Annotated in this window: 54 protein-coding genes (1 of these 54 only partly in view); 37 read left to right on the top strand and 17 right to left on the bottom strand. The window is 70.2% G+C overall.

Annotated features, from left to right (window positions below; genetic code table 11):
• The 3 genes in view from QM595_RS13025 to QM595_RS13015 are tightly spaced (at most 21 nt apart) and all read right to left on the bottom strand, a layout consistent with a single transcriptional unit that may run on beyond the window.
• Window positions 1-229, bottom strand: the beginning of a protein-coding gene (locus QM595_RS13025) for a hypothetical protein (RefSeq protein ID WP_415171990.1). It extends 365 nt beyond the left edge of the window; only the first 229 of its 594 coding nucleotides appear in the window; it begins with the start codon at window positions 227-229; its stop codon lies beyond the left edge, outside the window.
• Window positions 230-250: 21 nt separating this feature from the next.
• Window positions 251-1,504 (bottom strand): SPFH domain-containing protein, encoded by a 1,254-nt coding sequence (locus tag QM595_RS13020; protein ID WP_415171989.1) that lies wholly within the window; start codon window positions 1,502-1,504, stop codon window positions 251-253.
• A 4-nt stretch (window positions 1,505-1,508) separates the two neighbouring features.
• Entirely contained in the window at window positions 1,509-2,150 is a 642-nt protein-coding gene (locus tag QM595_RS13015; protein ID WP_415171988.1) for a hypothetical protein, read from the bottom strand.
• Between the two features lie 115 nt (window positions 2,151-2,265).
• On the opposite strand from QM595_RS13015, the gene QM595_RS13010 reads away from it, so the two are divergent.
• The 10 genes from QM595_RS13010 (at window position 2,266) to QM595_RS12965 (ending at window position 10,735) form a co-directional block, all read left to right on the top strand.
• Window positions 2,266-2,526, top strand: a complete 261-nt coding sequence (locus QM595_RS13010) for a helix-turn-helix domain-containing protein (protein WP_415171987.1) — start codon at window positions 2,266-2,268, stop codon at window positions 2,524-2,526.
• A 136-nt stretch (window positions 2,527-2,662) separates the two neighbouring features.
• Window positions 2,663-4,186: an aldehyde dehydrogenase gene (gene adh / locus QM595_RS13005; RefSeq protein ID WP_415171986.1), complete on the top strand. Its 1,524-nt coding sequence runs from the start codon at window positions 2,663-2,665 to the stop codon at window positions 4,184-4,186.
• A gap of 16 nt (window positions 4,187-4,202) precedes the next feature.
• Window positions 4,203-4,631 carry a DUF779 domain-containing protein gene (locus QM595_RS13000; protein WP_415171985.1) on the top strand — a complete coding sequence of 143 codons (429 nt, stop codon included), beginning with the start codon at window positions 4,203-4,205 and terminating at the stop codon, window positions 4,629-4,631.
• Between the two features lie 64 nt (window positions 4,632-4,695).
• Window positions 4,696-6,339 (top strand): substrate-binding domain-containing protein, encoded by a 1,644-nt coding sequence (locus QM595_RS12995; RefSeq protein WP_415171984.1) that lies wholly within the window; start codon window positions 4,696-4,698, stop codon window positions 6,337-6,339.
• Window positions 6,340-6,386: 47 nt separating this feature from the next.
• Window positions 6,387-7,622 carry a PKD domain-containing protein gene (locus QM595_RS12990; protein WP_415171983.1) on the top strand — a complete coding sequence of 412 codons (1,236 nt, stop codon included), beginning with the start codon at window positions 6,387-6,389 and terminating at the stop codon, window positions 7,620-7,622.
• Window positions 7,619-8,281 (top strand): MotA/TolQ/ExbB proton channel family protein, encoded by a 663-nt coding sequence (locus QM595_RS12985; protein ID WP_415171982.1) that lies wholly within the window; start codon window positions 7,619-7,621, stop codon window positions 8,279-8,281. The genes QM595_RS12990 and QM595_RS12985 overlap by 4 nt, the downstream gene beginning before the upstream one ends.
• On the top strand, window positions 8,278-8,613 hold the full coding sequence (locus tag QM595_RS12980; RefSeq protein WP_415171981.1) for a DUF2149 domain-containing protein: 336 nt from the start codon (window positions 8,278-8,280) through the stop codon (window positions 8,611-8,613). Before QM595_RS12985 ends, QM595_RS12980 begins: the two co-directional genes overlap by 4 nt.
• Window positions 8,610-9,320 carry an ABC transporter permease gene (locus QM595_RS12975; RefSeq protein WP_415171980.1) on the top strand — a complete coding sequence of 237 codons (711 nt, stop codon included), beginning with the start codon at window positions 8,610-8,612 and terminating at the stop codon, window positions 9,318-9,320. The genes QM595_RS12980 and QM595_RS12975 overlap by 4 nt, the downstream gene beginning before the upstream one ends.
• Entirely contained in the window at window positions 9,317-10,237 is a 921-nt protein-coding gene (locus QM595_RS12970; RefSeq protein ID WP_415171979.1) for an ABC transporter ATP-binding protein, read from the top strand. Before QM595_RS12975 ends, QM595_RS12970 begins: the two co-directional genes overlap by 4 nt.
• A gap of 93 nt (window positions 10,238-10,330) precedes the next feature.
• Window positions 10,331-10,735, top strand: a complete 405-nt coding sequence (locus QM595_RS12965; RefSeq protein WP_415171978.1) for a TOBE domain-containing protein — start codon at window positions 10,331-10,333, stop codon at window positions 10,733-10,735.
• A gap of 115 nt (window positions 10,736-10,850) precedes the next feature.
• Here QM595_RS12965 and QM595_RS12960 read toward each other — a convergent pair whose 3' ends face one another.
• From QM595_RS12960 to QM595_RS12935, 6 genes are all read right to left on the bottom strand, one after another.
• Window positions 10,851-11,066, bottom strand: coding sequence for a TOBE domain-containing protein (locus tag QM595_RS12960; protein WP_415171977.1), 216 nt, complete (start codon window positions 11,064-11,066; stop codon window positions 10,851-10,853).
• A 309-nt stretch (window positions 11,067-11,375) separates the two neighbouring features.
• Window positions 11,376-11,627, bottom strand: a complete 252-nt coding sequence (locus tag QM595_RS12955; RefSeq protein WP_415171976.1) for a hypothetical protein — start codon at window positions 11,625-11,627, stop codon at window positions 11,376-11,378.
• Between the two features lie 129 nt (window positions 11,628-11,756).
• Window positions 11,757-12,275, bottom strand: coding sequence for a collagen-like protein (locus QM595_RS12950; RefSeq protein WP_415171975.1), 519 nt, complete (start codon window positions 12,273-12,275; stop codon window positions 11,757-11,759).
• Between the two features lie 18 nt (window positions 12,276-12,293).
• Window positions 12,294-12,665: a hypothetical protein gene (locus QM595_RS12945; RefSeq protein ID WP_415171974.1), complete on the bottom strand. Its 372-nt coding sequence runs from the start codon at window positions 12,663-12,665 to the stop codon at window positions 12,294-12,296.
• A 102-nt stretch (window positions 12,666-12,767) separates the two neighbouring features.
• Window positions 12,768-13,175, bottom strand: a complete 408-nt coding sequence (locus QM595_RS12940) for a PIN domain nuclease (RefSeq protein WP_415171973.1) — start codon at window positions 13,173-13,175, stop codon at window positions 12,768-12,770.
• Between the two features lie 2 nt (window positions 13,176-13,177).
• Window positions 13,178-13,396 (bottom strand): type II toxin-antitoxin system VapB family antitoxin, encoded by a 219-nt coding sequence (locus QM595_RS12935; protein WP_415171972.1) that lies wholly within the window; start codon window positions 13,394-13,396, stop codon window positions 13,178-13,180.
• A 149-nt stretch (window positions 13,397-13,545) separates the two neighbouring features.
• Between QM595_RS12935 and QM595_RS12930 the strand changes: the two genes are divergently transcribed.
• Window positions 13,546-15,636: a RecQ family ATP-dependent DNA helicase gene (locus QM595_RS12930; protein ID WP_415171971.1), complete on the top strand. Its 2,091-nt coding sequence runs from the start codon at window positions 13,546-13,548 to the stop codon at window positions 15,634-15,636.
• A 9-nt stretch (window positions 15,637-15,645) separates the two neighbouring features.
• Here the strand turns inward: QM595_RS12930 and QM595_RS12925 are convergent, their stop codons facing one another.
• The 4 genes from QM595_RS12925 to QM595_RS12910 all read right to left on the bottom strand — a co-directional run bounded on the left by QM595_RS12925 (window position 15,646) and on the right by QM595_RS12910 (window position 20,130).
• Window positions 15,646-17,241 carry a DHA2 family efflux MFS transporter permease subunit gene (locus tag QM595_RS12925; protein WP_415171970.1) on the bottom strand — a complete coding sequence of 532 codons (1,596 nt, stop codon included), beginning with the start codon at window positions 17,239-17,241 and terminating at the stop codon, window positions 15,646-15,648.
• Window positions 17,242-17,332: 91 nt separating this feature from the next.
• Window positions 17,333-18,361 carry a 4-hydroxy-2-oxovalerate aldolase gene (gene dmpG / locus QM595_RS12920; protein WP_415171969.1) on the bottom strand — a complete coding sequence of 343 codons (1,029 nt, stop codon included), beginning with the start codon at window positions 18,359-18,361 and terminating at the stop codon, window positions 17,333-17,335.
• 1 nt (window position 18,362) lies between these two features.
• Window positions 18,363-19,310, bottom strand: coding sequence for an acetaldehyde dehydrogenase (acetylating) (locus QM595_RS12915; protein WP_415171968.1), 948 nt, complete (start codon window positions 19,308-19,310; stop codon window positions 18,363-18,365).
• A 22-nt stretch (window positions 19,311-19,332) separates the two neighbouring features.
• Window positions 19,333-20,130: a 2-keto-4-pentenoate hydratase gene (locus QM595_RS12910; RefSeq protein WP_415171967.1), complete on the bottom strand. Its 798-nt coding sequence runs from the start codon at window positions 20,128-20,130 to the stop codon at window positions 19,333-19,335.
• Window positions 20,131-20,198: 68 nt separating this feature from the next.
• On the opposite strand from QM595_RS12910, the gene QM595_RS12905 reads away from it, so the two are divergent.
• From QM595_RS12905 to QM595_RS12855, 11 genes are all read left to right on the top strand, one after another.
• On the top strand, window positions 20,199-20,975 hold the full coding sequence (locus QM595_RS12905) for an IclR family transcriptional regulator (protein WP_415171966.1): 777 nt from the start codon (window positions 20,199-20,201) through the stop codon (window positions 20,973-20,975).
• A 140-nt stretch (window positions 20,976-21,115) separates the two neighbouring features.
• Complete coding sequence (locus QM595_RS12900; protein WP_415171965.1) at window positions 21,116-21,874, top strand: 3-hydroxybutyrate dehydrogenase; 759 nt, start codon at window positions 21,116-21,118, stop codon at window positions 21,872-21,874.
• A gap of 71 nt (window positions 21,875-21,945) precedes the next feature.
• On the top strand, window positions 21,946-22,809 hold the full coding sequence (locus tag QM595_RS12895) for an alpha/beta fold hydrolase (RefSeq protein ID WP_415171964.1): 864 nt from the start codon (window positions 21,946-21,948) through the stop codon (window positions 22,807-22,809).
• Window positions 22,799-23,827, top strand: a complete 1,029-nt coding sequence (locus QM595_RS12890; RefSeq protein ID WP_415171963.1) for an amidohydrolase family protein — start codon at window positions 22,799-22,801, stop codon at window positions 23,825-23,827. Before QM595_RS12895 ends, QM595_RS12890 begins: the two co-directional genes overlap by 11 nt.
• Before the next feature lie 20 nt (window positions 23,828-23,847).
• Entirely contained in the window at window positions 23,848-24,897 is a 1,050-nt protein-coding gene (locus QM595_RS12885; protein WP_415171962.1) for an extradiol ring-cleavage dioxygenase, read from the top strand.
• A 26-nt stretch (window positions 24,898-24,923) separates the two neighbouring features.
• Window positions 24,924-26,174, top strand: coding sequence for an amidohydrolase family protein (locus QM595_RS12880; RefSeq protein ID WP_415171961.1), 1,251 nt, complete (start codon window positions 24,924-24,926; stop codon window positions 26,172-26,174).
• Window positions 26,175-26,222: 48 nt separating this feature from the next.
• Window positions 26,223-27,899 carry an FAD-dependent monooxygenase gene (locus tag QM595_RS12875; protein WP_415171960.1) on the top strand — a complete coding sequence of 559 codons (1,677 nt, stop codon included), beginning with the start codon at window positions 26,223-26,225 and terminating at the stop codon, window positions 27,897-27,899.
• A gap of 13 nt (window positions 27,900-27,912) precedes the next feature.
• Window positions 27,913-29,772 (top strand): helix-turn-helix domain-containing protein, encoded by a 1,860-nt coding sequence (locus QM595_RS12870; protein WP_415171959.1) that lies wholly within the window; start codon window positions 27,913-27,915, stop codon window positions 29,770-29,772.
• Between the two features lie 399 nt (window positions 29,773-30,171).
• Window positions 30,172-31,176, top strand: coding sequence for a sugar ABC transporter substrate-binding protein (locus tag QM595_RS12865; RefSeq protein WP_415171958.1), 1,005 nt, complete (start codon window positions 30,172-30,174; stop codon window positions 31,174-31,176).
• The gene (locus tag QM595_RS12860; protein WP_415171957.1) at window positions 31,173-32,687 is read left to right on the top strand and encodes a sugar ABC transporter ATP-binding protein; all 1,515 of its coding nucleotides are present in this window, start codon (window positions 31,173-31,175) and stop codon (window positions 32,685-32,687) included. The genes QM595_RS12865 and QM595_RS12860 overlap by 4 nt, the downstream gene beginning before the upstream one ends.
• Window positions 32,684-33,757 (top strand): ABC transporter permease, encoded by a 1,074-nt coding sequence (locus QM595_RS12855; protein ID WP_415171956.1) that lies wholly within the window; start codon window positions 32,684-32,686, stop codon window positions 33,755-33,757. Before QM595_RS12860 ends, QM595_RS12855 begins: the two co-directional genes overlap by 4 nt.
• Window positions 33,758-33,778: 21 nt before the next feature.
• On the opposite strand, the gene QM595_RS12850 is transcribed toward QM595_RS12855, so the two are convergent.
• Complete coding sequence (locus QM595_RS12850) at window positions 33,779-34,261, bottom strand: glutathione peroxidase (protein WP_415171955.1); 483 nt, start codon at window positions 34,259-34,261, stop codon at window positions 33,779-33,781.
• A 65-nt stretch (window positions 34,262-34,326) separates the two neighbouring features.
• Here QM595_RS12850 and QM595_RS12845 point away from each other — a divergent pair, with 65 nt between their 5' ends.
• Window positions 34,327-37,050: a DEAD/DEAH box helicase gene (locus tag QM595_RS12845; protein ID WP_415171954.1), complete on the top strand. Its 2,724-nt coding sequence runs from the start codon at window positions 34,327-34,329 to the stop codon at window positions 37,048-37,050.
• A gap of 88 nt (window positions 37,051-37,138) precedes the next feature.
• Complete coding sequence (locus tag QM595_RS12840; RefSeq protein ID WP_415171953.1) at window positions 37,139-37,783, top strand: SWIM zinc finger family protein; 645 nt, start codon at window positions 37,139-37,141, stop codon at window positions 37,781-37,783.
• Window positions 37,784-37,819: 36 nt separating this feature from the next.
• On the opposite strand, the gene QM595_RS12835 is transcribed toward QM595_RS12840, so the two are convergent.
• Together QM595_RS12835 and QM595_RS12830 are read right to left on the bottom strand one after the other, a co-directional pair.
• On the bottom strand, window positions 37,820-38,638 hold the full coding sequence (locus QM595_RS12835; protein WP_415171952.1) for an acyl-CoA thioester hydrolase/BAAT C-terminal domain-containing protein: 819 nt from the start codon (window positions 38,636-38,638) through the stop codon (window positions 37,820-37,822).
• Between the two features lie 339 nt (window positions 38,639-38,977).
• Window positions 38,978-39,532, bottom strand: coding sequence for a TetR/AcrR family transcriptional regulator (locus tag QM595_RS12830; RefSeq protein ID WP_415171951.1), 555 nt, complete (start codon window positions 39,530-39,532; stop codon window positions 38,978-38,980).
• A 75-nt stretch (window positions 39,533-39,607) separates the two neighbouring features.
• Between QM595_RS12830 and QM595_RS12825 the strand changes: the two genes are divergently transcribed.
• From QM595_RS12825 to QM595_RS12815, 3 genes are read left to right on the top strand one after another with little or no spacing between them, the layout of a single operon-like run.
• Window positions 39,608-41,167 carry a carboxyl transferase domain-containing protein gene (locus QM595_RS12825; protein ID WP_415171950.1) on the top strand — a complete coding sequence of 520 codons (1,560 nt, stop codon included), beginning with the start codon at window positions 39,608-39,610 and terminating at the stop codon, window positions 41,165-41,167.
• 2 nt (window positions 41,168-41,169) lie between these two features.
• Window positions 41,170-42,984: an acetyl/propionyl/methylcrotonyl-CoA carboxylase subunit alpha gene (locus tag QM595_RS12820; RefSeq protein WP_415171949.1), complete on the top strand. Its 1,815-nt coding sequence runs from the start codon at window positions 41,170-41,172 to the stop codon at window positions 42,982-42,984.
• On the top strand, window positions 42,977-43,909 hold the full coding sequence (locus QM595_RS12815) for a hydroxymethylglutaryl-CoA lyase (protein ID WP_415171948.1): 933 nt from the start codon (window positions 42,977-42,979) through the stop codon (window positions 43,907-43,909). Before QM595_RS12820 ends, QM595_RS12815 begins: the two co-directional genes overlap by 8 nt.
• On the opposite strand, the gene QM595_RS12810 is transcribed toward QM595_RS12815, so the two are convergent.
• Window positions 43,906-44,637 (bottom strand): GntR family transcriptional regulator, encoded by a 732-nt coding sequence (locus QM595_RS12810; protein ID WP_415171947.1) that lies wholly within the window; start codon window positions 44,635-44,637, stop codon window positions 43,906-43,908. The genes QM595_RS12815 and QM595_RS12810 overlap by 4 nt on opposite strands.
• Before the next feature lie 125 nt (window positions 44,638-44,762).
• Between QM595_RS12810 and QM595_RS12805 the strand changes: the two genes are divergently transcribed.
• From QM595_RS12805 to QM595_RS12760, 10 genes are all read left to right on the top strand, one after another.
• On the top strand, window positions 44,763-46,412 hold the full coding sequence (locus tag QM595_RS12805; RefSeq protein ID WP_415171946.1) for a bifunctional 3-(3-hydroxy-phenyl)propionate/3-hydroxycinnamic acid hydroxylase: 1,650 nt from the start codon (window positions 44,763-44,765) through the stop codon (window positions 46,410-46,412).
• Window positions 46,413-46,473: 61 nt separating this feature from the next.
• Complete coding sequence (locus QM595_RS12800) at window positions 46,474-48,459, top strand: acetoacetate--CoA ligase (protein ID WP_415171945.1); 1,986 nt, start codon at window positions 46,474-46,476, stop codon at window positions 48,457-48,459.
• Between the two features lie 168 nt (window positions 48,460-48,627).
• A complete protein-coding gene (locus QM595_RS12795; protein WP_415171944.1) occupies window positions 48,628-49,455 on the top strand; it encodes a fumarylacetoacetate hydrolase family protein in 828 nt (275 codons plus the stop codon).
• 32 nt (window positions 49,456-49,487) lie between these two features.
• On the top strand, window positions 49,488-50,414 hold the full coding sequence (locus tag QM595_RS12790; RefSeq protein ID WP_415171943.1) for a VOC family protein: 927 nt from the start codon (window positions 49,488-49,490) through the stop codon (window positions 50,412-50,414).
• Window positions 50,411-51,880, top strand: coding sequence for an ATP-binding cassette domain-containing protein (locus QM595_RS12785; protein ID WP_415171942.1), 1,470 nt, complete (start codon window positions 50,411-50,413; stop codon window positions 51,878-51,880). The genes QM595_RS12790 and QM595_RS12785 overlap by 4 nt, the downstream gene beginning before the upstream one ends.
• A 30-nt stretch (window positions 51,881-51,910) precedes the next feature.
• Complete coding sequence (locus QM595_RS12780) at window positions 51,911-53,134, top strand: ABC transporter substrate-binding protein (RefSeq protein ID WP_415171941.1); 1,224 nt, start codon at window positions 51,911-51,913, stop codon at window positions 53,132-53,134.
• A 16-nt stretch (window positions 53,135-53,150) separates the two neighbouring features.
• A complete protein-coding gene (locus tag QM595_RS12775; protein ID WP_415171940.1) occupies window positions 53,151-54,017 on the top strand; it encodes a branched-chain amino acid ABC transporter permease in 867 nt (288 codons plus the stop codon).
• Window positions 54,014-55,009, top strand: coding sequence for a branched-chain amino acid ABC transporter permease (locus tag QM595_RS12770; RefSeq protein WP_415171939.1), 996 nt, complete (start codon window positions 54,014-54,016; stop codon window positions 55,007-55,009). The genes QM595_RS12775 and QM595_RS12770 overlap by 4 nt, the downstream gene beginning before the upstream one ends.
• Entirely contained in the window at window positions 55,009-55,986 is a 978-nt protein-coding gene (locus QM595_RS12765; protein ID WP_415171938.1) for an amidohydrolase family protein, read from the top strand. The genes QM595_RS12770 and QM595_RS12765 overlap by 1 nt, the downstream gene beginning before the upstream one ends.
• Entirely contained in the window at window positions 55,983-56,912 is a 930-nt protein-coding gene (locus tag QM595_RS12760; RefSeq protein WP_415171937.1) for a fumarylacetoacetate hydrolase family protein, read from the top strand. The genes QM595_RS12765 and QM595_RS12760 overlap by 4 nt, the downstream gene beginning before the upstream one ends.
• The last annotated feature ends 121 nt before the right edge of the window (window positions 56,913-57,033 follow it).

Raw genomic sequence — 57,033 nt, 5'->3', positions numbered from 1 at the left:
GGGCCTGGCCGAGGCGGGCCTGAGCCGTGTCCTCGAACACCTTGATCGATGACAGCGGGAAGTACGCGATTCCCTTCGCGTTCCCGAGGATGCCCTTGCCTACCCAGATCAGGTGGAGGTTCGTGAGGATCAGTTCGTCGGTGTAGACAGGCAGGCGGGAATCGCCGCGCTGGACGTGATCAGCCGTGAGGATCACGACCTCGTCGGGTTGCAGCCGGTACTTGGCCATGAATGCTCCTGTCGGGTGACGCTAGGCGAGGTCGCCGTCGTCGAACGGGTCTCCGCAGTCCGGGCAGAACTTGGGTGGGTTGCCCGGGTCGGGCGGAGTCCAGCCGCACTTGTCGCATCGGTATTGGGGCACGCCGGGCGGCTTCGATGCCCCGCATTCATGGCAGAACCTGCCTTCGTTGGTCGTGCCGCAGGATGTGCACGACCAACCGGCCGATGGTGGCTCGGCGCCAGGTGGTGTCGGGTCGTGAGGGGGTGTGCTCTTCCTCCCCAAGGCGTACAGGCTGCTGGTGTCCAGCCTGCCGCCGGCGGTATGGGCCATCCCGAGGCCCATCAGGCCGAGCATCGCGCCCGATTCGTTCGATGCGGCCGCTTCGAGAGCGCTTGCTTGGGCGCCGATCAGAGTCGCGGCGGCCATGGTCGGGTCACGGAGGACCGCGGTGCGCTGGAGGTCTTTGATCATCTGCTCATCCTCCGGGCTGGCGCTGACAGAGGACACGCCGCAGGCCACGATCTCCAGCCCCCGCGTCTCCCGCCACGTGGGCGAGAGGACCGCGTTGAGTGCCTCGGCCAGCTCGGCGGTGTGCCCCGGCAGCGCGGAGTAGCGTACGCCGGCTGCGGAGATGCGCGCGACGGCCGGCTGCAGCGCTCCGAGCAGCTCAGCCTTCAACTGCCCGTCGATCAGATCCCGGGTGTAAGCGACCGGGAAGTTTCCCGCAACGTTCATGTAGAACAGGATCGGGTCGCAGATCCGGTAGGAGTACTGACCGAAGAAGCGGATCGCGATGTCCATATCCAGGCCGATGTTCGCATCGACGACTCGGAACGGCACAGGGTTCGCTGTCCCGTAGGGATTGGCGAGGAGTTCCTTGGTGTTGAAGTAGTAGACACGAGTGTCCTTACCGGGCTGGCCGCCGAACTTGAAGCGCTCCCACGTCTTCTCGAGGGCTGCGCGCGCTCCCTCGGTGAACGTGCCGCCGCCCAACAGCGAGGGCTCGGTTCCGATGTCGAAGATGTACTCGCCCGGCTCCGTCGACACGTCGAGGATGCGCCCCTGCTCCACGATGATCATGCACTGTCCGTCGGCCACCGCGATCCTCGAACCGTTCGAGATGACGTTGTCGCTCCCTGGGACTGCCTGGCCGCGGGAGTTGACCCATTTCCGTCCCTTGACCGCCAGCGTCGCGGTCGGGAGCGCCTCGCAGTTGAAATACTCCAGCCATTGGTCGGCCAGCACGCCGTGCGCGGCGGCGTACGCGGAGCTGATCAGGCCCATGCTGCTACCCGCAGAACTCGAAGAGGGCCGGGTAGGACTCCTGCATGGCGGTGAGCGCGGTCGTGTAGTCGCTCATCGCGCTCATGTCGTTGGCGACGAAGACCTTCTCTAGGGCGTCACGTACGGCGGCGACGTCCTTGGAGGCACGCTCGGCCGCTGCCTTGAAGTCTTGGCTGGACGCGGTCTTGGCGATTTTGCGCAACGCGTCGACGATCGGATCCCACGCCGCGACTGCCGCGTCCGCGCTGGAGGTGTCCGTGCTGAGCGTGGCCAGCTTGGTCTCGGCCTCGAGGAACGCCGACTCGATCTTCAGGCAGGCGGAGATCGCCGCCTCGTCGCCGCCGGCCTTGTCTGCTGTCGCTGCCGCACTCGTCGTCGCCGCCTCTGGCGGGGAGCTCTCGGCCTGAGCAGGTGCGGAGGTGCTGGCGGTCGCGGAGGTGCTGGCGGTCGTGGAGGGGGTATCGGCGTCGTTGCCCCCGCCGTCCCCTGTTACCGCGCCGATGATTCCGAGGACGGCGACGGCGATCAGGATCCACCACCGCTTCATCTGGTACCAGCGGCGGCCGGCCTTGGGGTCGGGCGTGCCCCCTGCATGGAAACTCGGGTTGAGGGGAGGTGGGACCGGACCGCCGGCGTTGTAGGACATAGGAGTTCCTTCGATCGTCTAGACAGGGCTCGGGTGCGTTCGAGCGTCCCAATCTCGCCACTGTTGCTGAAGTCCAACAGACATTAGCGTAGGAGATCGGCAACGTCTTGGTTTCGTGCCGACTCCTCGCTCCTATCTCTCGCAGAGCGAGATCGACGAGCGCGCCCGTCGGCGCACGGCCTTCGGGGCGAGGATCAGGGCGCTGCGTCAAGAAGCGGGTTTGACCCAGGAGAAGCTGGCGCTGGCTGCCGGTCTCGACCGTCCGTTCCTGGTCCAGATCGAGGGCGGCAAGCGCAGCATGTTGGTCGAGCGCCTACCCGATCTGGCTCGAGCCCTCGGTGTCCCGGTCGCGGATCTGTTTCCCGCCGACCTGTGAGGGGCGAGCCGCGGCGCGCCCGGCGACCAAGCGGGTGTGACCTGGGTCGCAACGTTGCTGCAACCTGGCGGCTCCTAGGGTCCACCCAGAACCGGGCAACCGGGCCCGGACCGAAGGCCAACGGAGGCTGGAAAACGTGACTGTCTACGCGCAACCCGGGACCGACGGCAGCGTCGTCACCTACAAGTCCCGCTACGAGAACTGGATCGGTGGCGCGTGGGTGCCGCCGGTCAAGGGCCAGTACTTCGAGAACGTCTCGCCGGTCACCGGCAAGGTGTTCTGTGAGGTGGCCCGCTCCACCGCCGAGGACATCGAGTTCGCGCTCGACGCCGCGCACGCGGCCGCGCCAGCCTGGGGCAAGACGAGCGTTGCCGACCGGGCCAACATCCTCAACAAGATCGCAGACCGCATCGAGGCCAACCTGGAGATGCTCGCCGTCGGCGAGACCTGGGACAACGGCAAGCCGGTGCGCGAGACGCTGGCCGCCGACCTGCCGCTGGCGGTGGACCACTTCCGCTATTTCGCCGGTGCGATCCGCGCCCAGGAGGGCCACCTCTCGCAGATCGACGACGACACCGTCGCGTACCACTTCCACGAGCCGCTCGGCGTGGTCGGCCAGATCATCCCGTGGAACTTCCCGCTGCTGATGGCCGTCTGGAAGCTCGCCCCCGCGCTGGCGGCCGGCAACGCCGTCGTACTCAAGCCTGCCGAGCAGACCCCCGCGAGCATCATGCTGCTCGTCGAGCTGATCGCCGACCTGCTCCCGCCCGGCGTCGTCAACGTGGTCAACGGCTTCGGCGTCGAGGCCGGCAAGCCGCTGGCCTCCTCCAGCCGGATCCGCAAGATCGCCTTCACCGGCGAGACCACCACCGGCCGGCTGATCATGCAGTACGCCAGCCAGAACCTCATCCCGGTCACGCTGGAGCTCGGCGGCAAGAGCCCGAACATCTTCTTCGAGGACGTCCTGGACAAGGACGACGCCTTCCAGGACAAGGCGCTGGAGGGCTTCGCGCTGTTCGCCCTCAACCAGGGCGAGGTCTGCACCTGCCCGAGCCGGGCGCTGATCCAGAACAGCATCTACGACCCGTTCCTGTCCGCGGCCACCGACCGCACCAAGAAGATCGTGCAGGGCAACCCGCTCGACGTCGCCACCCAGATCGGCGCGCAGGCCAGCAACGACCAGCTCGAGAAGATCCTGTCCTATATCGACATCGGCCTGCAGGAGGGGGCCCGGGTCATCACCGGCGGTGAGCGGGTCGACCTCGGCGGCGACCTGTCCGGCGGCTACTACGTCGCCCCGACGATCTTCGAGGGCAACAACAAGATGCGGATCTTCCAGGAGGAGATCTTCGGCCCGGTCGTCTCGGTCACCGGCTTCGACGACTTCGACGACGCCATGTCGATCGCCAACGACACCCTCTACGGCCTCGGCGCCGGCGTCTGGTCGCGCGACGGCAACACCGCCTACCGGGCGGGCCGCGAGATCCAGGCCGGCCGGGTGTGGACCAACTGCTACCACGCCTACCCCGCCCACGCCGCCTTCGGCGGCTACAAGTCCTCCGGCATCGGTCGCGAGAACCACGCCATGATGCTCGACCACTACCAGCAGACCAAGAACCTGCTGGTGTCCTACTCGCCGAACGCGCTGGGCTTCTTCTAATGGGGGCGCTCTTCTGATGCCCGACCCACTCGAAGCGGGGGTGGCGGAGACGGTACGACGCGTCGACGTCACCCCCGCCGCGGCGGAGCTCATCCGCGAGCTGACCGCCCAGCACGGCCGGGTGATGTTCCACCAGTCCGGCGGCTGCTGTGACGGCTCCTCGCCGATGTGCTACCCGTACGGCGAGTTCCTCACCGGCGACGCCGACGTACACCTAGGTGACCTCGACGTCGGACTCGATCCAGAAGACGAGCGGAGTCCGGTGGAGGTGTGGATGTCGCGAGAGCAGTTCGGCTACTGGTCGCACACCCATCTGACCATCGACGTGGTCCCCGGCCGGGGCGCGGGGTTCTCCCTGGAGGGTCCGACCGGCAAACGCTTCCTGATCCGGTCGCGGCTGTTCACCGACGAGGAGTCGGCCCTGCTGGCCGGACAGAAGTTGTAACGGCTTGGTAAGAGATCGCTCCTGCCTAGGTAATACCTAGGCCAATCCGTGATAAGCAGTCACGGTGAAATCTCAGCATCGCCGCCGCGGCCTCGCCGCCCTCCTCAGCTCCGTCCTCGTCGCCGGCCTGCTCGCACTCGCCGCCCCGCCGGCCCGCGCCGACACCACCGAACTCGACATCGTGGGCACCAGCGACGTGTCGGACTCCAAGCTCTTCGACTACCTCAAGCCGCTGTTCGAGGCTGCCTACCCGCAGTACGACGTCAGCTACACCGGCAGCGCCACCCTCAACGCGATCACCCTCTCCAAGACCGGCAACTACGACGCCCTGATGGTGCACGCCGCCAGCGTCGAGAACCAGTACGTCGCCGACGGCTGGTCCGCGGAGTCCTACGGCCGGGCGGTGTTCTGGGGCGACTTCGTGCTGCTCGGCCCGGCCAGCGACCCGGCCGGCGTGCTCACCTCCAGCACCCACGACATCGCGACCGCCTTCGAGCAGATCGCCGCCGCCGGGGAGGCGGGCAAGGCCCACTTCTACTCCCGCGGCGGCACCTCCTTCGGCTCCGGCACCACCGTGCAGGAGCACGCCATCTGGGCGCTGACCGACGACACCCTGGTCACCAAGTGCACCGTCAGCAGCACCTACGGCGGCGGCGAGGCCCCGGCCAGCGCGACCGGCGACTGCCCCGACACCATCACCTTCCCCGATTGGTACAACTCCGGGGACCGCAAGCAGGCCCCGAACATCCAGGCGGCCAACGAGTGCACGGACAGCTACGTCAGCGGCACGCCCGACTGCTACACCTTCACCGACCGGGGCACGTTCCAGTACCTCTACTCGACCGGCGCGCTGGACACGCTTCAGATCGTCACCCGCGACAACGCCGACACCGCCCGCGGCGGGATCCCGGCCCTGGTCAACTCCTTCCACGCCTACGCCATCAACCCCGACATGTTCAGTAGCGACGTCAAAGCCGGCATCAACCTCGCCGGCGCCACGGCCTGGCTCGACTGGCTGACCTCCTCCGCCGGCCAGGCCGCGGTCAACAACTACCTCAACGACACCGGCGACGCGCCGTTCCTGCCCTCGGCGTCCCCCGAGGTCACCGCCAGCGCGCACGTCAAACTCGGCAAGAAGCGCGTCGTCGTCACCGGCACGGTGAGCAACGTCGTGCCTGGTACGCCGGCGCTCGACGGCGTCACGGTGAGGCTGTTCGCCACCAGGAAGGTCGGCGTGACCCCGACCCAGGTCGCGACCGCGACGACCGACGCCAACGGCGACTACAAGATCGCCTACCAGGCCAAGGCCCTGCAGTTCTACACCGTCACGACCGACCAGCTCACCAAGGTGGAGGTGCCGACCCTCACCCCGGTCTTCGCCGACATCCTGCAGCCAGGGTCGGCGGCGGTGGCGCTCAGCGGCTCGGTCAGGCTGAAGGCCTCGTGGGCGGACACGGGGCACCGCAAGATCACTTTGAGCGGGAAGGTCGGCCCGGTGGCCACCGCCGGCGCCAAGCTCCAGGTCTGGGGCAAGAAGGGCAACGAGGAGCCGAAGCTGCTCGGCACCCGGAAGCTGGCCAAGGGCAGGTCCAGCTTCTCCTTCCAGATCAAGGCCAGGTCCGGCAGGTGGAAGTATCAGGTCGTCTATACCAACCGTAGCTACCTTGTCGCGACGAGCAGCAAGCTGACGAAGAAGTTCAAACACTGAGCCGGATCGCCCCTCTCCTGACCGGGCTCGGCCTCGCCCTCGCGGGCGTGGCCGGGCCCGTTCCGGCGTACGCCGCCTCGGGCTGCGGCGGCGAGGGCCCCTGCGTGGTCGTCGAGGTGGCCGAGACCGGGTCGACGACCACCTTCGACCTCGACGAGCTGCTCGCTCTGGAGGACGTGTTCGACCAGTCCTTCGTGCTGAGGGAGAGCTCCGGGGCCTCGCAGAGCCTGAGCGTGGCGGCCGCCACCTCGCTGCGCGCGGTCGTGGCCGCGGTGCCGGTCGACCCCGACTCGGTGACCTACACCGAGGTGCTCGACACCTCCGGCGTGGCCCACCGGCTGGCGGCCGGCGAGCTGGGCGCGGCCGGCTCCAACGGCTTCGCCGGCGGACTGGAGCCGGTCGTCTACCCCTCCGGCGGCGACGGCGAGGTGCTCACCTACATCCGCCCGCTGCGCTCCTCCGAGGACGTCAACGTCTCCTCCGACCCCAACTACGGCGGCTACTTCGCCACCGCCGACGGGGGTGCGCTGCACGTCATGGTGCACACCACCGGCGAGCTGCTGAACCCCGTCATCGACGCCGACGACCTCACGCCGAGCCTCGGCGACGCGGTGGCGCTCTCGGTCTCCTTCGACGAGGAGCCGGGCACCTCCCTGACCTACGCGTGGGACTTCGGTGACGGCACCGGCTCGACCGACCCGGCGCCCACCCACGCCTGGACCGACGCCGGCAGCTACTGGGTCAACCTGACGGTGACCGGCAGCAACGCCGTCGGACGCGCCGACGCGGTCAAGGTCACCGTCGGCGAGGCGGCGTCCGCGACGGCCACCGCGACCGCCGGCGACGGGGTGGCCACCTCCGCCGCGCCCAGCGTCGGCCCCACCAAGTCCGGCGGCCGCCACCAGGGCGGCAAGGCAAGCACCGCCACCGGCCCGACCGCCGGCGCCACGGCCAGTGCCACGACCGGAGCCAGCTCCGGCGCCACCGCGAGCGCCGCGACCGCGACCGCGACCGCGACCGCGTCGGCGTCGTCCTCGGCCGAGCCCACCGCCACTGCGGCCGGCGACCGGATCGAGGGCGTCGTGCTGGTCGCCGCCGGGCAGGCGCCCGCGGCCGGCGGTGAGCAGATCGCGGCCGCGGCCCGCGGCGGCCAGGTCCCCGGGTCGTGGGGACTGCCGGGCTGGTCCGGCGGGGTCGGGGCCGGCGTACTTCTGCTCGGGCTGGGGGCCCTGGCCGAGGCCCGCCCGCGGTGGTGGCGCCGACGCGGGAGGATGTGGCCGTGATCGATGACATCTACCAAGCCGTCTTCACGGTCGCCGAGGCGTTGGAGCTGCCGGTCGTGCTGCTGGCCCTCGCCGCGCTCGCCGCGGTGATCTACGAGACCGGGGCGTTCGTCGTCGAGCGGATCCGCCGCCACCGCCGCAGCTTCCCCGAGCTCGCCCGGGCGGCGGCCGTCGCCCGCGCCGCGCTCCACGACGGTGACCGGGCCAGCGTCGAGGCCGCGCTGGTCCCGGTGGCGTGGAGCCGGCAGATGGCCGGGGTGCTCACCGCCTTCGCGCGGGAGGCCGGCAAGCCCGGCTCCGAGCCGCGGCTCGCCAAGCAGCTGGCCGACTTCGACTTCGACGGCCAGCGGCGGCTCTCCCGCACCCGGCTGCTGGTGCGGTTCGGCCCGGCGCTCGGGCTGATGGGCACCTTGATCCCGCTCTCGCCGGCGCTGGAGGGTCTCGCCAACGGCGACGTCGAGACCCTGGCCGACAACCTCCGGCTGGCGTTCAGCATCACCGTGCTCGGGCTCCTGGTCGGCGCCGCCGCGTTCGCCCTCTCGCTGGCCCGCGACCGGATCTACGCCCAGGACCACTCCGACCTCGAGTACGTCGCGGCCGTGCTCACCGACCCGGCTCCGGACCCCTCCTCGCAGCTCTCGGGGGAGGCGTCCGCGTGATCACCGTCAGCCCGCGGGCGCGCAACCGCGAGGACCGCGCCGGCGACCCGCTCGACGGCCTGGTCAACCTCTTCGACCTCGGCATCGTGCTGGCGGTGGGCTTCCTGCTGGCCGCGCTCGCCTCGCTCAACCTCTCCGACGCGATCACCGACCGGGGCCTGGACCCCGACGCCGTCACCGTCGAGCCGGGCGACGCCACCGGCCCGGTGCCGACCGACGGGGAGACGGTGATCGGCAGCGGCGAGGAGGTCGGCACGGTCTACCGGCTCGAGGACGGCACCCTGGTCTACGTCGTGCCCAGCCAGTCGCCCAGCCAGGCCGCGACGCCATGAGGTTCTTCTGGCAGGGACTCCAGCAGGCGTGGCGACTGATCCTCGACCACGACCCCTACCTGTGGGGACTGATCGACGTCACGCTGCGGGTCACCCTGGTCGCGACGGTGGTGGCGGTCGCCGTCGGGCTCCCCGTCGGACTGGCGCTGGGCCTGGGCCGGTTCCGCGGCCGTGGCCCGCTGGTCGTCCTGGCCAACGCCGGCCTGGGGCTGCCGCCGGTCATCGTGGGCGTCGTACTCCTCGTGCTCACGATCCGGGTCGGGCCGCTGGGGTGGACCGGCCTGGCCTTCACGATGCGGGGCGTCTACGTCGCCCAGGCGATCCTGGCGCTGCCGGTCGTGGTCGCCCTCACCGTGGCGGCGGTGCGGGAGGTGGCGCCGGGGCTGGCGGAGCAGGCGCGGGCGTTCGGCGCGCGCCGGCACCGGGTAGCGCTGCTGGTGCTGTGGGAGAGTCGCATCGGGGTCCTGGCGGCGGTGATCGCCGCCGCCTGCGCGTCGCTCTCGGAGGTCGGGGCGGTCGCCATTATCGGGGGCAACACCGAATGGCGCACCCAGACGCTGGCCAGCGCCGCGCTCGCCGAGGTCGGGGCCGGCCGCTACGCCAGCGCGCTGGCGATCGGCATGGTGCTGCTCACCCTGATTCTGGTGCTCACCGCGCCGCTGACCGTGCTGCAGTACGCCGGCAAGCGACGAGTGCGGGCAGCATGAGCATCCTCCGGCTGGCCGGCGTCGCCGTGCGCCGGGGGCGTCGTACCGTCATCGATGCGCTCGACCTGGAGATCCGCGAGGGCGAGGTCGTCGCGCTGCTGGGGCCCAATGGGGCGGGGAAGTCGACGCTGCTGGAGGCGATCGGCGGCATTATCCCGGCCACCGGGACGCTCGAGCGGGGTGGTCGGGTGGCCACCGTGCTGCAGACGCCCGGGCTCGCATCGCGGTCGGTGCGGGCCAATGTCGACCTGGCGCAGGCGTGGTGGGGGGTGCCGCGGCGGGAGCGCAGGGGGCGCACCCAACAGGCGCTCGCGGACCTACGGGCCGAGCACCTCGCGAAGCGTCACGCCACCACGCTCTCCGGCGGCGAACGGCGCCGTGTCCACCTGGCCCGGGGCATCGCCGTACGTCCCGACCTGCTGCTGCTCGACGAGCCCTTCGCCGGCCTGGACCCGGAGACCCACGCCGCCCTCGTCGAGGACGCCGCGTCGGCGCTGCGCCGGGCGGCCAAGGCAGTCATCGTGGTGCTCCACGAACGGGCCGACGCCTGGGCACTCGCGGACCGGGTGGTCGTGCTGATGGCCGGTCGCATCGTCGCCGACGGCCCGCCCGACGCGCTGCTGCGGCAGCCGCCGACCGCCGAGGTCGCCCGCTTCCTCGGCTACGACGGCGAGCTCGACGGCGGCCGCTGGCTGACTCGGTCGGCCTGGGTGCACCTCGACCCCCAGGGCGACCTCAAGGCGACGGTGACCGGGGTGCTCCGGCTGCAGGACGGCGCCCGGCTGGAGCTGGCCACCGACGGCGGCACGCTGCGCTGCCTGTCCCCCACGAGCGACCTGAGGGTGGGCGAGGAGGTCCGGCTGCGCATCGACCACTCCGTCGCCTATCCCCCACCCCCGCGACCGGTCGCAAACTGACATCTCAAACCCGGTGACCGGTCGCAAACTGACGCCCCGAACCCGGTGACCGGTCGCAAACTGACGCGGTGTCTTCCCCGTAGGATGCGAGTCGTGGCCGACTACGTGCGCATCGGCGAGGTCGCGACAGCTCTCGGCGTCAGCGTGGACACGCTGCGTCGCTGGGAGGCCGAGGGGCGGATCGAGTTCGAGCGCCGAGGCAACCAGCGGGTGCTCAGCTCCGACCAGTTCAAGCGGCTGGTTGCCACCAGCAACGGCAGTGAGCGCTCCTCCAGTGCGCGCAACCGGTTCGCTGGCGTGGTGGTATCGGTGATCCGCGACGGCGTCATGGCGCAGGTCGAGATGCAGTGCGGTGATTATCGCGTGGTCTCGCTGATGAGCCGGGAGGCCGCCGACGACCTAGGCCTGGAGCCGGGAGTGGCAGCCACGGCGGTCGTGAAGTCCACCAACGTCGTCGTAGAGACCGAGCCGCCGCGGCCGATCCGGCGACGGTCCTGACCGGGCGTGCCCAAGATGTCACCGTGACATCTTGGGGCGAGAGTGACAGATCCGACGTGTCGCTAACAGCGCGAAGTTTCACGGTGACATCTTGCGGAGGGCGGGGCGGCTGCAGTCAGTCCTCGACGCCGAGGCCGACCTCGGTCGACTTGATCAGGACGACGACCTCTTTGCCCTCGGCGAGCTCGAGATCCTCGACCGCCTCGCGGGTGATCGAGGAGGTGACGATGGTGTCGCCTCCGGTCAGGCGGACCTTGACGACGGCCATGGCCTCGCCGGCGGTGATGGCGACGACGGTGCCGGCGAGCTGGTTGCGGGTCGAGAGCTTCATGAGCCCATCGTGACGTCCCGACGGTGCCAAGGAAAGGGTGCCGACAGCGATCGCTGAGGCTCGGCGTCAGGCCGCCACCAACCGAGCCGAGCGGATCGCGGCGCCGTCGCTGCTCGACGCCCTGCGTGGCAGCGATGACCGGCTGACCCGGCCCTCGATCTGCTTGGCCCGGCCCCGACAGGCAGGTGACAGTGCGAGGAGCAACCCGCGACACCACTATGAGCAGCCTTACCCAGGGCGACGCTCGTTGCTAGACACGCGGAAACGCTCCAGCCGAACCACCGTCCTGCGGTAACCAACCCGCGCATATCAGTCTTCCGGAGATGACCATTTGACCCCGCAGATCGCAATCGCGATGAGGCTGGTGCTTGTCGCGCTCGAGTTGACCAGTCGGCCGTAGTAGGTATCGGGGGTGCCGAAGACCGGATAGCCCTGGACTTCGTGCCCCGCGACCGCCGCCGCGGTCGTATAGGCGTCGCCGCCCAAGACGGACTTCCCGGCCGGGCAGGCCGCTCCGACGCTGGCGGAGCCGCCGGCTCCCACCACGACGACGTTCGACACGATCTGGTAGCCGCTGATGCCGGGACTGCCCTCGACGCCGCCGCAGTCGGGATCAGACGTAACCAGACGGCGTAGTGCGGTGGATCCGTGCCGGATGGTGACTCGGATCCACCGCACTGAGGTGACTCGTCAGGGAGCGACGGCTGCGCAGTTGATCTGTAGGGTGATCGCGTCGCTGCCGGTGCCGGGGTTCTTGTCCTTGGCGACGTAGGTGGTCTCGGAGGTGGCGAAATGCGGATAGATCTGGACTGCGGCGTCGACGGTGCTCCACCAGGCCGTCGCTCCGAGCACCTTCTTGCCTGTCGGACAGCTCGCCATGGCGGTGGCCACGGCACCGCTGGCGACGCTGGGTGAGGTCGCCTGCACAGTCTGGAACCCGCTCACCCCGTTGGCGCCGGCGGGTCCGGTCGCGCCCTTGGGTCCCGCAGGCCCCGCGGGTCCGGTGCTGCCTGTGGCTAGGGTGCCGGGGGCGAGGTCGGCGACGGTGAGGGTGCCGTCCTTGATCTGCTTGGTGGTGATGGTGTTGGGCTTGATGGTATTGCCGGAGATGAGCTTGGCGGCGTCTGCGGCGGTGCCGGTGCCGGCCAGGGCGACGACGAGGGCGGTGGCGCCGAGGACGGTGCCGGTGGAGGGTCGACGAAGGTTCATGCCGCGGAACCTGGGGCGTCATGGACGCCGGGCCTCGGTGACGAGATAGCGGACCGCCTCCCACCAGGGGCCCTGCCCGCCCTGCTCCACGAGTGCCAGTGCCTCCGGCAGCGGATCCTCGCCCGGCCAGTCGGCGTCACCGGCCCGGGCCAGCGCGAGCGCGGCCAGCGCCAGGCCCCGCGTCTCGTCGGTCGTCGCACCGTCCACCGCTCGGAAGGCGTGACAGGTCGCTTGGGCGAAGTCGCCGAGCCAGAAGTCGGCGACGGCGGTGAGGGCGAGCGCCACCGGGTCTCCGGCCGCGACGCCGGCCTCACAACGTTGCCGTGCCCGCTCGCTGCGACCGCCCGGAAGGTCGCTCAGCACGCCCTCGAGGATGCCCGCGTCCCCCATGCGGACCGACCATAACGGCGTCCCCGCCACCGAGGCATCGTGCGAGTGCCATTACTTCGAATCACCACCATGCGTGGGGCCACAAGCGGGATGGACCAGCGACTAAGCCCGCAGCGATGTGTGCCTGAGGCCGGTGACCTCCGCGAGCGCCTCGAAGTCGGCGTCCTTGTGGACGACCTCGACATCGTGTCGCATGGCGATCGCGGCGATGAGGCAGTCGACCTGGTTGCGAGGTGTGACGCCCATCTGGCGGGCCGCGCGGAACAGCGCCGCCGCGTTGCGGAAGTCCTCATCCGGCACGATGGGGAGCGATGGGATGCGCTCGACCAGCTCCTCCATCTCGCGCAATGCGTGGGGTCGGGTGGGACCACTGAGCAGCTCCATGGCGACGGGGTCGCACATGACGACCTGGCTCTGGTCGTCCTCGACCAGCCTCGTGACCTCATCTGTCGCTCTGGTCGGGGCATTGCGGAGATAGTCGATCCACGCCGAGGTGTCGACGAGCTGCATTCTCACCACTCCGGTGGACGGTCGACGATGTGGAGCACGCTGTCGTCCCAGTCGTCGGGCCCGAGGATGCCCTTGAGTGCGAGCAGCTCCTCGCGCGTCATCCGTGGCTTGACCAGCTTTCGCAGCGCGAGATCGACCGCCTCGCGCTTGGTCTTGAGGCCGAATCGCCTCATCGCCTCGGCCACCAGCTCATCGTCGATGTCGATGTTGGTGCGTGTCATGTGCATACGTTACACCTCCTATGTGCGTCGCCCTCATGCTCCGTCATGGCCGGGTCGGGCACAACTGAGTTGTCAGGAGACTGTGGAAAGCTCGCTTCGCTGTGGATGACCGCGCGGGCCTGTCGGCCTCGGCTGGTAGACACGTCGGCATGACCGCGACACCCCCGACCACGCTGCGAGACCGGGCCGAGGGACATCTGCGCGCGCTCGTGGGGCGCGACGACGCGGTGCTGCGCGAGGACCAGTGGTCGGCCATCGCGGCACTCGTGGAGGAGAAGCGGCGGGCGCTGGTGGTCCAGCGCACCGGCTGGGGCAAGTCGGCGGTCTACTTCGTGGCCACCCTGCTGTTGCGCGAGGCCGGTGCCGGGCCGACGGTCATCGTCAGCCCGCTGCTGGCGCTGATGCGCAACCAGATCGCCGCCGCCGAGCGGGCGGGCATCCGCGCCGCGACCATCAACTCCACCAATCTGGAGCAGTGGTCGGCCATCGAGGAGGCCATCCACGCCGGTGGGATCGACGTGCTGCTGGTCAGCCCGGAGCGGCTCAACAACCCGGGCTTCCGCGACGCCGTGCTGCCCCGGCTGGCCGCCGAGTGCGGTCTGCTGGTCGTCGACGAGGCGCACTGCATCTCCGACTGGGGGCACGACTTCCGGCCGGACTACCGCCGCATCCGCACGCTCCTCGGCGACCTCCCGGCCGGCATCCCGGTGCTGGCGACCACCGCCACGGCCAACGCCCGGGTCACCGCCGATGTCGCGGAGCAGCTCGGCTCCGCCGCCGGAGCTTTGGGGGACGTACTCGTGCTGAGAGGGTCGCTCGATCGCGAGTCGCTCCGCCTCGGCGTCGTACGGCTCAGGACGCCGGAGCAGCGACTGGCCTGGCTCGCCGACCACCTTGCCGAGCAGCGCGGCTCCGGCATCGTCTACTGCCTGACTGTGGCGGCCACCCAGGAGGTCGCCGGCTACCTGCGCGAGCGCGGCCACGACGTGCACGCCTACTCCGGACAGACCGACACCGCCGAGCGCCAGGCCTTGGAGCAGGCGCTGGCGGAGGGCAGGATCAAGGCGCTGGTGGCGACCAGCGCCCTCGGCATGGGGTACGACGCCCCGCTCGGGTTCGTGGTCAACCTCGGTGCGCCGTCGTCACCGGTCTCCTACTACCAGCAGATCGGCCGCGCCGGCCGTGGTATCACTGGCTCCGCCAGTGTGGTGCTGCTGCCCGGCGTCGAGGACCGCGACATCTGGGCCTACTTCGCCTCGCTCGCCTTCCCCCGCGAGGAGCTGGTCCACCGCACCCTGGGAGTGCTCGCCGAGGCCGGTCGGCCGCTGAGCACCCAGGCGCTGGAGCCGATGGTCGAGCTGTCCCGCACCCGGCTGGAGACGATGCTCAAGGTGCTCGACGTCGATGGCGCGGTGCGCCGGGTGCAGGGCGGCTGGGAGTCGACCGGCCGGGAGTGGGTCTACGACACCGAGCGCTATGCCCGGGTGGCCGAGGCGCGCACGATCGAGCAGCAGGCGATGCTGCGCTATCTCGAGACCACCGCGTGCCGGATGCGCTTCCTGCGCGAGCAGCTCGACGACCCGGAAGCCGCGGACTGCGGCCGCTGCGACAACTGCGGGGGTCTCACGCTGTCGACCGAGGTCAGTCAGGCGGCGATCACCGAGGCCGAGCAGCGGCTGAGCCGCCCCGGCGTCGTCCTGGAGCCGAAGAAGATGTGGCCCACCGGACTCACCGGCCGCAAGGGCCGGATCGCCAACCCGCCCGAGGAGGGCCGCGCCATCGCCCGGCTCACCGACCTCGGCCGCGGCCAGCAGCTGCGCGAGCTCTTCCGCGACACCACCCCCGACGGCCCGGTGCCGGTGCCGCTGGTCCGGGCGATGATCGAGGTGCTCGGCGAGTGGCAGCCGAAGGTCGACGGCATCGTCCAGGTGGAGTCTGCCCGTCGTCCGGAGCTGGTCGCCGACCTGGCCGCCGGGCTGTCCCGCTACCTCCGGGTGCCGGTCGTCGGCAGTTTCGCGATCCTCGACCCGGGCGTCGAGCCCGGCCGGGGCGCGGTCAACTCCGCCCAGCGGGTGCAGGCGGTGACGCGCCGGTTCGAGCTGCGGGGCAGCGCCACCGGTCGGGTGCTGCTCGTCGACGACCGCCTGGTCACCGGCTGGACCGTCACCCTGGCGGCGGAGGCGCTGCGACAGCAGGGCGCCGAGGCGGTGCTCCCGCTCGTCGTCGCCGTCGACTCCTAGGGACTACGGTCAGTGCATCATCGGGGTGTGCTGGGGGGCGTCGAGGCCCTCTTCCTTCTTGCGCGGGAGGAAGGCCACCGGGATGAGGGTGACCGCCAGGATGATCAGCGCCACCACATAGCTGGTCTGGAACGCGTTGCCCATATCGGAGAGAACCGTCGACTGGAACTTGTCGCCCAGGCTTTCCATGACCGCTTGGGCCTGCTGCAGGGCGGTGGGGTCGACATTGTCAGGGCTCGTCTGCGCCTCGGTGAGGACCGTCCCCGCGGTGACGGCGTCGGAGCCGTTGAGCTTGTTGGTCAGCACCACCGAGATCACCGCGACCCCGGCCGAGCTGGCGATCTGCTGGATCACGTTGAGCAGCGTGGAGCCGCGGGCGACCTCGTGCGCGGTGAGGGTCCGCAGCGCGGCGGTGAAGATCGGCATCATGGTGCCGCCCATGCCCAGGCCCATGACGAAGAGCCAGGCGCAGATGTGCCAGATCGGGGTGTCCGGGGAGGTGCTGGTCGACAGGCCGGCCATGCCGACGATGATGCCGATGAATCCGAACGGCACGATCCGGCCGACGGGGAGCTTGTCGGCCAGTACGCCGGCGATCGGCATGACGCACATCGCGCCCAGGCCCTGCGGCGCGACGAGCAGGCCCGCCTTCAGCACCGACTCGCCACGCACCTGCTGGAAGTAGGTGGGCACCAGCAGCAGCGCCCCGAAGAAGGCGCCTGCGAAGAGGAACATGGTGATGATCGAGACCGTGAACTGGCGGTCGTGGAACAGCCGCAGATCGAGCAGCGGGTGTTCGGGACGGAAGGACCAGAACACGAACGCGACGATCAGCGCCAGCCCGATGATGCCGGGGACCAGCACCTTGGTCGCGGCCACGGTGCCGGTCTCGGGAATCGAGGAGATGCCGTAGAGGAAGAGCGCCAGGCCCGGCGACATCAGCAGCATCCCGACGAAGTCGAAGGACTCGGTCGGGTTCACCTCGTCCTTGGCCAGGGCGAAGGCGGCGTAGACGATCGTGATGATGCCCAGCGGCAGGTTGATCAGGAAGACCCAGTGCCACGACGCCTTGTCGATCAGCAGACCGCCCAGGATCGGGCCCAGGATCGGGCCGAGCAGCATCGGCACGCCGAGGATCGCCATCAGCTTGCCCATCCGGTGCGGGCCGGCGGTCCGAGTCATGATCATCATGCCGAGCGGCATCAGCATGCCGCCGCCGAAGCCCTGGATGACGCGGAAGGCGATCAGCGACTCGATGCTCCAGGCGGTGGCACACAGCGCTGAGCCGAGGGTGAACAGCGTGACGGCAGCGATGAACAGCTTCTTGGTGCCGAACCGGTCGGCCGCCCAGCCGGTCACCGGGATGACCGCGGCGAGCGCGAGGGTGTAGCCGGTGACGGTCCAGGCGACCGTCGAGTAGGCGATCTCCTCGCCGTCGGAGGCCAGCTCGGTCTGGAAGGTGGGCAGCGCCACGTTGACGACGGTGATGTCGAGGATCGACATGATCATGCCGAGCACGACGACACCGGCGATGACGAGGATGTCCTTGGTGATCTTGTCGTCCGCCGCCGCGGCGGGTGGGTCTTGGGTCAGGTCGGAGGTCACCGAACGACTTTAGGTGCTGCGAGCAACTGACTGCGACTCGGTTGTGTGAATCTCGTGTGACCTGTCGTCAAGGTCACTCAGTCGGGGCCGCTCAGCGCCTGACGTCGCGTCGGTCCCGGGCCCGCAGGGTGAGCGCGATGTCGATGATCATGTCCTCCTGACCGCCGACCAATCGGCGCTGGCCGCACTCCATCAGGATGTCGCGGACGTCGACGCCATAGCGGGTGGCGGCGTTCTCCGCGTGGCGAAGGAAGCTGGAGTAGACCCCCGCGTAGCCGAGCGTGAGAGTCTCCCGGTCGACTCGCACTGGTCGGTCCTGGAGCGGGCGGACGATGTCGTCGGCCGCGTCCTGCAGCTTGAACAGGTCGCAGTTGTGCTTGAAGTCGGACAGGTTGGCGACGGCGATGAAGGCCTCGATGGGGCAGTTGCCGGCGCCGGCGCCGTGGCCGGCCAGGGAGGCGTCGACGCGGTAGATGCCGTTCTCGACCGCGACCACGGAGTTGGCCACGGAGAGGGAGAGGTTCTCGTGGGCGTGGATGCCGATCTCGGTCTCGGGGTCGAGTACGTCGCGGTAGGCCCGGGCACGCTCGGCGACGTCCTTCATGGTGAGCCGGCCACCGGAGTCGGTGATGTAGACGCAGTGCGCGCCGTAGGACTCCATCAGCTTGGCCTGTCGCGCGACCACCTCGACCGGCGCCATGTGGTTGAGCATGAGGAAGCCGGAGACGTCCATGCCGAGCTCGCGGGCCGCGGCGATGTGCTGGGCCGAGACGTCGGCCTCGGTGCAGTGGGTCGCCACGCGCACCGACCGCACCCCCAGCGCGTAGGCGTGCTTGAGCTCCTCGATGGTGCCCACCCCCGGTAGCAGCAGCGTGGTCAGGCGTGCCTTCGACATGACCGAGGCAGCGGCCTCGATCCACTCCCAGTCGGTGTTCGACCCGGGGCCGTAGTTGAGCGAGCCGCCGGCGAGGCCGTCCCCGTGGGCGACCTCGATGGCGTCGACGCCGGCGTCCTCGAGGGCGATCACGATGCGCTTGACGTCCTCAGGGGTGATGCGATGGCGTACGGCGTGCATGCCGTCCCGCAGGGTGACGTCCTGGACGAAGATCGGAGTGGTCACCTCAGAGCCCCTTCGCGGCGATCTTCTCGGCCATCTGGACGGCGGCCGAGGTCATGATGTCGAGGTTGCCGGCATAGGTCGGCAGGTACATGCCCGCGCCCTCGACCTCAAGGAAGACCGAGACCTGGTGGGTCGGACGCTCGGTGCCCTCGGGGAGGAGCGTGTGGACCGGCTGGTCGACGGGGATCTCGGTGATCTGGACCTCCTGGACCATCCGGTAGCCCGGGACGTAGGCCGCCACGTCGGCGACCATCTTCGCGATCGAGTCCGCGATCTGGGACCTCGCCGTCTCGGTGTCCTCCCCGGGCAGGGTCACCAGCGCGAAGACGGTGTCGCGCATCATCAGCGGCGGCTCGGCCGGGTTGAGGATGATGATCGCCTTGCCCCGGGCGGCGCCACCCACCTCGACGATGGCGGCCGAGGTGGTCTCGGTGAACTCGTCGATGTTCGCCCGGGTGCCCGGGCCGGCGGACCTGGAGGAGATCGAGGCGACGATCTCGCCGTAGGCCACCGGCACCACCCGGCTGATCGCCGCGACGATCGGGATGGTGGCCTGCCCGCCGCAGGTGACCATGTTGACGTTCGGCGCGTCGAGATGCTCCTCGAGGTTGACCGCGGGGATGACGTACGGGCCGATCGCGGCCGGCGTCAGGTCGATCATCCGGATCCCCAACGGCCTCAGCGCGGCGTCGTTGCGCGCGTGAGCCCCGGCCGAGGTGGCGTCGAAGACGATCCCGATCTCCTCGATCCGGGGCGAGGCCAGCAGCCCCTCGACACCCTCGTGGGTGGTCTCGAAGCCGAGCCTCTCGGCTCGGGCGAGGCCGTCGGAGGCGCGGTCAATGCCGACCATCACGCCCATCTCGAGATGCTGGGCGTTGCGCATGATCTTGATCATCAGGTCGGTGCCGATATTGCCCGACCCGATGATGGCGACTTTCGTCCTGCTCATCGTGACCGTCCTTCGTTCGTCGTCAGTCGGAGAAATGGGCCGAGACCGAGCCGAGACCGGTCACGGTGGCCTGGACAGTGGCCCCCGGGGGGATCGGCCGCATCGGCCCTAGCGCACCGGAGAGCAGCACCTGGCCGGCCCGCAGCGGCTCGCCGAACTCCCGCGCCTTCCGAGCCAGCCACACCACGGCCTTGATCGGATCGCCCAGACAGGCCGCCCCGGAGCCGGTGGAGACCTCCTCGCCGTCGATCGTCATCGTCATCGCCGCGTCGACCGGGGTGAACTCCGCCAACCCCTTGCGCTCGGTGCCCAGCACGTACACCCCCGCGGAGGCGTTGTCGGCGACGGTGTCGCCGAAGCTGATGTCCCACCCCGCCACCCGGCTGCCGCAGACCTCCAGCGCGGCGACCGCGTAGCCGATCGCGCCGCGGACCTGCTCGGCATCCAGATCGCCCTCGACCAGGTCCTCGGCGAGCACGAACGCGATCTCGCCCTCGACCCGCGGTTGCAGCACGCTCGCGTACGCGATGGTGTCGCCATCCGCGTAGGCCATGTCGTCGAAGAGGACACCGAAGTCGGGCTGGTCGACCCCGATCTGGGCCTGCACCGCGGCAGAGGTCAGACCGATCTTGCGACCCACGATCCGCGCCCCGGCCGCGACCCGCTCCCGCGTCAACAACTCCTGCACCGCGTAGGCAGCGGCCACGTCGTCACGGCCGATGAGGTCGCGCACCGGCTCGACCGGGGTCGCGGTAGCGGCAGCGGTGCGTAACCGGTCGGCGGCCGCGGTGACGGTGTCAGGGACGTTCGTCGGCGTCATGCCGCCAATCTCCACCGGCGGCTCGGCAGATTCGATGTGAGCGTTCCACTCACCGGTACGCTCTTCGTGTGGCCGCGCCGGACACCCAGGGGAGTTCCGAGCCCACCGTGCTGGGCAAGGCGGTGGCGATCCTGCGTGCCTTCGGCCCGAGCGACACCGTCCTCCCGCTGGCCGAGTTGGTGCGGCGTACCGGTCTGCCCAAGGGCACCGCCCATCGCGTCGCGGGCGACCTGGTCACCCACCGACTCCTCGATAAGGGGCCGCACGGCTATCGGCTCGCAGGCGGACTCTTCGAGCTCGGTATGCGCGCGGCCACCGAGCGCACCCTGCTGGAACTGGCCATGCCCTACTTGCAGGATCTCTACGAGCGCACCCATGAGACCGTCCATCTCGGCGTCCAGGAGGGTAGCGAGGTGGTCTACGTCGCCAAGATCGGCGGCCACCGGCAGGTCTCCGCGCCTTCACGCCCCGGCGGACGGATGCCCATGCACTGCACCGCGATCGGCAAGGTGCTCCTCGCCTACGCCGATCCGACCCTGCGGCGGCAGGTGCTGGCCGGACCGCTGGAGCGGCGTACCCCGCACACCCTCCTTGCCCCCGGCCTGCTGCGGCGCCAGCTCGACGCGGTGCTGGAGACCGGCCTCGCCTTCGAGCGCGAGGAGTCCACACCCGGACTGCTCTGCGTCGGCTCCCCGGTGCTCGATGCCGACGGCCGCACCGCCCGTGCCGCGATCAGCATCACCGGCCCCGTCGGACGTTTCCGCCCGGAGGCGCACGGTGCCGCGCTCCGCGCCGCGACCACCGCTCTGGCCAACATCCTCGCCCGAACCACGCGGTCGATGTGACCGACCGAGGTCGGCCCCCGGCTCGGGCGGACAGGACGGGCCGTAGAGATCACGCCCATGGAGATCTCCACATATGGCAGGAAAAAGCGTGTGCGTCCGCCCACGGATGATGGCGTTGTCATCGCCCTAACCTGCAAGGCGTGCGGAACCACTTCGACAACCTGACCGCCGTCGTGACGGGAGCAGCGAGCGGCATCGGGCGAGCGATCGCCACCAGGCTCGCGGCCGAGGGAGCGTACGTCGTCGTGGTTGACGTCGACCTCGACGGCACCAGGGCGGTCGCTGCGGATATTGGCGGGGAGGCGCTCGTCGTCGACCTCTGCGACCCCGCCGCGATCGAGGCTCTCGAACTGTCACGCCGGCGGGTGGACATCCTGGTGAACTGCGCCGGCGTCCAACATGTCGCGCCGGTCGAGCAGTTCGACTGGGCGCGGTTCGAGCAGGTGCATCGGCTGATGCTGCACGCGCCGTTCCTGCTGGCGAAGGCGGTGCTCCCCGGCATGTACGAGCGAGGCTGGGGCCGCCTTGTGCATGTCTCCTCGGTCCATGGCCACCGGGCGTCGTCGTTCAAGGCCGCCTATGTCAGCGCCAAGCACGGCATCGAGGGCCTCTCCAAGGTGATCGCGCTCGAGGGCGCGGCCAAGGGAGTCACGAGCAACACGGTCTGTCCGGGCTATGTGCGGACGCCGCTGGTCGACGGGCAGATCGCCGATCAGGCCAAACACCACCAGGTCCCGGCCGAGGAGGTCGTACGGGACGTGCTGCTGACGCGTACCCCGGTGAAGCGGCTGATCTTGCCCGACGAGGTGGCCAACCTCGTCGCCTTCCTCTGCGGGCCCGGAACCGCGTCGATCACGGGCGCCTCCTACCTGCTCGACGGCGGCTGGGCAGCGACCTAGTGGCCCGACCAGGACCTCACCCAACCCTCAACCAACGACCGCGCGAACCGAGAAGGACGGCAAAGACGAGCATGACCGACAACGCAGATTCCAACCCCGAGATCGGCCGCATGATCGATGCGGGCGGCATCCTGACGAACGTCCACGACATCGACACCGCGGCTGCCGGAGCTGACACTGTCGTCCTTCTGCACGGGTCCGGCCCCGGGGTGTCGGCGTGGGCGAACTGGCGGGCGACGATCCCCGCCTTGGCGAGGACGATGCGGGTGGTGGCGCCGGACATCCTGGGATTCGGCTACACCGAGCGTCCCGCCGGCATCAGCTACTCGCCGGAGACCTGGCTCCGGCACCTCGTCGATCTGCTGGACGCGCTGGAGATTCCGACCGCCTCCGTCGTGGGCAACAGCTTCGGCGGCGGCCTCGCCCTCCGGTTGGCGACGGAGCATCCGGATCGTGTGGATCGACTCGTGCTCATGGGCAGCGCGGGCCACCGGTTCGTGGCCACCGAGGGGCTCGCGCGGGTCTACGGATACAAGCCCTCGGTCGAGAACATGCGGGCGATGATGGATCTCTTCGCCTATGACCGCTCGCGCGTCACCGACGAGCTGGCCGAGCTCAGGTACGAGGCCTCGGTCAGGCCGGGTGTCCAGGAGGCGTTCGAGGAGATGTTCCCCACGCCCTACCAGGCCGTGGTCGACAAGCTGGCGATCGCCGAGGACCGGTTGGCGCGGCTGCCGCACGAGACCCTGCTGCTGCACGGCAGCGACGATCGGGTCATCCCGGTCGACTCCTCGCTGCGACTCTTTGAACTGATCCCCAACGCCGAGCTCCACCTCTTCAGCAAGTGTGGTCATTGGACCCAGATCGAGCACGCGGCCTCGTTCAACGCTCTCGTGACCGGCTTCCTCAGCCGCGGAGCCGACCGTGCCCGCTAGCGGTAGCTCCCTCGTCGTCGACTTCCACACGCACGCGATCGCGCCGAGCCTGCCCGATCTGGAGCGCTATTCCTACGCGAGGTGGCCGCGCGTGAGCCGAACCGGCGACGCCACGGCCGAGATCTCGGTGGCGGGGCGGCCGTTCCGCGAGATCGATGATCGTTGCTGGCGACCTGAACGCCGGCTCGAGGACATGCGTGCCGAGGGCGTCGCGGTGCAGGTCCTCTCGCCCATCCCCGTCACGCTCTGCTACGACGCCCCGGCCGAGGGTGCCGCCGTCCTGGCTCGCGCCCAGAACGACTTCCTCGCCGACATGGTGGCGCGGCGGCCGGACAGCTTCCGGGCACTCGGTACGGTGCCGCTCCAGGACGTCTCGCTGGCGGTCGAGGAACTGCGCCGGTGCGTCGACGAGCTGGGCTTCCTCGGCGTCGAGATCGGTACGACGGTAGGCCCCCGCGAGCTCGCGGAGGCGAGTCATGCGCCCTTCTTCGAGGCGGCCGAGGAACTGCGGGCGCTGCTCTTCATCCATCCCACCGCCGTACCGGGAGCGTCCCGGCTCGACCCGTACGGGCTGACTTTCGGAGTCGGGATGCCGACGGAGACCGCGACCGCGGCGGCGATGCTGATCTCGAGCGGGGCCTTCGATCGCTGGCCGGACCTGCGGGTATGCCTGGCGCACGGCGGCGGCGCGCTGGCTCAACTCCTGCCGCGCATGGACAAGGGCTGGGAGCTTCAGTCCCGGTCGGGTCAGCAGCGGTGTCGGCGCGCGCCGAGCGACTACGCGCCAGGAATATGGGTGGACTCGCTGACCTATGACGCGGCGACGATCGAGTTCCTCCTCGCGCGATTCGGCGCCGACCGCGTGGTGATCGGGAGCGACTACCCGTTCGCGGCGCGGGAGAGCCCCGCGGCCGGGTCGGTCGCCCGCGCGCGTCTCGACTCGGAGACGACGCGGGCGACATATCGGGGGCACGGCCTGCTCCAGCGGCACCGGGACCCGAGTCTCAGCAATTCATAGCGACGACGATTGGAGTGAACATGGGTCAGGTGCTTGGCCTCGGAATAACCCACTATCCGCCGTACGGGCTCATCGACGGGCATATGGCGAACCTCCTTCGGTGGACACTGGAGGACCCGGATATCCCGGTCGAGGTGAAGGACATTCGCGCGTGGCCCGAGGCCATGCGCGAGGAATACGGATCCGACGGGGGCGCTGCGGCCGCCGCTCGCCATCGGCAGGTGCTTCGGGCCGGCTTCGCACGTGTCTATGACGCCTTGAACGCCTTCAACCCGGACGTGGTCTTCATCTGGGGCGACGACCAGTACGAGAACTATCGGGAGGACGTGATCCCCCCGTTCAGCGTGCTCGCCTACGAGAAGGCGGTCTTCCGGCCGTGGGACCACGACTTCGGGACGCCCAACGTGTGGGACGAGCCGCGTGATCTCGAGGTCAGCGTCCCGGGTCACCGTGACGCCGCGAAATATCTCACCTCGGCGCTTCTCGACTCCGGTATCGACATGGCCTACGCCTACGAGCCCCTCCACCGCGGTTGGGGACACGCGTTCGCCAACACCGTGATGTTCATGGACGACGAGCGGAAGGGCTGGCCGTATCCGACTGTCGGGATCCACATCAACTGCTACGGACGCAAGGTCGTCTCGGCCCACGGCCGACCCAGCCGGTTCGCCGAGGACCCCGAGACCGCGCACCTGGATCCGCCGTCGCCCTCTCCGTCGCGATGCCTCGAGGTCGGACGTGCCATGGGCGAGGCCCTCCGCGACAGCCCCTGGAGGTGCGCGGTCATCGCGTCCTCCAGTTGGTCGCACGCGTTCCTCACCGACAAGAACTGGCGGCTCTATCCCGATATGGAATCGGACCACGCCTATTACGAGTCGCTGGCGAGCGGCGACTTCACCAGATGGCACGAGGCGAAACTCCATCAGCTCGAGGAATCCGGCCAGCAGGAGATGCTCAACTGGTTCTGCCTGCTCGGCGCGGTGGAGGCGCTGGATCTGCGCGCCACCTACACCGAATACCTGGATTCGCACGTCTTCAATTCAAACAAGTGCTTCGCGATCTTCGAGTGAGCGGGCAGTGAGAGGAAATATCTGAAATGAGCGGATCCCGGAACAGCGACAGCGACGGCGCCTTCGTCATCGAGGCCGTGACCGTCTTCGACGGGGAGCGAGTCCTGTCTGACCCCGCGGACGTGTACGTGAAAGGCTCGGAGATCGCTCAGGTCGGGCCGTCGGTGGACGTCGACGCCTCGGTACGACGCATCGACGGGCAAGCGCTCACCCTCCTGCCCGGCCTGCTGGACTGCCACACTCACTCCGCCAACGACGCCACTGAGATCGCACTGCGATTCGGCGTCACCACCGAGCTCGACATGAACTCGATGCCCTCGTGGATGGACGACCTCCGGCGTGAGTCGCGCGAGCGTGACGACGTGGCGGACGTCAGGTCTGCCTCCACGGGCGGCACCGTGCGTGGAGGGCACCCGACCTACCTCATGCCGGCCGATCACATCCAGCACTTCCCCTACATCGACGACGCCGCGATGGCCGAGCGGTTCGTCGTCGATCGGATCGCCGAGGGCGCTGATTGGATCAAGGTGTTCATCGAGGACGGCACCGTCACCGGTGCCGGCCCCATTCCCATGGTCACCCCCGAGATCGTCCGCGCGGTCGTGGCTGCCGCTCACGCCCACGGCCGCATGGTCGTCGCTCACGCCACTGCTCTGGCGGCCGCCCGGACGGCGGTCTCGTGCGGTGTGGACGGTCTCGTCCACATCTTCATCGACGAGCCGGCCCCCGAAGACTTGTTGGACGAGATCGCCGAGAAGGACGTCTTCGTCGTCGCCACTCTGGCGACGCTGGGCTCACTGAGCGCACGGCGCTCGGGCGAGCATCTCGCCGACGACCCGAGGGTCGCGCCGTTCCTGCCCGAGGAGTGGCGCGACAACCTCCGGCACACGTGGGCGCGGACGGACCGCGAGTTCCACCTGGAGGTCGCCATGGAGACGGTTCGTCGATTGCACGACCGCGGCGCGCGTGTCCTCGCGGGCAGCGACGCGGTCCGCGTCAAGGCCGGACCGGGAACGGCGCACGGGGTGTCACTTCATGACGAGCTGGTGCTGCTGACGCGAGCGGGGCTGACCCCGACGGAGGCGTTGCGAGCGGCGACCTCGCTGGCCGCCGACACATTTTCGCTCAACGACCGCGGTCGGATCCAGCCGGGCAAGCAGGCCGACCTGCTTCTCGTCCGAGGACGCCCCGACGTCGAGATCGACTCGACGCTGGACATCCACAAGGTCTGGCGGCGCGGAGTCGAGCTCGACCGTCGGCCAGCCCGGGTCGGCTAGCCCCGTTCGGGCCCAACGCGCATTCCTCACAGTTTCTCAGGAGAGATCATGAACCACGCCGATACCTCTGCCGGCACCGGGCACGCGGAACCCACGGGTGAGATCGATGTCGACGTCCTCATCGTCGGCGCCGGTCCGGTGGGGCTGATGCTTGCGCTCGACCTCGGTTCCCGAGGTGTCCCTTGCCTGCTCATCGACAGGATCGTCGACCAGCCCGCCGGGATTCGCGAGCACCCGCGCGCGGCTGCCATCGCCGCGCGCACGATGGAGTTCTGCCGGCGATGGGGCCTCGCGGACGCCGTACGCGGTGCCGGTTTCCCCGAGGACTTCGCTCCGAACGAGACCTACTGCACGACCCTGGACGGCTATCCGCTCTTCGTCGTCCACGCGCCGTCCGCGCTGGAGCGTGACCCGATCCCGTTCAGTCCGGAGACACGCGAGCGGTGCCCGCAGATCTGGTTCGATCCGATCCTGGAGAGTGGTCTGGAGCAGTACCCATCGGTGGTGAAGCGGCGGGGCTGGAGCCTGGAGTCCTTCGAGGACCTCGGGTCCGCCGTGCGCGCGGTCGTTCGAGAGGTCGACTCCGGCCGCGAGCACCGGGTGAGGTGTCGCTACCTGGTGGGTTGCGACGGTCCCGGCAGCAGCGTCCGCAAGGCGCTCGACATCGGGGTGACGGGCCGTGGCGTCGTGAGCAACGCCGTCAACGTCATCCTTGAGATGCCCAACTTCCTGTCATCGCACGACATGGGTCCCGCCGAGCGCTACTACTTCCTGGACGACGGCGGGACCTGGGCCATCCTCTCGGTCATCGACGGCCGCGAGAAGTGGCGCTTCACGCTCAACTCCGCCACGGGCCTCGGCGACGACGACTGCGAGGCGGCGATGCGCCGCGCCTTCGGCCCGAAGGTGGAGTTCTCGACCGCCGCGAAGGTGGAATGGCGCCGCACCGAGGCTGTCGCCGATGCCTTCCGTGCCGGTCGCGTGTTCCTGGCCGGCGACGCGGCCCACACCATGCCGCCCGACCTGGGTATGGGCATGAACACCGGTGTCGCCGACTCGGTCAACCTCGGCTGGAAGCTCGAGGCGGCCCTCGCCGGTTGGGGCGGTGAGCGACTTCTCGACTCCTACGAGATCGAGCGCCGGCCCATCGCCGTGCATGTCGCGGGCGAGGCGCGAGGCGCGCACGAGAAGCGCGGCACCGCCGCGCGAGGACAGGCACACGTCCTCGAGGACTCGCCGAGAGGCGAGGCGGCACGTCGGGCGATCGGGGCCAGGCTCGCCGAGATGTTCCCCGGTGGGTGGGACACCAGCGCGCTCGAGTTCGGCTATCAGTACGACGAGTCGCCCGTCACCTTTCCCGATGGCACGCCCCGGCCGGCCGTGACCGGCCTCGCGGACTACACCCAGACTGCCCGGCCGGGCGCTCGCGCTCCGCACGCGTGGCTGCCCGACGGTCGTTCGACGCTGGATCTGTTCGGCCACGGGTTCGCTCTGCTCCGGATCGAGGCTCCCGACGTCGAGGTCCGAGCGTTCGAGGAGGCCGCCGACCTGCGTGGCGTGCCGCTGACCGTCCACGACATCGACAGCCCCGAGGTACGCGCGCTCTACGAGAGCCCGCTCGTGCTCGTGCGGCCGGACGGGCACGTCGCGTGGCGCGGGGCCACCTGCCCGGACGCGCGAGACAGTCTGGACATCATCGATCGACTCCGAGGTGCCGCCTCCTGACAGGATGCGAAGCATGAGCTTCGGACTCCGCTTCCTCGAGATGCTCGTTGCGGGCGAGTCACGTGTCGACTTCGACACGGCCCTCAGAGACGCCATCGCCGGCGAGGATGACCCGGACGGTCAGGCCACGCTACGCCGGGAGTACGAACTGGCGTTGCAGATCCGTGACCAGATGGCGAATCAGCGCAACCGCGAAGTGGTGATGACGAGGCTGAACGACATCGCCACCGGCCTGGGCGAGATTCGTGACTTCGACCAGGTCCTCGATGAGATCGTCCTTCGGGCCAGGCAGCTTCTGCATGCCGACATGACCTATCTGGCTCTCAACGACGAGGCGGGCGAGACGTCCTGTATCAAGGCGGCGTACGGCGCCCACACGGATCGGCTCCATGGCCTCGCGGTTCCCCTGGGGACGGGCCTGCTCGGCCTGGTCGCGGAGGGCGGCGAGCCGCACACGACGGCCGACTACCGGTACGACATGCGGTTCCGTCACGAAGCGCGGGTCGACGCGGCGGTGACGGCCGAGAACATCCGGGCGATCCTCGGCGTTCCTCTCCGGGTCGGTGGTCGAGTCATCGGCGTCCTTCTCGCGGCGCATCGGCGGGTCCGGAGGTTTCCGCCCGCGGAGAAGGCGCTCCTGGTCCACTTCGCCGAGCACGCCGCGATCGCGATCGAGAATGCTCGTCTCTTCGAGGAGAGCTCCAACGCGCTCTCGGCGCTAGGCGCGGCGAATGCCGAGCTTCGGGTGCGGCAGGACGAGACCGAGCGATCGAGCCTTGCCTACGATCGGCTCACGGACGTGCTGCTGAGCCAGGGAGACGTCGATCAGGTCGCCATCGTCGTGACGTCGGTCCTCGGTGGGAGCCTCGGCGTCTTCTCCGACGACGGCCTGATCGAGGGAGAGCCGGGCGGCCTCGACGACGCCGCGCGGGACGCCGCTGTCGCGGCCCGCGGCCGGTGCGTCCACGTCGCTCCCGACGGCTGGGTCGTGCACGCGACCACCGCGGACGACCATGCCGCGACCTTGCTGCTGCGGCGGGATGCGCCGCTGGACGTGGGTGAGCAGCGGACGCTGGAGCGCGCCGCGTCGGTGACCGCGCTGATCCTGCTCTTCCGCAGCGTGGAGATCGACGCGGAGTGGAAGGTGCGTCGAGAGCTGCTGACCGACCTGATCGGCAAGAGTGACGTCGACCCCGTCAAGCTTCGGGAGCGGGCCCGGCGACAGGGCGTCAGCCTGGACGCCGACCTCTCGATCGCCGTCGCGCGGCCGGTGAGCGGTCGTGCCCAGGAGAGTCAGACCGGTCGGGTAGCAGCGGTGCTGGCCAGCGATCTCAAGGGCCTCGCGACCGTGCACCGCGGCTCGGTCGTCGTGCTGGCCCCGACCTCGCCCCACGAGTTGGGCGAGCGAGTAGCGGCTCGCCTGGTCGGCGCGACGGTGGGTGTTGCTCGGTGTGGCCCGGGCCCGGCCGGCATCCCGCAGGGCTGGACAGACGCCGAGCAGACCCTGGTGGCACTGCTCCGGCTCGGCCGTGTCGGCGAGATCAGCGACTCGGTCGGGCTCGGGCTTGCCCGCCTCCTGCTCGGGCACAACGGCAGCGCCGAACTCGACGACTACATCGGCAGAACCCTCGGGCCACTCATCGAGCACGACGAGCGCCGGGGTACCGAGCTCATCGACACGCTGACGAACTGGTTCGCGACAGGCGGTTCCGTGCGCGAGACGGCGGATCGGATGCATGTCCATCCGAACACCGTCAACCAGCGCTTCGATCGCATCGCGAAGCTGGTCGGCCAGAGCTGGCGTGACCCCGAACGCCGTATCGACCTGCAGGTCGCGCTGCGCCTTCGCCAGCTGCAAGGCCCGGGGAACTAGCACGTAAATACGCGAGAACTATGTGTTCACGCACATGGTTCGGGCGGCGTGACCCCGCTCACAATCGGGCTCATGGAGAGGTTCACCAGCCCGGCCGCGCTCGTCTCGGCCGGCAGCTCTGGGACCGCCTTCCGTCACTGATCAGCCTGTCCGATTCGTCCAGGCTCCGGGCTGGGCATGTCCACAACACGAAGGACCGAACACATGAAACTCCGCCGGCTTCTCCGCACGGGAGCGATGCTCTCGGCGACATGCCTCGTGGGATCCGTCGCGCTGGCCGCCTGCGGCGGATCCTCCGATGACACGAGCACGGGCGACTCGTCCGCGAGCGACTCGTCCCAGGGTCAGAACTCGGTCGCCAAGGAGGCCCGGGACCGGCTCGCGACCTACTCCGAAGAGGTGGCCGCGTCCGTTTACGAGTCTTTCGACGGCACTCCTTTCGACGCCTCGAAGGCCAAGGGCAAGACGGTCTACTACATCCCGCTGATCTACAAGGCGTCCTACTTCCCGCTCGTCACCGCGTCACTGGAGGCTGCTCTCCAGCGGGCCGGCGCCACCCTGCACATGTGCGACGGCGGTGGTACGCCGACCGGGATCGCCAGCTGCATGAACCAGGCGGTCGCTGGTAGCGCGGCGGGGGTGATCACCGACTACATCCCCTACGAGATGGTGCCGACGTCGTACGACGCCCTGACCGCGAAGGGCATCCCGGTCTATCTCTCCGCCTCGCTGGCCCCCAACGACCAGCCCAACACCGCACAGATCGCCTACGGCAGCCCCGATCCGACCGGCTTCGCCTCCGTCGAGCTCGCCGCCGACTCGATCATCTCAAGCTCCGACGCGCAGGCCGAACTCATCCTCCTCAAGGTGGCGACCTCGGCCGGCATCGAGCGCACGGCGGACCACGCGGAGTCCTACCTGGAGAAGACCTGCCCTTCGTGCGAGGTTCACACGATCACGGTGACCTCGGCGAACCGCGACAAGGTCGCCTCGCTGATCAGCAGCACGCTGCTCAAATACCCGTCGTCCACTTACGTCCTGGTGCAGACCGAGACCTATCTCAACGACGTCATCAGTGGAATCAGCACGTCCGGCCGCACCGGCAAGGTGAAGATCGCGACGGCGAGCGCGGCGTTGGCCGGCCTCCAGAAGCTCGAGACCGACCCCGACCTGCTGGTGGACGTCGGCCTCAATCCCGCCTACATCGCCTGGGGGGACGCGGACGCGATCCTTCGCATGATCGCCGGTGAGGTGCCACCGAGCGACTACCCCGCGGCGGTCCGCGCGTTCACTCCCGAGAACGTCGGCTCCCTCGAGCTGACGGATGAGGCGGCGAAGGGGCCCGACTGGTTCGGCACGCCGACCTACGAGGACTCCTTCGTGAAGCTCTGGGGCCTGAGTTGACCGCCGGCGGGACCATCCCGCTCGACATCTCGGGTCTGACGAAGAGCTTCGGAGCACGGCAAGCACTGATCGACGTCGACCTGGTGGTCCGCGGCGGGGAGGTCCACGCGCTGGTCGGGCAGAACGGATCGGGCAAGTCGACGCTGGTGAAGGCCCTGGCCGGCTATCACGCGCCGGACTCGGGCACCATCAGCCTGGCCGGTCACGACCTGCGGCTCCCGGTGTCGCCGCAGGACCTTCGGGCCGCCGGGGTGTCGATCGTGCATCAGGATCTCGGACTGCTGGCCGATCTGACCGTCATGGAGAACGTGGGCATCGGCAACCTGAGCCATGCCAGGCTCTCCCGGCGGGTGGACTGGAAGGCCGAGGAGCGCCGTACCAACGAGATCATGGCGCGGCTCCATGCCTCGGTGTCGCCGAGAGCCAAGGTCTCGAGTCTGGGACCGCTGGATCGATCGATCGTGGCCATCGCCCGAGCTCTCACCTCGCAGAAGCCCGGCGAGGGCGTCATCATCCTGGACGAGGCGACGCGCACCCTGCCACGTGACGCGCTCGCGGGTTTCCACCTCATGCTGCGCACCATGGTCGCCGCCGGCGGATCGGTGCTGCTGATCTCACACAACCTCGAGGAGGTGCTGGAGCACGCCGACCGCGTCACGGTCCTGCGTGACGGCCGGGTCGTCGGAGCGGGCGTCCCGACGAAGGGCCTGACCGAGCAAGGGCTGGCACATCTCATGCTCGGCCGCGAGGTCGACGAGTCGCCGGAAGCGGGAGCCGCGACGCATTCGCTGGGTCCGCCGATCTTGATCGACGGTGTCCGGGGAGCGCTGGTCGAGGACGCGTCGTTCACGGTGAGCCCGGGCGAGGTCGTCGGCCTGACGGGCATCGCCGGCGCCGGCTGGGAGGAGGTCCCCTACCTCCTGGCCGGGGCGGTGCCGGCCCGCGGCGGGACGGTCTCCATCCAGGGGGAGCGGCCGCTCTCGCTGCGCACCTCGAAGTTGCGTGACAGCCTCCGGCGCGGCATCTCGCTGCTGCCGGAGCGCCGTATGGAGGAAGGACTCGCCGGCGCGCTGACCGTGCTCGACAACCTCACTCTCCCGCGCATCGGGCACAAGGGACGCCCGTGGTATGTCGGCCGGGCCTGGCAACGTCAGGAGTTCGAGATCCTCCGCGATCTGGACATCCGTCCACTCGACCCGGACATGCCGGTCGGCAAGCTCAGCGGCGGCAACCAGCAGAAGGTGCTGCTCGGCAAGTGGCTGGCGGGTTCACCCCGACTGCTCCTCCTGCACGAGCCGACGCAGGCGGTCGACGTCGGTGCCCGCAACGACATCCTCCACGCCGTCCGCGACGCGGCGAGCCGTGGCATCGCCGTCGTCGTCGCGTCGATCCACCCCGCCGACCTCTCGGCCGTCTGCGACCGCGTGATGGTGATGAGCGGCGGCGTGGTGGTGGACGCCCTGGAGCGACCAACCGAACAAGCTCTCCTGGAGAGGATCTACGCAGCATGAACCAGCACCTACGTGGCGTCGAGCACGAGGATGCCGTGGCCCCGGCAGCAGATCCGCCGGTACCGGCTGAGCCCGCTCCGACCGAGGGCCCGACCAGCGCCCCGGCGACCAGCGACCCGCGCCATCGGCTGACCACCTTCGGGACCCGTTACGCGGTGGTCGGCATCTGGCTGGCGGTCGCGGCGCTCTACGGCGTGCTGATGCCGGACATCTTTCCGCGCGTGTCGACCTTGCAGAGCATCCTCGGATCCCAGCAGGCCATGGTGTTCCTCGGCCTGGGCGCCCTGGTCGCCTTCGTCGTGGGGGAGTTCGACCTGTCGATCGCGTCCACCCTCGGGCTGTCCGCGACGCTCGTCCCCGTCCTGTCGGTGACTCACGGCGTGAACCTGTTCCTGTCGTGCGTCACCGCCGTCGTCGTCGCGGCCCTCGTCGGCCTGCTCAACGGGGTCCTGGTGGTCAAGGTCGGCGTCGGGGCGCTGATCGTGACGCTGGGGATGGCGACCTTCCTGCTGGGCATCGCGGCTCTCATCTCGCACTCCCAGACGGTCGCCGGTCTGACCCCCGGGTTCTCGAAGATAGCGCTGACCGAGATCCTCGGCCTGCCGATCAGCTTCTACTACGGCCTGATCCTGGCCGCTCTGATGGCCTACATCCTGACGATGACACCGCTCGGCCGTCATATGAGCTTCGTAGGTGCCAACCCCGAGGTCGCGCGACTCGCCGGCGTTCGGGTCGAGCGGATCAAGATCCTCTCGTTCGTCGTCGGCAGCGCGATCGCCGGCCTCGGAGGAGTCATCCTGGTCGCGTCCGTCGGCGGCTATGACTCGACGGTGTCGGCGAACTACATCCTGCCGACGTTCGCCGCCGTCTTCCTCGGGACCGCGGTCGTCCGGCCGGGCCAGTTCAACGCGCTCGGGACGCTTGTCGCCATCTACTTCCTGGCGACCGGGATCATCGGCTTGCAGATGCTGGGGTACAGCGGCTGGGTCGAGAACGTCTTCTACGGCGCGGCCCTCGTCCTCGCGGTCTCGGTGGCGACGACGATCCGGCGCCGCGGCGCGGGTGGCTGATGATCGCCGTGAGCGCCGGGCCTAGGCCAGCAGCGACTGGATGGCGCCGACCACGGCGGGGTCCTCGGGGTCGGTGCGCGGGCCGAACCGCTGCACCACGTTGCCGTCGGCGTCGACCAGGAACTTCTCGAAGTTCCACTGGATGTCGCCGGTGGTGCCCTGCTCGTCGGCCGCCTCGGTCAGCGTCGAGTAGATCTCGTGGCGGCCCTCGCCGTTGACGTCGATCTTCTCGGTGAGCGGGAAGGTGACGCCGTACGTCGTGGAGCAGAACTCCTGGATCTCCTCGGCCGTGCCAGGCTCCTGGCCCATGAACTGGTTGCACGGGAAGCCGACCACCGCCAGGTCGGGGTAGGTCTCGGCGATCCGCTCGAGACCCTCGTACTGCGGAGTGAGGCCGCACTTGCTGGCCACGTTGACGAGGAGTGCCGGCTTGCCGCCGGTGAGCTCGGCCAGCGTGGCCGGGGTGCCGTCGAGGCGCGCGATCGAGGCGTCGAGAATGCTCATGGCCCTAGCGTACCGAGGGCAGGGTCGCCGGCCGGTTGTCGGTGCGCGCGGGTACGGTCGCACGGGTGAGCTTCGTTCCACTCGGCGGCCCCGCGGTCTTCACGCCCGGCGAGCGGCCGCGCGAGGGGACGGTCTCCTTCTCCGACGTACGGCGAACGGTGCCGTTGCCGATGCCGGCGGCGATCCCGGTGCTCAGCAAGGCGCTGGCCCGCGACGACGCCCACCCGAGCGTCGGGCTGCTCGCTGCCGCGACCCACTTCGCGCTCCGGCTGGTGGCGGCCGGCCGGTTCGAGCCGGCCGGCGCCGGCTGGGCGCCGGTGCTGACCGTCGAGGACGCGGAGCGGCTGCGGCTGCTCGCCGTGGCCAGGGCGTACGACGACCTCGACGCCGTGGCCGCCGAGGAGCTGGTGCGTGGCGTGGTCGGGGCCGTGGTCGACGCCATGCCGCAGGGCGCGCCCCGGCCCCGGCCGGTGGCCCCCGCCCGGGACTCGTCGGCGGGCACCTCCGACAGGCCGGCCGGCGACTTCGCGGCCCGGCTCCAGGGGCGGCTGCACCGCCACCTGGTCGCCACCGCCGAGCCGGACACGCTGCCGCAGGTCGTGACGATCTCGCTCCGAGTGGAGACCGACGAGGAGTCGCTCACTCACGGCAACATCAGCCTGGTGCTGCAGGTGCACGACGAGGCCAACCCGCTCCACGTCGTCGACGCCGCGCTGCTGTGGACCGCCGCCTCCTCCGAGCACGGCTTCTCCGAGCGTGCCCGCACCCACGTCGCCGTGCAGTTGCGTGGCGCCGCGCTGGCCTGGCCGCCGCTGGAGCGGCTGCAGGAGCTGACGGTGCCCGACCGCCTCACCCTCGACGGCGACGAGATCGGCAGCCTGCTCGAGGAGGGTGTCGCGGCGCTGCGCGACCGCGGCGTCGACGTGATGTGGCCGCGCTCGCTCGGTCGCGAGCTGACCGCGACGGCGGTGCTGGACCGCCGCCCGACGAGCCCGCGCGAGGAGCAGCTCAACACCGGCCTGCTCGCCCAGGACGCCGTCTTCGCCTTCAACTGGCAGCTCGCGCTGCACGGTCAGCCGCTGACCCCGGAGGAGATGGACGAGCTCGCCAGAGCCGCCACGCCGGTGCTGCGGCTGCGCGGTCAGTGGACGGTGGTCCACCCCAGCATCGCCCGGAAGGCACGCAAGCGACTGCTGCGCACGGTCGCGCCGGCCGAGGCGCTCGGCGCGGCGCTGACCGGCGTCGCCCAGGTCGGCCCGGGCTCCGAGGAGGAGCAGGTCATCGTCGGCGCCACCCTCACCCGGCTGCGCGACCAGGTGCGCGACGCCGGCAAGGGCGAGCCGCTGGCCGAGCCGGCCGGCCTGCGGGCGAGCCTGCGGGACTACCAGCGCCAGGGGCTCACCTGGCTGGCCGACCTGACCGGTCTCGGTCTCGGCGGGTGCCTGGCCGACGACATGGGGCTCGGCAAGACCATCACCCTCATCGCGCTGCACCTGCACCGCGGCGGCGGGCCCACGCTGGTGGTCTGCCCCGCCAGCCTGCTGGGCAACTGGGAGGCCGAGTTCGCGCGGTTCGCGCCCGAGGTGCCGGTGCGGCGATTCCACGGCACCGCCCGCGATCTCGAGCAGCTCGCCCTGGCCGACGAGAGCCTCGTTGGGGCGGTGGTGCTGACGACGTACGGCACCATGCGCCGGGACGCGAAGACGCTGGCGGGCGTCGACTGGGACCTGGTGGTCGCCGACGAGGCCCAGCACATCAAGAACCCGCTGTCGGCGACCGCCAAGGCGCTGCGCACCATCCCCAGCCACGCCCGGGTGGCGCTCACCGGCACGCCGGTGGAGAACGAGCTAGCCGAGCTGTGGGCCATCCTCGACTGGACCGTGCCCGGTCTGCTGGGCAGCCGCAACGCCTTCCGCAAGGCGTGGGCGGCGCCGATCGAGGCCGGCATCGCCACCACGACGCGCCAGTTCGCCGACCTGATCGGGCCGTTCCTGCTGCGGCGGCGCAAGTCCGACCCGGGCATCGCACCGGAGCTGCCGGCCAAGACCGAGACCGATCACCTGCTCACCCTCACCAAGGAGCAGGTGGTGCTCTACGAGGCCTACGTCCGCGACACCATGGCCCGTATCGAGCGGTTGGAGTCGACCGATCCGCAGCGTCGCGGCATGGTGCTGATGATGCTGACCGGGCTGAAGCAGATCTGCAACCACCCGGCGCACTTCCTCAAGCAGGCCTCGGCACGCGTCGAGGGGCGCAGCCAGAAGATCGACCTGCTCGACGAGGTGGTCGCCACCGCCACCAGTGAGGGCGGCGCGGTGCTGGTCTTCACCCAGTACGTCGCGATGGCGCGCTTGCTGGAGAGCCACTGGTCCGCCGCCAATATCGCCCACCAGTTCCTCCACGGCGGCACGCCGGTCAAGGAGCGGGAGCGGATGGTGGCCCGCTTCCAGGCGGCCCCTCGCGACGGGCAGAGCGTGCCGGTCTTCCTGCTCTCCCTCAAGGCCGGCGGCACCGGCCTCAACCTCACCCGCGCCGACCACGTCGTCCACGTCGACCGCTGGTGGAACCCCGCCGTCGAGGACCAGGCCACCGACCGGGCCTACCGGATCGGCCAGGACAAGCCGGTGCAGGTCCACCGGCTCATCATGCGCGGCACCATCGAGGAGCGGATCGCGCTGCTGCTCGACCGCAAGCGCTCGCTCGCCGACGCCGTGCTGGGCCGCGGCGAGGCGGCGCTCACGGAGCTCTCCAACGACGAGCTGCGCGACCTGGTGACGCTGCGCCGCTGAGCGGGTGTCATACGAACTGGCTGCCCGGGCGACCGACTCGGATGACGTTCGCGACCGGGTGTCGGTTCTCGCGGGCACACTTGTCACCGTGAGCGCCACGGTCCATCCCCGCCAGTCGGCGCGCAAGGGCGGCGTCCGGCTCACCGGCTGGTGGGCGAAGGCGTGGCTGCGCGCCGTCGAGGAGACGGCGTACGACGAGCGCGAGCTCGCCGCCGGCCGAGCGCTGGGCCGCGGCGGAGCGGTCGGCGGGATCATCGTCGACGCCGGCTCCTTCGCGGCCGCCGTCGAGGACGGCCGGGGGATGTGGACCGTCTCCGGCACCCTGCCGGTGCTCGACACCGCCTCGGTCGCGGCGCTGGTCGAGGCGGTCGCCGCCGTACCGGCCCGGATCGCCGGCCTGCTCGCAGGCGACCTGCCCCACGAGCTGGTCGAGCACGCCGAGGAGCTCGGCGTGGAGCTGCTGCCGTTCGGTGGCGAGCTCGGCTCGGTGTGCAGCTGTGACGCCTGGGTCGACCCCTGCGTCCACGCGCTGGCGGTGATGACCCAGCTCGGCTGGCTGCTGGAGCGTGACCCGTTCGTGCTGCTCCAGCTGCGCGGCGTGGGCCGCGAGGACCTGCTCGCCCGGCTGCACGCTTTCACGCCGGCGCCGGCGCTGCCCGACTCGGCCGGCATCGACGACCTCGATATCGCCTTCGACGCCGCGGTGCGTGCGGCGCGCCTGCTCCAGGAGTGACAGTGCGGTAGATCCGAGTCACCACGTGACTCGGATCTACCGCACTGTGGTCAGCAGCGGCACGATCGCCCCCCAGGCGGCGACCCCGAGCCGCCGGTCGGCCGCTTCGGTGCCACCCCGCCGCAGCTGGATGCCGGCGGTGACCGGCTCCTCGCCGGGCAGGATCGCGCGGTGGCCGGCCTCGGGGTCGGTGACGAGCGTGGTGGAGCGGCCATGGGCAGCGCGGCGGGTGGCGATCCGCTCGGCATGGAGGTTCGCCGGCCAGACCTCGTCGTCGCCACCCGCGACGAGTACGACGCTCGGGATCTGCTCCACGGCGATGGTCGCGGCCACTACGGCATCGGGGAAGAGCTCGCGCGAGCGCAGGTAGAGGCCGCGATAGGCCGGCGGATCGTCGTCCGGCTCCCAGTCCTCCGCGAACGGCACGAACGGCAGCGGCTCCCCGGCCAGTGTCCAGTGCGAGGTCTGACTCCCATCAGGTCGTACGCCGGCCCAGACGACGTCCAAGGGCGAGAAGGCGACCACCGCCTCGACCTGCGGCGTGTACGACGCCACCACCAGCGCGGCCTCGGCGCCGAACGACAGGCCGGCCACGACGACCCGGTCGCACTCCCGCGCCAGCGCCGCCACCCGGTCCTGGATCGTCTCGACCGGGATCTCCCAGGGCGCCTCGTGCTGGCCCGGCCCGCCGAACCACTGGATCGACTCCGCGATCGCCCCCTGCGAGGCGAACAGCCGGGCCCGCGCCGGGTCGGCCTGGCCCCGGGACCCGGCCAGCACCAGCACGCCGACCCCGGAGGGTCGGTCGGGGAGCCAGCGGATGCCGGGTGGATCGGAGAGCCTCTCCTGCCGCATGGCGCCAACCTACGTGGCACCTGTCACGCTCGTAGCATGCTGTCCATCGCGCCGGGAGAGCAGACGCTGGCGCTGGTCGACGCCACCACCAGCGCGGCGAGACCGGCTCCAGGAGTCGCGAGTCGGCAGAAGTGCAGGTCCCACAGGGTCCGAGTCGGCAGAAGTGCAGGTCCGCCACCAGCACTTATGCCGACTCGGCGGTTCTCAGGCCAGCACTTCTGCCGACTCGGCGGTTCTGAGACCCGCACTTCTGCCGACTCGGCGGTTCTGAGGCCAGCACTTCTGCCGACTCGGCGGTTTTGAGACCCGCACTTCTGCCGAGTCGGCGGGGTGGGGTTGCTAGGAGAGGGCCCGCAGCGCCATCGAGGCCATCGAGGTCAGCACCGTCCGCATCTCGTCCTCGGGCAGCAGGCCACTGTGCGGCGTGGAGTTGATCAGCCCGAACGCGGCGTGCGCCATCGCGTGGGCGGTGTCGTCGGCCAGCGTCGGGTCGGCCAGGCGCAGCTGGGCGGCCCACAGGTCGACGTACTCCCGCTGCAGCTTCCGGACCAGCTCCCGGTCCTCGTCGGGCAGCGAGGACCAGTCGCGGTCCTGGACGACGATCAGCGCCCGGTGCCGCAGCGCGAAGTCGACGTGCCAGTCGACCAGCGCGGTGATCGCCGCGCTCGGCGACCCGGCCGCCGCCACCCGCGCCAGCCCCTCGGCCAGCAGTCGCTCGCTGATCTGCACCAGCATCTCGGCCAGGATGGCGTCCTTCGACGCGAAGTGCTTGTAGAGCGCCGGGCCGCTGATGCCGCAGGCCGCGCCCAGCTCGGCGACCGAGACGCCGTGGAAGCCGCGCGCCGCGAACAGCTCGGCGGCGGTGTCGAGCAGTTGCTGGCGGCGGTCGGTCACGGCCACTAGGTTAGAGCGCGCCGTCGGAGCCGGAGTTGGTGGACGAGCATGGTTAACGTTCATTAACCTGGTGGCGTGGATCTGAGAGAGCTCACCGAGGAGCTGAGAGAGCGGCTGGCCGTGGCCCGGCTGGGCGGCTCGGAGTCGAGTCGCCGGCGGCACACCGAGCGCGGCAAGCTGCTGCCGCGCGAGCGGGTCGACCGGCTGCTGGACCCGGGCAGTCCGTTCCTGGAGCTGAGCCCGCTGGCGGCGTACGGCATGTATGGGGGACCCCAGGAGACGAACGCCGTGCCGAGCGCCGGGATCGTGACCGGCATCGGCCGAATCGCCGGCCGTGAGTGCGTGGTGGTCGCCAACGACGCGACCGTCAAGGGCGGCACCTACTACCCGATGACGGTCAAGAAGCACCTGCGGGCCCAGACCATCGCAGCGGAGAACGGCCTGCCGTGCGTCTATCTGGTCGACTCCGGCGGCGCCAACCTGTCGATGCAGGACGAGGTCTTCCCCGACCGCGAGCACTTCGGCCGGATCTTCTTCAACCAGGCCCAGATGTCCGCTCGCGGCATCCCGCAGATCGCCGCGGTGCTGGGCTCGTGCACCGCCGGCGGCGCCTATGTCCCGGCGATGAGCGACGAGACCGTGATCGTGCGCGACCAGGGCACCATCTTCCTCGGCGGCCCGCCGCTGGTGAAGGCGGCGACCGGCGAGGTCGTTACCGCCGAGGAGCTCGGCGGCGGCCTGGTGCACGCCACCAGGTCCGGCGTGGTCGACCACCTCGCCGACGACGACGCGCACGCGCTGCAGATCGTCCGGGGGATCGTGTCCACCTTCCGCGAGCAGTCGCAAACTGACGCCCAGATCCCGCCGAGCGGTCGCAAACTGACCGAATCCGTGGGCGAGGAGCCGCTGGAGGACCCCGAGTCCATCTACGACGTGGTCCCCGCCGACCCCCGCACGCCGTACGACGTCCGCGAGGTGATCCGGCGGATCGTCGACGGCAGCAGGCTGCAGGAGTTCAAGCGGCTCTACGGCGAGACGCTGGTGTGCGGCTTCGCGCAGATCTACGGTCACCCGGTCGGCATCCTGGCCAACAACGGCATCCTGTTCAGCGAGTCCGCCCTGAAGGGCGCGCACTTCATCGAGCTGTGCAACCAGCGCGGCATCCCGCTGGTCTTCCTGCAGAACATCACCGGCTTCATGGTCGGCAAGGACTACGAGAACCGCGGCATCGCCAAGGACGGCGCCAAGCTCGTCACCGCGGTGGCCTGCAGCGTGGTCCCGAAGCTCACCGTCGTCATCGGCGGCTCCTATGGCGCCGGCAACTACGGCATGTGCGGTCGCGCCTACGACCCGCGGTTCCTGTGGATGTGGCCCAACGCCCGGATCTCGGTGATGGGCGGCGAGCAGGCGGCTTCGGTGCTCGCCACCGTCGCGGGCCGAGAGACGGAGGAGGAATTCAAGCGGCCGATCCGGGAGCAGTACGAGACCCAGGGCAGTCCCTACTACGCCACCGCCCGACTGTGGGACGACGGCGTCATCGACCCCGCCGAGACCCGGCGCGTCCTTGGGCTCGGCCTGGCCGCCGCCTCCCATCAACCGATCCCCGAGCCGTCGTACGGCATCTTCAGGATGTGACCGTGAGAGTCCTCATCGCCAACCGGGGCGAGATCGTCGCCCGCGTCATCCACAGCTGCCACGAGCTCGACATCGAGCCGGTCGCGATCTACACCGACGTCGACGCGCAGGCGCGACTGGGCTACCTCGACGGCAACACCGAGGCGGTTCGCGTCGAGAGCTACCTCGACGCCGCCGGCATCGTCGCCGCCGCGCAGGAGACCGGCGCGAGCGCCGTGCACCCCGGCTACGGCTTCCTCTCCGAGAGCGCCGACTTCGCCGAGGCCGTGATCGCGGCCGGGCTGACCTGGATCGGCCCGCCGCCGAGCGCGATGCGGGCGATGGCGCGTAAGGACCACGCCCGCGAGATCGCCGAGCGCGCCGGGGTGCCGGTCACCCCGCGCTACCAGCCCGACGCGGTCCCGGCCGAGGCCTATCCGGTGCTGGTCAAGGCGGCCGCCGGCGGCGGCGGGAAGGGGATGCACGTCGTACGCACTCCGGCCGAGCTGCCCGAGGCGCTGACCCGAGCCGCCCGGGAGGCCGGCAGCGCCTTCGGCGACGACACCCTCCTCGTGGAGCGGTACGTCGAGGGCGGCCGCCATGTCGAGGTGCAGGTCGTCGGCCTCGCCACCGGCGAGGTCGTCCACTTCGGCACCCGGGACTGCTCGGCGCAGCGCCGCCACCAGAAGGTGGTCGAGGAGGCGCCCGCGACCGACCTCCCCGACGAGTTGCGCGAGCTGCTCCACCGCTCCGCCGTCGCGCTGGCGACCGAGGTGGGCTACCGCGGCGCCGGCACCGTGGAGTTCTTGGTGCACGGCCAGCACGCCTACTTCCTGGAGATGAACACCCGGCTCCAGGTCGAGCACCCGGTCACCGAGGAGGTCTACGACGTCGATCTCGTCCAGCTCCAGCTGGAGGTCGCCGGCCTGGTGCCAGCAGAGACGACCACACCCTCGGCGGCGCGGGGCCACGCGATCGAGGCCCGCATCTACGCCGAGGACGCCTACGCCGGCTTCCTGCCGCAGGCGGGCACGCTGACCGGCCTCCGGCTGCCGCGCTACCTGGACGTCGCCCGGGTCCATCCCAGGGCCAGGCTCCGGATCGAGACCGCGCTGACCGCCGACACCGTGGTCGGCACCTCCTACGACCCGATGCTGGCCAAGCTGGTCGTCTGGGGCCCCGATCGGGAGGTCGCCCGGCGGGCGCTGATCGCGGCGCTCGACGAGTTCGCCGTCGAGGGCGTCGTCACCAACGCCGGCTTCGTCCGCGCCCTGGTGGCCTCCGAGGAGTTCCGGGACGGCGAGGTCCACACCGGCTGGCTCGACGAGCACCCGCCGGTCGCGCCCGACCCCGGTCCGGCCCGACAGCTCGCGGCGCGCCATCTCCTCGACAGGCACTGCGAGGTCGACGGCCCCTGGGCGAGCGACGGCTTCCGGCTGGGCGGACCGCCGGCGCCTGTCGTGGTGCAGGTGGACGTGCCGGTCGAGGTCACCGGCGAGGCCCTCGACGGCGAGGCCACCAGCCGCGGCCGGATCGTCGAGGTACGTCGCGACGCCCAGTCCTGGCGCTTCGAGGTCCCGGACCCGTTCGACCGTGAGCACCAGCAGGCCGGTGACGGCACCGTGACCAGTCCGATGCCCGGCACCGTCCTCGAGGTCCGGGTCAGCGAAGGGCAGAGCGTCCAGCAGGGCGACGTGCTCGCCGTCCTGGAGGCGATGAAGATGGAGCTCTCCGTCAAGGCGCCGCTCGCGGGTAGGGTCGATCGGGTCGCCGCCGCTGCCGGCGACCAGGTGGCACTGGGCGCGGCGCTGTTCGAGATCGGAGCCGGGGATGAGTGAGCTGCCCGCCGTCGTACCCGAGGACGGGCTGCCGCCCCGCGTCACCATCTACGAGGTCGGCCCGCGCGACGGCCTGCAGAACGAGTCGGCCATCGTGCCCACCGAGGTCAAGGCGGAGTTCATCCGCCGCTTGGTCGACGCCGGGCTGCCGTTCGTCGAGGCGACCAGCTTCGTGAGCCCGACCTGGGTGCCGCAGCTCGCCGACGCCGCCGAGCTGATGAGGATGCTCGGCGAGACCGGGCGGGAGATGCCGGTGCTGGTGCCCAACGAGCGCGGCCTGGACCGCGCGCTGGAGCTCGGCGTGCAGTGCATCGCGGCCTTCGCCTCCGCCACCGAGACCTTCGCCAAGCGCAACCTCAATCAGTCGCTGGAGGGCCAGTTCGTCATGTACGAGCCGGTCATCCGCCGCGCCCGCGACGCCGGCCTGGCCGTGCGTGCCTATGTCTCGATGTGCTTCGGCGACCCCTGGGAGGGCCGGGTGCCGATCGAGCAGGTGGTCGCCGTCGGCAAGGGGCTGCTCGACCTGGGCGCCGGCCAGCTCTCTCTCGGCGACACCATCGGCGTCGGCACCGCCGGCCACGTCACCGCGCTGGTCCGTGCCTTCGAGGACGCCGGCGTGGCCCGGGACCGGCTGGCGCTGCACTTCCACGACACCTACGGCCAGGCGCTCACCAATACCTACGCCGGCCTGCGGGCCGGCATCACCACCTTCGACGCTTCCGCGGGCGGCCTCGGCGGCTGCCCCTACGCCAAGAGCGCGACCGGCAACCTCGCCACCGAGGACCTGGTCTGGTTCCTGACCGGTCTCGGCATCCGCCATGGTGTCGACCTGCCGAAGCTGCTCGACACCAGCGTGTGGATGTCGGGGCAGCTCGGCCGGCCCAGTCCGAGTGCGGTGGTCAGAGCGCTCAGCGGGAGGGTCTAGATGGTGGTCGCCTCCTGAGACTGGTAGGCGGCGATCGCCAGGTCGGTGGTGAGCTGGATGTGGTCGCCGACCAGCTTGGCGCACAGCTCGGGGTCCCGCGCGACCGCCGCGTCGAGAATGGCCCGGTGCTCGCCGGCGAGGTCGCGGTGCATCCGCTCGCCCTCGGCCGCGGTCCAGTAGCGGTAGACCTCGGCGATCGCCCGGAGTCGCACCGCGATGGAGTAGAGGTGTTCGTTGTTGCACCCGCGCAGCAGCGTCTTGTGGAAGTTCTCGTGGTGGGTGATCCAGTCGGCGCGGACCGGCAGCAGCTCCCCGCGGTCGGCGGGATCGCGGGTGGACCACTCTTGGAGGTATTGCTCCTCGTGCCAGTGAGTGCGGGCCAGGGAGTGATGGGCGGCCACCAGGTTGGCCTCCCAGCTCAGGTCGCCGACCTCGACCGCGCGGCGCGCGACGAGCGACTCGATCGCGACCCGTGCCTCGGTCAGGGAGCGCAGCTTGCCGACCGACACCGTCATCACCCGGAAGCCGAGCTGGGACTCGCTGGTCGCCAGACCCTGCTCCACCAGTCGCGGCAGCACCTCGCGCAACACCCCGGTGCTCGCCTGATACCGCGCGCCGAGCTCGGCGAAGGCCAGCTTCGACCCGGGGGAGAGGTCTCCGCCGAGGATGTCGAGGCGAATGCGGGCGAAGATCTCATCCGCTCGTGTCGTGCCGGAGGTCCGTGCCATGGCCGCATTTTGCCCGAATTCGTCCAGGAGCCATAATTTCGAAATAGTCTTGACTTCTCGAAAGGACCTTGTGTCTACTGCTCACGTACGCGTGACGTGCGTCACGCATCCAGAAGGAGAGACCCGTGGATACGACGACGTCTGCTGCCACGCCCGACGCTCTCGAATGCGATGTGGCGATTGTCGGAGCCGGGCCGGTTGGCCTCTACCTGGCGCTGCTGCTGGCCCGGAAGGGCCATCGTGTCATCGTGCAGGAGCGGCAGCCGGCGCCGTACCTCAGGCCGCGCGCGGTGCACTTCGACTTCGAGGTCGGCCGGCTGCTCGCCGCGGTCGGCATCGGTGATGACCTGCGGGCCATCTCGGACAAGGCCGACGTCTACGACTGGCAGAACAAGGAGCGCAAGACGCTGCTGGCCTTCGACTGGGGCGGTGTCGGCCCCTCGGGGTGGCCGTTCGCGACGATGTTCAACCAGCCGCAGCTCGAGGGCATTCTGGAGCGACACGCCAACGAGCATCCCAACGTCGTCGTCCGGCGGGGCGCCGAGGTCTCCCAGGTCACCGTGGACGAGGACGGGGTGACCCTCCTCGCCCATGGGCCCACCCTCGGGGACCATCGGGTCCGAGCGCAGTACGTCGTCGGCTGCGACGGCGCCAACAGCTTCGTGCGGAGCCACCTGGGCACCACCAGCACCGATCTGGGCTTCGTCTTCGACTGGCTCGTCGTCGACCTCGTGCCACACGACGACCGGGTCTGGTCTCCCACGAACGTCCAGATCTGCGACCCGCAGCGTCCCACGACAGCGGTCTCCGGCGGCCTCGGCCGACGCCGCTTCGAGTTCATGCGGATGCCAGGCGAGACCATCGAGGAGCTCGAGAACGACGAGCGGGTGTGGGAGCTGCTGGCGCCCTGGGACTACACCCCGGAGAACACCGAGCTCGAGCGGCGGGTGGTCTACACCTTCGAGGCACGCTGGGCCGACGTGTGGTATCAGAACCGGATCGCCATCGCCGGCGATGCTGCCCATCTCATGCCTCCCTTCGCCGGACAGGGCATGTGCTCGGGCATCCGCGATGCCGCCAACCTGGCCTGGAAGCTGGACCTGGTGCTGAAGGGGGTCGCCGAGGAGGCGCTGCTGACGACCTACACCACCGAGCGCTCGGTCCACGTCAAGAACGCCATCGAGCAGTCGGTCGCCCTCGGCGAGGTGATCTGCGTGACCGACCCCGAGGCGGCCGCCGCCCGGGACGCCTTCTTCCTCGAGCACGGGCCCAAGCCGGAGAACGTGCTGCCGCCGGTCTCGCCGGCGAGGCTGGGACCGGGCGTGGTCCAGCTCGGCGCCGACGGCGCCCCGGCGGGCACCAACGGAACGCTCGCCTTCCAGCCCTACGTCCGGGTGACCGGCGGGGAGCGGGCGCTGTGGGACGACGTCCTCGGCGCGGCGGCGTTCACGGTCGTCAGCCCGCTCGCGGTGGTCGACGTGCTCGATGCCGACCGTCGGGCGGCGCTGGACCGGCTCGGGGTTCGGTGGGTGCAGGTGGTGGCCGCAGGTGCGGAGATCCCCGTCGGTGCGGTCGAGGACTGCGACGACGTGCTGCTCCCACACCTGACCGAGGTCGGCCACGTCGCAGCGGCGATTCGGCCCGACAACTACCTCTTCGGCACAGCCAGTACGCCGGCCGAGCTGCCGGCCTTCGTGGACGACCTGATCGCGCAGGTCAGCGGCAGCGTGGCCGCGGCCGAGGATCTGCCGGCCAAGGCGACGGTCCCGGCGTGAGTGAGCTTGCGAGCGAACCGTGGGCATCGCGCCGGCCACGAGCGCAGCGAGGGGTGGCGGCGTGAGTGAGCTTGCGAGCGCGCCGACGGCGAGTGGCCAGGCATTCGACCAGACGGCCTTCGACGCCGCCTCGATCGGGCGGTTCGCTCGCTTCGTCGCCGCCAGGTCGGGCCGGGAGCTGACCGACTTCGCGTCGCTGTGGCGGTTCTCGGTCGATCATCCCGAGGAGTTCTGGGCGGGGATCTGGGACTACTTCGACATCCGCGCCTCCCGGCGCTATGACCGGGTGCTCGGCGCGACGACGATGCCCGGCGCCGAGTGGTTCCGCGGCGCTCGGCTCAACTACGTCGACCAGGTGCTCCGCCACGCGGACCGCCCCGGGACCGCGGTCGTGTCCATCGCCGAGGACGGCTCGCGGGTGCAGACCTCGTGGGCCCAGCTGGCCAGGGACGTCGCCGGCTTCGCCGGCACCCTGCGCTCTCTCGGCGTCCGGCCCGGGGACCGGGTGGTCGGCTACCTCACCAACGCCGTCGAGCCCATCGTGGCCTTCCTCGGCACGGCGGCCGTCGGCGCCGTCTGGGCGGGTCTGGGTCCCGACTACGGCTCGGAGGCCGCAGCCGACCGTCTCGCCCAGCTGGAGCCGAGCGTGCTCGTCGCGGTCACGGGCTACCAGTTCAACGGCCGGGTCTTCGACCGCCGCGAGGAGGTCGTCTCGCTCGCCCGCCGACTGGGCGGAGAGCTCCCCGTCGTCGTGGTCGAGCGGTGCGGCCTGGCCCTCGATACCGAGGCATTGCCCGGGAGGGCGCTGTCCTGGGCCGAGGCGGTAGCACCCGACGTACCCCTCGTCACCGAGCAGGTCGCGGCCGACCACCCGCTGTGGGTGTTGTTCTCCTCGGGCACGACCGGCGTGCCGAAGGGCATCGTCCACGGCCACGCCGGCGTCCTGGTCGCGCAGCTGTGCGGTCTCGGGCTGCAGTTCGGCGCCGAGGCGGGTGGCACGTTCTTCTGGTACACCTCGACCAACTGGATGATGTGGAACCTGGTGGTCTCCGCGCTGCTCACCGGCGCGACGACCGTCGCCTACGAGGGCAGCCCCGGCTACCCGTCGATGGACCGGCTCTGGCGGCTCGTCGCCGAGGAGCGGGTCACCACCTTCGGTACCAGTCCCGGTCATCTGCAGCTCTCGGCCGGCGCCGGGCTGCGACCCGGCGCCGAGCACGACCTGTCGGCGCTGCGGCTGATCGGGGTCACCGGCGCCCCGGTTCCGCCGGCGCACTATCGCTGGGTCGCCGACCAGGTGAGGGCGGATCTCCCGCTGGTCTCCACCAGTGGAGGCACCGACGTCGTCGGAGCCTTCATCAACTGGGCGCCCGGACTGCCGATCTACCCCGGCGAGATGCCCGGCCCGGCGCTGGGCGTGGCGGTCGAGGCGTTCGACCCCGAGGGGCGTCCGGTCGTGGACGAGGTCGGCGAGCTGGTGGTGACCCGGCCGATGCCGAACATGCCGGTCGCGTTCTGGAACGACCCGGACGGGTCGAGGTACCGGGCGGCGTACTTCGAGGTCTATCCCGGCATCTGGCGGCACGGCGACTGGCTGACGCACACCAGCCGTGGCACCTACGTCATCCACGGTCGCTCCGACTCCACCCTCAATCGCGGCGGAGTGCGGATCGGCTCCGCGGACCTGTACCGCGTGGTCGAGGCGATGCCCCAGGTCGTCGAGGCGCTGGTCCTCGGCGTCGAACTGCCCGACGGCGACTACTGGATGCCGATGTTCCTGGTGCTCGCCGACGGCGTCGAGCTCGATGGCACCCTGCGTGAGGAGCTGCGCGCTCAACTGCGCTCCAAGGGGTCGCCCCGGCACGTGCCCGACGACTTCTACGCCGTCGCGGCCATCCCGCACACCAAGACCGGCAAGAAGCTCGAGGTGCCGCTGAAGCGGATCCTCCAAGGCGCCGATCCGGCCGACGTCGTCAGTCCTGGGGCCGTGGATCGGCCCGAGCTCATCGACTGGTACGTCGAGCTCGCCCACGCCGGACCGCGCTGAGCGGGTGACCGAACGACGGGCAAAAGATGATCCGACACCCCTTTTGATTTTCGAAATTGTCTTGACATACCGAATCCAGTGATGTTGTGTGAGTCGCAACCGATGTGACCGACATCACGACACCCGAAAGGAATCCTCGTGCATATCGCCTCAGTTCAGGGTCGTGCCGTGTGGGTCGACACCGCCAGCGGCCTCGCCGTCGACATCGCCAAGGCCAGCGGCGCTCGCTTCGGGCCGGAGCCCGCGGCCCTCTACGACGCCTGGCCGGACTTCGTCGGATGGGCCGCCACCGTGACCCCCGACTTCGCCGCCGACGGCACGCCCTTCGTCGCCAGCGAGGCCGACGCGCCATCGCCGGCACCGCGCCAGGTCTTCGCGATCGGGCTCAACTACAAGGACCACGCCGACGAGTCCGGGTTCTCCTACCCGCCGGTGCCGACCGTCTTTACCAAGTTCGTGGGCAGCTTCGCCGGTCCCGAGGGCACCTTGGTGCTGCCCAACGACACGGTCGACTGGGAGGCCGAGCTCGTCGTCGTCATCGGCAGGCCGGCCAAGGACGTCGCCCGAGCCGACGCCTGGGAGTACGTCGCCGGACTCACCGTCGGGCAGGATTACTCCGAGCGCACCCTGCAGCTGTCGGGACCGGCGCCGCAGTTCTCGCTCGGGAAGTCCTACCCGGGGTTCGCCCCGCAGGGCCCGTATCTCACCACGGTCGACGAGCTGGCCGAGCCGGCCGATCTGGAGATCGCCTGCACCGTCAACGGCGAGCAGGTCCAGGGCAGCCGCACCAGTCGGCTGATCTTCGACATCCCGACCCTCATCGAGCACCTCTCCGGAGTCGTCCAGCTCTATCCCGGCGACGTCATCTTCACCGGCACCCCGGCAGGCGTCGGTGGTGCTCGCGAGCCGAAGTGGTTCCTGAAGGACGGCGATGTCGTCGAGACGACCATCGAAGGCCTCGGCAGCCTTCGCCAGACCTGCGCGAGCCAGCGCTAGCCACCAGAAGATCGCATGGCAAGGAGCCGAGGATGCCGCTGCACCGCATGACCCGCCTGACCATCGGCGTTCCCAACGTCGAGGAGACCAAGGCCTACTACGCCGAGTTCGGCCTGACCCCCACCGAGACGGGCGGCTTCGCCACCGTCGACGGTGGCGAGCAACTCCGCATCGAGTACGCGCCGCAGCGGCGGCTCGTGGCGCTCGGCGTGGGCGTCGACGACCGGGACGACCTCGATCGCGTCGCCCGTCAGCTCGAGAAGCTCGACCTGCACGTCTCCGACGAGGGCGACGCGATCGTCACCACGGAGCCCATCGCCGGCATCAAGGCCACCGTCTCGATCGCACCACGCATCGACCAGGACGGCGCCGCGACGCCGTACAACTTTCCCGGGGTCGCGGAGCGGCTCAACAACCGCGCCCCGGGGATCGAGCGCGAGTCCGCGGTGAGGCCGCGCAAGCTCGGCCACACCGTCATCGGCTCGACCGACGCCGAGGCCACCCAGCGGTTCTTCACCGAGGGGATCGGCTTCAAGGTCTCCGACGAGGTGCCCGGGATGGCCGCATTCATGCGCTGCTCGACCGACCACCACAACGTGCTGGTCCAACAGGCCCCGCTCAACTTCCTGCATCACACCTCCTGGCAGGTCGACGACATCGACGAGATCGGCCGCGGTGCCACGGCGATGCTGGCCGCGGACCCCGCCCGCCACGTGTGGGGGCTGGGCCGGCACTACATCGGCTCGAACTTCTTCTGGTATCTGCGCGACCCGGCCGGCAACTACTCCGAGTACTACTCGGACCTCGACTGCGTGGTCGACGACGAGCTCTGGAAGCCCGGGGTCTTCGACGGCGCGCGTGCTCTGTACGCCTGGGGGCCGCCACCGCCGCCGTCCTTCCTCGCGCCGGAGGACCTGGCCGCTCTGATGACCGGCACCCATGCGCCGAGGCAGGGATGAGCGTCGAGGTCAGTCTCCGAGGAGTCGACAAGAGGTTCGGCGGCGTCCACGCGGTCAAGTCCTTCGACCTGGAGGTGCCCGCCGGAAGCGTCGCGGCGATCATCGGCCCGAACGGCGCCGGCAAGAGCACCGTGCTGAAGATGATCGCCGGCCAGTACCGGCCGACCTCGGGTGAGATCTACGTCGGTGGCCGCCGCGTCGACCGGCTCGGCCGGCACCGATACGCCCGCACCGGCATCGGCGTCGCCGCGCAGATCCCACGTCCCTTCCTCGACCTGACGGTCCGCCAGAACATCGAGGTCGGTGTGGGCGCGGCCCGCCGCGGCGCCGACGTCGAGGAGATCCTGCGCCTTACCGGGCTGGCCGGGCTCGCCTCGCGCCCGGCCTCGAGCCTGGGGGTGCTCGACCTGAAGCGCATGGAGGTCGGCCGCGCGCTCGGCTGTCGTCCCGAGCTGCTGCTTCTGGACGAGATCGCCGCCGGCCTCGTAGGCAGGGAGCTCGACGCCGCCGTGGAGCTGGTGAAGGGCATCCACGAGACCGGGGTCACCGTCATCCTGGTCGAGCACGTCGAGGGCGTCGTGGAGTCGGTCGCCGACCAGGTGACGGTGATGAACTGGGGTGAGGTGCTCACCACCGGCACCCCTGCCGAGGTCCATGCCGACCAGCGGGTCCGGGAGATCTACCTGGGCTCGCGGGGCAGCGGGACCGTGGTCGAGGTGGACCGGCGCAGCGCGAGCGTCGCTGAGCCCTTGCTGGCGGTGCGTGACCTCAAGGCCGGATACGGCCGGCTGCTGGCGCTCCACGGTGTCGACCTGGACATCAGGCCCGGTGAGGCGGTCGCCATGCTCGGCGCCAACGGTGCCGGCAAGAGCACCCTGTGCGGCACCATCAGCGGAGTCCTCCGCACCAGCTCCGGAACGGTCGAGCTCGACGGCAAGGACATCACCGCGATGCCCGCCCATCGGCGCAACGAGGCCGGCATCGCGCACTGTATGGAGGGGCGCCGCCTCTTCGCCGACCTCACCGTCAGCGAGAACCTTCAGCTCGGGGCCGGCCGTCGCGCCCGGCGGGACCAGATCCGGGAGCGCATCGCCGAGCTGCTCCAGGTCTTCCCGCAGGTGGAGGGCAAGCTCGCCGCCAAGGCCGGCTCGCTCAGCGGCGGCCAGCAGCAGATGGTCGCCATCTGCCGGGCGCTGATGTCCGCGCCACGGCTGCTGCTGTGCGACGAGGTGTCGCTGGGCCTGGCGCCCGTCGTCATCGACGAGCTGTACGACGGCCTGGACAAGATCCGCGCCAGCGGCACCGCCCTCCTCATCGTCGAGCAGAACATCGGCCGCTGCCTCGACTTCGCCGACCGTGCCTACGTGCTCAACCGCGGTCGGATCAGCTTCTCGGGAGACCCACGACTCCTCCGTGACGAAGAGGCCCTGGATCGCGCCTACTTCGACTCCCTCACAGGCAGCTAGCTCGCCAACCACCCAAGAAAGGGGGCGCACATGTCGCGCCTTTCGCAGTTCGCCGGAGTAGGCCTCAGCACCACCCTGGCGCTGGCCTCGCTGAGTGCGTGTGGCTCCTCGTCGTCGTCCTCGTCCTCGAGCGACGACACGATCAAGATCGGGGTGAGCCTCTCCCTGACCGGCGACCTCGGGCCGATCGGACCCATTCAGAAGGCAGGTCTCGACTATGCCGTGAAGCGGGTGAACGACGCCGGTGGCATCGAGGTCGACGGCGAGACCAAGAAGGTCGAGCTCATCGTCCAGGACAACAAGAGCGACTCGACCCTGGCCGGCAGCCAGGCCCGCGAGATGGCGCTGAAGGACGGCGTGTCCGCCTTCCTGACCGGCTGCACGCCGACCGCGGTGCTCCCCGTCGTACAGGTGGCCGAGGCCCAGCACGTCCCGGTGATCGCCACCTGCAACCCGATCGGCGTCTTCGAGACCTTCTCCAAGGAGGGCTTCAAGTACAGCTGGGACATGTTCTTCGCCGAGACCGAGCAGGGCACCGACATCTTCCAGACCTTCGACCAGGTCGAGAGCAACAAGAAGGTCGCCCTCTTCACCGACACCGAGCCCGACGGCGTCGCCCAGCGCGAGCTGTTCAAGAGCGCGGCCACCGAAGCGGGGTACGACGTCGTGGGCGACTACAGCTTCGCCGTCGGCACCACCGACTACAGCTCCTTCATCAAGGACGCCAAGTCCAAGGGCGCCCAGCTCGTGCTGAGCCAGACCGTCATCCCCGACGGCATCGCGCTCTACAAGCAGATCAAGGCACTCGAGCTCAAGCCGGTCGCCGCGCTGGCGGCCAAGGCGGGCTCCAGCGGAGCCTGGTGGGACGGCCTCGGCGACACCGCCCAGGGCACGCTCACCACGGCGTACTGGGCCCCGGGCGGGATGCTCTCCGACGATCTGCAGGCCGCGCTGACCGAGCAGCTGCCGACCATCCCGGACCAGGGCATCGCGGTCTCGTCCTTCTCTGCGGCGTACGTCCTGTTGGACGCGATCGCCAAGGCGGGGTCGAGCGAGCCCAGCGAGATCAACGACGCCATCGCCGCCTCGGACCTCGACACCCCGGTCGGTCACATCGCGTTCGACCCCACCACCCATGTGTGCGCCACCGACCTGTACGTGCTGCAGTGGAACGAGGGCTCGGCCGACCAGGTCTTCCCGGCCGACGCGACGGGCTCGGTGCCGTTGGTCGCCCCGGTCGCCGGTCTGCAGTGACCGGGTGAGCTGAGCCATGCACCTGTGGGATGCCCTGATCCAGGGTCTGCTCATCGGCGGGCGCTACACCGTCACCGGCCTGGGCCTGATGCTGATCTTCGGCGTCCTCCGCCTGGTCAACCTGGCCCACGGGGAGTTCGTCCTCATCGGCGGCTACCTGGCCTATGTGGTCTGCGGGCACACCAGCCTCGATCCGCTGCTGGCCCTGCCGGTCGTCGCCCTGTTGGCGGCCGCCGGCGGCTGGGCGCTGCACCGGGGGCTGCTGAGCCGGCTGACCGCAAGCGGTCCCGACGCGCCGGTGGTCGCGACCTTCGGCATCGCGCTGCTGCTGCAGGCGGCGTTCAGCGGCCTGGCCGGCAACGACGCCAAGACCCTGCCGGCGTCGTACGCCGACAGCGGCATGTCCCTGCTGGGCGTCCGGGTGCAGACGGCCTATGTCATCGTCTTCGCGGTCGGCGCCGTCTGCACCGCAGCGGTGTGGTGGGCGATCCACCACACCCGGTGGGGGATGGCGGTCCGCGCGTCGGGCCGCGATCCGGTGGTGGTCGGCGCCGTCGGCATCGATGTCCGGGCGCTGCACGCGACCGTCTTCGCGCTGGCGACCGGACTGGCCGCGATCGGTGGCGTGATGGTCGGCATCAGCAGCAGCTTCAACCCCTCGGCCGGCGCCTCCTACCTGGTCTTCGGATTCGCCGTGGTCGTGCTCGGCGGACTGGGCAATGTGTCCGGGATGTTCTTCGCGGCGCTCGGTGTCGGGGTGCTCCAGGCGATGGCGACCGAGGTGATCGGCGGGGAGTACCGCGATCTCCTCGTCTACCTGCTGCTCCTGCTGCTGTTGGCATTCCGGCCTCAGGGCCTGATGGGAAAGGTGGTCAGGGCATGACCCGGCGCCCGATGCTCCTCGGCCTGGCCGGCTGCGCCGCGGCCTTGGTCGTGCTCCTTCTCGTCGGCGGCGGCCTGACGCCGTACGGCCTCGACATGTGGACCTCCCTGCTCACCGTCATCGGCGTCGCCCAGGCATGGAACCTGCTGGCCGGCTTCTCGCGTCAGTTCTCGCTCGGCGTGGGCGCCTTCGTCGGCGCCGGGTCCTACACCGCGGCGATGGTGACCATCCACTGGGAGTGGGGGCCGATCCGGACGGTCCTCGCCGGCGGCGTGGTGGCGGCCGTGCTCGCGGCCGTCCTGGCCATCGCGCTGCTCCGGCTGCGTGAGGACTACTTCACCATCGGCTCGCTCGCCGCGGCGCTCGCGCTGCAGACCTTCGTGATCAACAGCGAGCCGCTCGGCCGCTCGGCCGGGCTCAGCCTGCCCTTCTCGGTGCTCCCGACGCCGATAGGGCTGTTCCAGCTCGCCGCGGCCTGCGTGTTCCTGTGCTCGGTGGCCACAGTGTGGCTGAAGTTCAGCGCGGTGGGCCTGCGGATGTCGGCCGTGGGCCAGAACGAGGACGCCGCGGTCTCGCTCGGCGTCGGCGTGCGCGGGATGCGGCTGACCGCGCTCATGCTCAGCGGCGGCCTGATGGGCCTGCTCGGCGCGGTGGTCGCCTTGCAGCAGGTGGCCGTCGAGCCCATCGGCGGCCTCGGCATCACCTGGACCATCGGCGCGATCGTGATGACCATCATCGGGGGCGTGGGCACCTTCTTCGGTCCCGTTCTCGGCGGCGCGCTGGTCTACCTCGGCCTGACCAAGCAGCTGGGCGGCCACCCGATCCTGGGCCTGGTCGTCGAGGGAGCGGTGCTGATCGCCGTCGTGACGCTCGCCCCGCGAGGCATCTGGCCGCTCCTCGTGGACCTCGCCCGGCGCGGCTGGGGCCGGCTGCGACCGCCACGACAGCCACAACCGGCCGTGTCGAGCGACGACGACCTGGTCGCGGTCTGATGGGGGCGCTTGCGCCCGGTCGACTGATCGACGTCCACAGCCATGTCGTCACCGACGCCTACCGCGCCGCGTGTACGGCGGCCGGCATCGTCCAGCCGGACGGCTTCCCGGCGCTGCCGCCGTGGTCGGCCGCCGAGACGCTGGCACTGATGGACGCCCACGGCATCGATGCCGCGGTGCTGTCCGTCTCCTCGCCCGGGATGGTCATCGACGCGACCACCGACGTGGTGGCGCTGGCGCGAGGCGTGAACGACGAGATCGCCGCAGTGGTGGCCGACCATCCCGGTCGGTTCGGCCAGGCCGCCGCGATCCCGATGACCGAGGTGACCGCGGCGATCGCCGAGTGGCGGCGGGCGCGCGACGAGCTCGGTGCCGACGCCTGCGGCCTGATGACGAACGCCGCCGGCCGCTACCTCGGCGACGAGGCCTTCGAGCCGCTGATGGCCGAGCTCGACGCCACCGGGGCCGTGGTCATCGTGCATCCGACCTCGCCGGCGTGCTGGCAGGCGGTCTCATTGGGAAGGCCCCGGCCGATGCTGGAGTTTCCCTTCGACTCGACTCGCGCGGTGAGCAACCTGCTCTTCAACGGCGTGCTGCGCCGCTACCGGGACATCCGCTGGGTGATCCCGCATTCGGGCGGGACCCTTGCGGTGCTGGGCGACAGGCTGACCCTCTTCCCGGCCATGCTTCCCGGCGTGCCCGACGACCTCGACGTGCTCGCCGAGCTGTCCCGGCTCTACTACGACTGCGCCGGAACCGCCTTTCCGCGGGCAATGCCGACGCTGGCCTCGATGGTCGGCACCGAGCGGCTGCTCTACGGCACCGACTTCCCGTTCGCTCCGGCGGCCGGCGTCGAGGCCGGCGCGGCCGCGGTCGCCCGGGCCACGCTCGGAGGCGCACCGGCGACCGACCTGTTCCGCGCCAACGGCGCGACGTTGTTTCCCCGACTGGGCAGCTCGATGGAGGAGATTCGATGAGGTGGGTGACCTATCTGGCCGGCGACGGTGCGGCCCGGCCCGGTCTGGTGGTCGGCGACCACGTGCTGGGCTACCCCGGTGACGGCGGGCTCCTGGGTCTGCTGGGCGAGCGCGGGGAGCGACTGCGGGAGGCCGCCGCGCAGACCACCGCCGCGCCGCGAGAGGAGGTCGCCCTGGCGGCTGCGGAGCTGCTGGCACCCATCCCGGTCCCGCCCGCCGTACGCGACTTCATGGCCTTCGAGGAGCATCACGTGACCTCCACCCGAGCACTGGGCGCCGAGGTCGACCCGGGCTGGTGGGACCAGCCGGTCTTCTACTTCCAGAACCCGGCCGCGATCTGGCCGCCGGACGCCGAGGTGCCGATCGCGCCCGGCTCGACGGCCTACGACTACGAGCTCGAGGTGGCCGCGATCATCGACCGCGACTGCGCGGACGTGACACCGGAGGAGGCGGAGGACTACATCGCCGGCTACACGATCTTCTGCGACTGGAGTGCCCGCGACCTCCAGGCCACCGAGATGCGCCAGCACCTCGGACCGGTCAAGGGCAAGGACACCGCGACCAGTCTCGGTCCCTTCCTGGTGACCCCGGACGAGCTCGCCGACGTTGCCGCCGGCAAGGGCTTCGACCTTGCCATGACCGCGACGGTGAACGGCCGCCCCTACAGCGCCGGCAACTGGAAGACGATCCACTGGTCCTTCGGCCAGCTCATCTCCTATGCCGCGCGCGGCACCACGCTGCGCCGCGGCGACGTCGTCGGCAGCGGGACCGTCGGCACCGGCTGCATCCTGGAGCTCTCCCGGGTGCACGGCGCCGACGCCTATCCCTGGCTGGCGCCGGGCGACGAGGTCGAGCTCGCCGTCGAGCGACTGGGCAGCATCAGAGGCAGGCTGGTGGCCACCCCCGCTCCCGCGCCGCTTGGCTAGTGGTCGTCTCCGGAAGTTCGTCCCGGGTCTGCGCGGCCCAGGCACACCCATCGCGGCGTTGGCGCCGCTCGGAAGACGCCCGGTATGCCGTCGCGACGCCGCCTTGCGCTGCGCGCACCTG

Origin of the sequence: Nocardioides sp. (genome assembly GCF_047607185.1) — a bacterium.
Classification (GTDB): domain Bacteria; phylum Actinomycetota; class Actinomycetes; order Propionibacteriales; family Nocardioidaceae; genus Nocardioides.
Note: the sequence above shows the minus strand (reverse complement) of the source record. Positions and strands in the feature narration are given on the sequence as shown.

Bases quoted from the DNA above. Each gene is read 5' to 3' on its own strand.
- QM595_RS12765 (WP_415171938.1), top strand. From the start codon at position 55,009: ATGGGGGCGCTTGCGCCCGGTCGACTGATCGACGTCCACAGCCATGTC.
- QM595_RS12810 (WP_415171947.1), bottom strand. From the start codon at position 44,637: ATGGCACGGACCTCCGGCACGACACGAGCGGATGAGATCTTCGCCCGC.
- QM595_RS12780 (WP_415171941.1), top strand. From the start codon at position 51,911: ATGTCGCGCCTTTCGCAGTTCGCCGGAGTAGGCCTCAGCACCACCCTG.
- QM595_RS12850 (WP_415171955.1), bottom strand. From the start codon at position 34,261: ATGAGCATTCTCGACGCCTCGATCGCGCGCCTCGACGGCACCCCGGCC.
- QM595_RS12855 (WP_415171956.1), top strand. From the start codon at position 32,684: ATGAACCAGCACCTACGTGGCGTCGAGCACGAGGATGCCGTGGCCCCG.
- QM595_RS12895 (WP_415171964.1), top strand. From the start codon at position 21,946: ATGACCGACAACGCAGATTCCAACCCCGAGATCGGCCGCATGATCGAT.
- QM595_RS12785 (WP_415171942.1), top strand. From the start codon at position 50,411: ATGAGCGTCGAGGTCAGTCTCCGAGGAGTCGACAAGAGGTTCGGCGGC.
- QM595_RS12930 (WP_415171971.1), top strand. From the start codon at position 13,546: ATGACCGCGACACCCCCGACCACGCTGCGAGACCGGGCCGAGGGACAT.
- QM595_RS12940 (WP_415171973.1), bottom strand. From the start codon at position 13,175: ATGCAGCTCGTCGACACCTCGGCGTGGATCGACTATCTCCGCAATGCC.
- QM595_RS12760 (WP_415171937.1), top strand. From the start codon at position 55,983: ATGAGGTGGGTGACCTATCTGGCCGGCGACGGTGCGGCCCGGCCCGGT.
- QM595_RS12770 (WP_415171939.1), top strand. From the start codon at position 54,014: ATGACCCGGCGCCCGATGCTCCTCGGCCTGGCCGGCTGCGCCGCGGCC.
- QM595_RS13020 (WP_415171989.1), bottom strand. From the start codon at position 1,504: ATGGGCCTGATCAGCTCCGCGTACGCCGCCGCGCACGGCGTGCTGGCC.
- QM595_RS12910 (WP_415171967.1), bottom strand. From the start codon at position 20,130: ATGACGCCGACGAACGTCCCTGACACCGTCACCGCGGCCGCCGACCGG.
- QM595_RS12815 (WP_415171948.1), top strand. From the start codon at position 42,977: ATGAGTGAGCTGCCCGCCGTCGTACCCGAGGACGGGCTGCCGCCCCGC.
- QM595_RS12975 (WP_415171980.1), top strand. From the start codon at position 8,610: ATGAGGTTCTTCTGGCAGGGACTCCAGCAGGCGTGGCGACTGATCCTC.
- QM595_RS12915 (WP_415171968.1), bottom strand. From the start codon at position 19,310: ATGAGCAGGACGAAAGTCGCCATCATCGGGTCGGGCAATATCGGCACC.
- QM595_RS12880 (WP_415171961.1), top strand. From the start codon at position 24,924: ATGAGCGGATCCCGGAACAGCGACAGCGACGGCGCCTTCGTCATCGAG.
- QM595_RS12775 (WP_415171940.1), top strand. From the start codon at position 53,151: ATGCACCTGTGGGATGCCCTGATCCAGGGTCTGCTCATCGGCGGGCGC.
- QM595_RS12870 (WP_415171959.1), top strand. From the start codon at position 27,913: ATGAGCTTCGGACTCCGCTTCCTCGAGATGCTCGTTGCGGGCGAGTCA.
- QM595_RS13000 (WP_415171985.1), top strand. From the start codon at position 4,203: ATGCCCGACCCACTCGAAGCGGGGGTGGCGGAGACGGTACGACGCGTC.
- QM595_RS12835 (WP_415171952.1), bottom strand. From the start codon at position 38,638: ATGCGGCAGGAGAGGCTCTCCGATCCACCCGGCATCCGCTGGCTCCCC.
- QM595_RS13015 (WP_415171988.1), bottom strand. From the start codon at position 2,150: ATGTCCTACAACGCCGGCGGTCCGGTCCCACCTCCCCTCAACCCGAGT.
- QM595_RS12885 (WP_415171962.1), top strand. From the start codon at position 23,848: ATGGGTCAGGTGCTTGGCCTCGGAATAACCCACTATCCGCCGTACGGG.
- QM595_RS12970 (WP_415171979.1), top strand. From the start codon at position 9,317: ATGAGCATCCTCCGGCTGGCCGGCGTCGCCGTGCGCCGGGGGCGTCGT.
- QM595_RS12790 (WP_415171943.1), top strand. From the start codon at position 49,488: ATGCCGCTGCACCGCATGACCCGCCTGACCATCGGCGTTCCCAACGTC.
- QM595_RS12935 (WP_415171972.1), bottom strand. From the start codon at position 13,396: ATGACACGCACCAACATCGACATCGACGATGAGCTGGTGGCCGAGGCG.
- QM595_RS12950 (WP_415171975.1), bottom strand. From the start codon at position 12,275: ATGAACCTTCGTCGACCCTCCACCGGCACCGTCCTCGGCGCCACCGCC.
- QM595_RS12960 (WP_415171977.1), bottom strand. From the start codon at position 11,066: ATGAAGCTCTCGACCCGCAACCAGCTCGCCGGCACCGTCGTCGCCATC.
- QM595_RS12875 (WP_415171960.1), top strand. From the start codon at position 26,223: ATGAACCACGCCGATACCTCTGCCGGCACCGGGCACGCGGAACCCACG.
- QM595_RS12945 (WP_415171974.1), bottom strand. From the start codon at position 12,665: ATGGGGGACGCGGGCATCCTCGAGGGCGTGCTGAGCGACCTTCCGGGC.